Annotated in this window: 58 protein-coding genes and 1 tRNA gene (2 of these 59 cut by a window edge); 36 read left to right on the forward strand and 23 right to left on the reverse strand. The window is 57.6% G+C overall.

From position 1 onward, the window contains the following. Positions 1–602, reverse strand: the 5' portion of a protein-coding gene (locus tag GFB49_RS00280; RefSeq protein WP_153213812.1) for a bifunctional alpha/beta hydrolase/OsmC family protein. 631 nt of this gene lie to the left of the window's left edge; the window shows 602 of its 1,233 coding nt (coding positions 1–602); its start codon is at positions 600–602; the stop codon falls past the left edge of the window. Positions 603–698: 96 nt separating this feature from the next. On the opposite strand from GFB49_RS00280, the gene GFB49_RS00285 reads away from it, so the two are divergent. Both GFB49_RS00285 and GFB49_RS00290 read left to right on the forward strand, forming a co-directional pair. Further along, positions 699–1,247 carry an NUDIX hydrolase gene (locus tag GFB49_RS00285; RefSeq protein ID WP_153213813.1) on the forward strand — a complete coding sequence of 183 codons (549 nt, stop codon included), beginning with the start codon at positions 699–701 and terminating at the stop codon, positions 1,245–1,247. An 82-nt stretch (positions 1,248–1,329) separates the two neighbouring features. After that, entirely contained in the window at positions 1,330–2,082 is a 753-nt protein-coding gene (locus GFB49_RS00290) for a heme-dependent oxidative N-demethylase family protein (protein WP_153213814.1), read from the forward strand. Here GFB49_RS00290 and GFB49_RS00295 read toward each other — a convergent pair. From GFB49_RS00295 to GFB49_RS00320, 6 genes are all read right to left on the reverse strand, one after another. After that, positions 2,066–3,019 carry a hypothetical protein gene (locus tag GFB49_RS00295; RefSeq protein WP_153213815.1) on the reverse strand — a complete coding sequence of 318 codons (954 nt, stop codon included), beginning with the start codon at positions 3,017–3,019 and terminating at the stop codon, positions 2,066–2,068. The genes GFB49_RS00290 and GFB49_RS00295 overlap by 17 nt on opposite strands. A 263-nt stretch (positions 3,020–3,282) precedes the next feature. Then, positions 3,283–4,086, reverse strand: a complete 804-nt coding sequence (locus GFB49_RS00300; protein WP_153213816.1) for a lytic murein transglycosylase — start codon at positions 4,084–4,086, stop codon at positions 3,283–3,285. Positions 4,087–4,148: 62 nt separating this feature from the next. After that, positions 4,149–5,399 (reverse strand): Hsp70 family protein, encoded by a 1,251-nt coding sequence (locus tag GFB49_RS00305; RefSeq protein ID WP_153213817.1) that lies wholly within the window; start codon positions 5,397–5,399, stop codon positions 4,149–4,151. A 380-nt stretch (positions 5,400–5,779) separates the two neighbouring features. Beyond that, a complete protein-coding gene (locus tag GFB49_RS00310) occupies positions 5,780–6,181 on the reverse strand; it encodes a carboxymuconolactone decarboxylase family protein (RefSeq protein WP_153213818.1) in 402 nt (133 codons plus the stop codon). An 11-nt stretch (positions 6,182–6,192) separates the two neighbouring features. Continuing rightward, a complete protein-coding gene (locus tag GFB49_RS00315) occupies positions 6,193–6,486 on the reverse strand; it encodes a DUF1330 domain-containing protein (RefSeq protein WP_153213819.1) in 294 nt (97 codons plus the stop codon). After that, positions 6,479–7,174 carry a GntR family transcriptional regulator gene (locus GFB49_RS00320; protein ID WP_153213820.1) on the reverse strand — a complete coding sequence of 232 codons (696 nt, stop codon included), beginning with the start codon at positions 7,172–7,174 and terminating at the stop codon, positions 6,479–6,481. The genes GFB49_RS00315 and GFB49_RS00320 overlap by 8 nt, the downstream gene beginning before the upstream one ends. Before the next feature lie 102 nt (positions 7,175–7,276). On the opposite strand from GFB49_RS00320, the gene GFB49_RS00325 reads away from it, so the two are divergent. Genes GFB49_RS00325 through GFB49_RS00345 form a run of 5 tightly spaced genes read left to right on the forward strand, consistent with a single transcriptional unit; the run spans position 7,277 to position 12,098 of the window. Further along, on the forward strand, positions 7,277–7,879 hold the full coding sequence (locus tag GFB49_RS00325) for an amino acid synthesis family protein (protein ID WP_153213821.1): 603 nt from the start codon (positions 7,277–7,279) through the stop codon (positions 7,877–7,879). Continuing rightward, the gene (locus GFB49_RS00330) at positions 7,851–8,657 is read left to right on the forward strand and encodes an alpha/beta fold hydrolase (RefSeq protein ID WP_153213822.1); all 807 of its coding nucleotides are present in this window, start codon (positions 7,851–7,853) and stop codon (positions 8,655–8,657) included. Before GFB49_RS00325 ends, GFB49_RS00330 begins: the two co-directional genes overlap by 29 nt. A 44-nt stretch (positions 8,658–8,701) precedes the next feature. After that, on the forward strand, positions 8,702–9,571 hold the full coding sequence (locus tag GFB49_RS00335; RefSeq protein ID WP_246149589.1) for a flavin reductase family protein: 870 nt from the start codon (positions 8,702–8,704) through the stop codon (positions 9,569–9,571). Between the two features lie 3 nt (positions 9,572–9,574). After that, positions 9,575–10,612 (forward strand): LLM class flavin-dependent oxidoreductase, encoded by a 1,038-nt coding sequence (locus GFB49_RS00340; protein ID WP_153213824.1) that lies wholly within the window; start codon positions 9,575–9,577, stop codon positions 10,610–10,612. Positions 10,613–10,634: 22 nt separating this feature from the next. Further along, a complete protein-coding gene (locus tag GFB49_RS00345; RefSeq protein ID WP_343032422.1) occupies positions 10,635–12,098 on the forward strand; it encodes an aldehyde dehydrogenase in 1,464 nt (487 codons plus the stop codon). Between the two features lie 270 nt (positions 12,099–12,368). Here the strand turns inward: GFB49_RS00345 and glnA are convergent, their stop codons facing one another. Continuing rightward, positions 12,369–13,775: a type I glutamate--ammonia ligase gene (gene glnA, locus GFB49_RS00350; protein WP_153213826.1), complete on the reverse strand. Its 1,407-nt coding sequence runs from the start codon at positions 13,773–13,775 to the stop codon at positions 12,369–12,371. 36 nt (positions 13,776–13,811) lie between these two features. Further along, positions 13,812–14,150, reverse strand: coding sequence for a P-II family nitrogen regulator (locus GFB49_RS00355; RefSeq protein ID WP_153213827.1), 339 nt, complete (start codon positions 14,148–14,150; stop codon positions 13,812–13,814). 172 nt (positions 14,151–14,322) lie between these two features. Here GFB49_RS00355 and GFB49_RS00360 point away from each other — a divergent pair, with 172 nt between their 5' ends. The 3 genes from GFB49_RS00360 to GFB49_RS00370 all read left to right on the forward strand — a co-directional run bounded on the left by GFB49_RS00360 (position 14,323) and on the right by GFB49_RS00370 (position 17,331). Beyond that, positions 14,323–16,017, forward strand: a complete 1,695-nt coding sequence (locus tag GFB49_RS00360) for an NAD(P)H-hydrate dehydratase (protein WP_153213828.1) — start codon at positions 14,323–14,325, stop codon at positions 16,015–16,017. 116 nt (positions 16,018–16,133) lie between these two features. Then, entirely contained in the window at positions 16,134–17,132 is a 999-nt protein-coding gene (locus tag GFB49_RS00365) for a hypothetical protein (RefSeq protein ID WP_153213829.1), read from the forward strand. A 114-nt stretch (positions 17,133–17,246) separates the two neighbouring features. Next, positions 17,247–17,331 (forward strand) — tRNA-Leu (locus GFB49_RS00370). A gap of 726 nt (positions 17,332–18,057) precedes the next feature. Here GFB49_RS00370 and GFB49_RS00375 read toward each other — a convergent pair. Next, positions 18,058–18,276: a hypothetical protein gene (locus GFB49_RS00375; protein WP_153213830.1), complete on the reverse strand. Its 219-nt coding sequence runs from the start codon at positions 18,274–18,276 to the stop codon at positions 18,058–18,060. Positions 18,277–18,813: 537 nt separating this feature from the next. On the opposite strand from GFB49_RS00375, the gene GFB49_RS00380 reads away from it, so the two are divergent. Further along, positions 18,814–22,866, forward strand: coding sequence for a non-ribosomal peptide synthetase (locus tag GFB49_RS00380; protein ID WP_281347136.1), 4,053 nt, complete (start codon positions 18,814–18,816; stop codon positions 22,864–22,866). 96 nt (positions 22,867–22,962) lie between these two features. Here GFB49_RS00380 and GFB49_RS00385 read toward each other — a convergent pair whose 3' ends face one another. Beyond that, a complete protein-coding gene (locus GFB49_RS00385) occupies positions 22,963–23,169 on the reverse strand; it encodes a peptidyl-tRNA hydrolase (protein ID WP_153213832.1) in 207 nt (68 codons plus the stop codon). A gap of 259 nt (positions 23,170–23,428) precedes the next feature. On the opposite strand from GFB49_RS00385, the gene tig reads away from it, so the two are divergent. After that, positions 23,429–24,760 (forward strand): trigger factor, encoded by a 1,332-nt coding sequence (gene tig, locus GFB49_RS00390; RefSeq protein ID WP_153213833.1) that lies wholly within the window; start codon positions 23,429–23,431, stop codon positions 24,758–24,760. 184 nt (positions 24,761–24,944) lie between these two features. Here tig and GFB49_RS00395 read toward each other — a convergent pair whose 3' ends face one another. The 6 genes from GFB49_RS00395 to rpsF all read right to left on the reverse strand — a co-directional run bounded on the left by GFB49_RS00395 (position 24,945) and on the right by rpsF (position 29,955). Next, positions 24,945–25,988: a Hint domain-containing protein gene (locus GFB49_RS00395; protein ID WP_153213834.1), complete on the reverse strand. Its 1,044-nt coding sequence runs from the start codon at positions 25,986–25,988 to the stop codon at positions 24,945–24,947. A gap of 182 nt (positions 25,989–26,170) precedes the next feature. Beyond that, positions 26,171–27,220, reverse strand: a complete 1,050-nt coding sequence (locus GFB49_RS00400; protein WP_153213835.1) for a Hint domain-containing protein — start codon at positions 27,218–27,220, stop codon at positions 26,171–26,173. A gap of 268 nt (positions 27,221–27,488) precedes the next feature. Next, entirely contained in the window at positions 27,489–27,956 is a 468-nt protein-coding gene (locus tag GFB49_RS00405; RefSeq protein ID WP_153213836.1) for a lytic transglycosylase domain-containing protein, read from the reverse strand. 759 nt (positions 27,957–28,715) lie between these two features. After that, the gene (gene rplI, locus GFB49_RS00410) at positions 28,716–29,333 is read right to left on the reverse strand and encodes a 50S ribosomal protein L9 (protein ID WP_153213837.1); all 618 of its coding nucleotides are present in this window, start codon (positions 29,331–29,333) and stop codon (positions 28,716–28,718) included. A gap of 12 nt (positions 29,334–29,345) precedes the next feature. Next, a complete protein-coding gene (gene rpsR, locus GFB49_RS00415; RefSeq protein WP_005982441.1) occupies positions 29,346–29,573 on the reverse strand; it encodes a 30S ribosomal protein S18 in 228 nt (75 codons plus the stop codon). Between the two features lie 28 nt (positions 29,574–29,601). Then, on the reverse strand, positions 29,602–29,955 hold the full coding sequence (gene rpsF, locus GFB49_RS00420) for a 30S ribosomal protein S6 (RefSeq protein WP_153213838.1): 354 nt from the start codon (positions 29,953–29,955) through the stop codon (positions 29,602–29,604). Between the two features lie 451 nt (positions 29,956–30,406). On the opposite strand from rpsF, the gene GFB49_RS20960 reads away from it, so the two are divergent. Both GFB49_RS20960 and GFB49_RS00435 read left to right on the forward strand, forming a co-directional pair. Further along, complete coding sequence (locus GFB49_RS20960; RefSeq protein ID WP_194269232.1) at positions 30,407–30,838, forward strand: hypothetical protein; 432 nt, start codon at positions 30,407–30,409, stop codon at positions 30,836–30,838. A gap of 175 nt (positions 30,839–31,013) precedes the next feature. Next, complete coding sequence (locus tag GFB49_RS00435) at positions 31,014–31,595, forward strand: YceI family protein (RefSeq protein WP_153213841.1); 582 nt, start codon at positions 31,014–31,016, stop codon at positions 31,593–31,595. A 72-nt stretch (positions 31,596–31,667) separates the two neighbouring features. Here the strand turns inward: GFB49_RS00435 and GFB49_RS00440 are convergent, their stop codons facing one another. Then, positions 31,668–32,945 (reverse strand): cytochrome b/b6 domain-containing protein, encoded by a 1,278-nt coding sequence (locus GFB49_RS00440; RefSeq protein WP_343032423.1) that lies wholly within the window; start codon positions 32,943–32,945, stop codon positions 31,668–31,670. Positions 32,946–33,172: 227 nt separating this feature from the next. Between GFB49_RS00440 and fabD the strand changes: the two genes are divergently transcribed. The 6 genes from fabD (at position 33,173) to mltG (ending at position 39,169) form a co-directional block, all read left to right on the forward strand. Then, complete coding sequence (gene fabD, locus GFB49_RS00445) at positions 33,173–34,105, forward strand: ACP S-malonyltransferase (RefSeq protein ID WP_153214514.1); 933 nt, start codon at positions 33,173–33,175, stop codon at positions 34,103–34,105. A 67-nt stretch (positions 34,106–34,172) separates the two neighbouring features. Beyond that, positions 34,173–34,910 (forward strand): 3-oxoacyl-[acyl-carrier-protein] reductase, encoded by a 738-nt coding sequence (fabG, locus tag GFB49_RS00450; protein ID WP_153213842.1) that lies wholly within the window; start codon positions 34,173–34,175, stop codon positions 34,908–34,910. A gap of 287 nt (positions 34,911–35,197) precedes the next feature. Then, positions 35,198–35,431 carry an acyl carrier protein gene (locus GFB49_RS00455; RefSeq protein WP_028091986.1) on the forward strand — a complete coding sequence of 78 codons (234 nt, stop codon included), beginning with the start codon at positions 35,198–35,200 and terminating at the stop codon, positions 35,429–35,431. Positions 35,432–35,681: 250 nt separating this feature from the next. Beyond that, a complete protein-coding gene (locus GFB49_RS00460; RefSeq protein ID WP_153213843.1) occupies positions 35,682–36,425 on the forward strand; it encodes a 1-(5-phosphoribosyl)-5-[(5-phosphoribosylamino)methylideneamino]imidazole-4-carboxamide isomerase in 744 nt (247 codons plus the stop codon). 323 nt (positions 36,426–36,748) lie between these two features. Beyond that, the gene (fabF, locus tag GFB49_RS00465; protein ID WP_153213844.1) at positions 36,749–38,014 is read left to right on the forward strand and encodes a beta-ketoacyl-ACP synthase II; all 1,266 of its coding nucleotides are present in this window, start codon (positions 36,749–36,751) and stop codon (positions 38,012–38,014) included. Then, complete coding sequence (gene mltG, locus GFB49_RS00470; protein ID WP_153213845.1) at positions 38,015–39,169, forward strand: endolytic transglycosylase MltG; 1,155 nt, start codon at positions 38,015–38,017, stop codon at positions 39,167–39,169. Between the two features lie 90 nt (positions 39,170–39,259). Here the strand turns inward: mltG and GFB49_RS00475 are convergent, their stop codons facing one another. Continuing rightward, positions 39,260–39,739, reverse strand: a complete 480-nt coding sequence (locus GFB49_RS00475) for a DUF4262 domain-containing protein (RefSeq protein WP_153213846.1) — start codon at positions 39,737–39,739, stop codon at positions 39,260–39,262. Between the two features lie 166 nt (positions 39,740–39,905). Between GFB49_RS00475 and rpiB the strand changes: the two genes are divergently transcribed. The 16 genes from rpiB to GFB49_RS00555 all read left to right on the forward strand — a co-directional run bounded on the left by rpiB (position 39,906) and on the right by GFB49_RS00555 (position 52,339). Continuing rightward, complete coding sequence (gene rpiB, locus GFB49_RS00480) at positions 39,906–40,346, forward strand: ribose 5-phosphate isomerase B (protein WP_153213847.1); 441 nt, start codon at positions 39,906–39,908, stop codon at positions 40,344–40,346. Between the two features lie 158 nt (positions 40,347–40,504). Continuing rightward, positions 40,505–40,897 (forward strand): carboxymuconolactone decarboxylase family protein, encoded by a 393-nt coding sequence (locus GFB49_RS00485; RefSeq protein WP_153213848.1) that lies wholly within the window; start codon positions 40,505–40,507, stop codon positions 40,895–40,897. Between the two features lie 132 nt (positions 40,898–41,029). Next, the gene (gene phnF, locus GFB49_RS00490) at positions 41,030–41,749 is read left to right on the forward strand and encodes a phosphonate metabolism transcriptional regulator PhnF (RefSeq protein WP_153213849.1); all 720 of its coding nucleotides are present in this window, start codon (positions 41,030–41,032) and stop codon (positions 41,747–41,749) included. Between the two features lie 3 nt (positions 41,750–41,752). Then, positions 41,753–42,187 (forward strand): phosphonate C-P lyase system protein PhnG, encoded by a 435-nt coding sequence (locus tag GFB49_RS00495; RefSeq protein ID WP_153213850.1) that lies wholly within the window; start codon positions 41,753–41,755, stop codon positions 42,185–42,187. After that, positions 42,187–42,723 (forward strand): phosphonate C-P lyase system protein PhnH, encoded by a 537-nt coding sequence (gene phnH / locus GFB49_RS00500; RefSeq protein WP_153213851.1) that lies wholly within the window; start codon positions 42,187–42,189, stop codon positions 42,721–42,723. The genes GFB49_RS00495 and phnH overlap by 1 nt, the downstream gene beginning before the upstream one ends. After that, on the forward strand, positions 42,723–43,784 hold the full coding sequence (locus GFB49_RS00505) for a carbon-phosphorus lyase complex subunit PhnI (protein ID WP_153213852.1): 1,062 nt from the start codon (positions 42,723–42,725) through the stop codon (positions 43,782–43,784). The genes phnH and GFB49_RS00505 overlap by 1 nt, the downstream gene beginning before the upstream one ends. Next, positions 43,781–44,701, forward strand: coding sequence for an alpha-D-ribose 1-methylphosphonate 5-phosphate C-P-lyase PhnJ (locus GFB49_RS00510; protein ID WP_153213853.1), 921 nt, complete (start codon positions 43,781–43,783; stop codon positions 44,699–44,701). Before GFB49_RS00505 ends, GFB49_RS00510 begins: the two co-directional genes overlap by 4 nt. Next, on the forward strand, positions 44,698–45,495 hold the full coding sequence (locus GFB49_RS00515) for an ATP-binding cassette domain-containing protein (protein ID WP_153213854.1): 798 nt from the start codon (positions 44,698–44,700) through the stop codon (positions 45,493–45,495). Before GFB49_RS00510 ends, GFB49_RS00515 begins: the two co-directional genes overlap by 4 nt. Next, positions 45,492–46,211 (forward strand): phosphonate C-P lyase system protein PhnL, encoded by a 720-nt coding sequence (locus GFB49_RS00520; RefSeq protein ID WP_153213855.1) that lies wholly within the window; start codon positions 45,492–45,494, stop codon positions 46,209–46,211. The genes GFB49_RS00515 and GFB49_RS00520 overlap by 4 nt, the downstream gene beginning before the upstream one ends. Then, entirely contained in the window at positions 46,198–47,382 is a 1,185-nt protein-coding gene (locus GFB49_RS00525) for an alpha-D-ribose 1-methylphosphonate 5-triphosphate diphosphatase (protein WP_153213856.1), read from the forward strand. Before GFB49_RS00520 ends, GFB49_RS00525 begins: the two co-directional genes overlap by 14 nt. 123 nt (positions 47,383–47,505) lie before the next feature. Continuing rightward, positions 47,506–48,309, forward strand: coding sequence for a phosphonate ABC transporter ATP-binding protein (gene phnC, locus GFB49_RS00530; protein WP_153214515.1), 804 nt, complete (start codon positions 47,506–47,508; stop codon positions 48,307–48,309). Positions 48,310–48,345: 36 nt separating this feature from the next. Then, complete coding sequence (gene phnD, locus GFB49_RS00535) at positions 48,346–49,266, forward strand: phosphonate ABC transporter substrate-binding protein (protein WP_153213857.1); 921 nt, start codon at positions 48,346–48,348, stop codon at positions 49,264–49,266. Positions 49,267–49,347: 81 nt separating this feature from the next. Next, on the forward strand, positions 49,348–50,295 hold the full coding sequence (gene phnE / locus GFB49_RS00540) for a phosphonate ABC transporter, permease protein PhnE (protein ID WP_246149561.1): 948 nt from the start codon (positions 49,348–49,350) through the stop codon (positions 50,293–50,295). After that, positions 50,292–51,161 carry a phosphonate ABC transporter, permease protein PhnE gene (phnE, locus tag GFB49_RS00545; RefSeq protein WP_153213858.1) on the forward strand — a complete coding sequence of 290 codons (870 nt, stop codon included), beginning with the start codon at positions 50,292–50,294 and terminating at the stop codon, positions 51,159–51,161. The genes phnE (GFB49_RS00540) and phnE (GFB49_RS00545) overlap by 4 nt, the downstream gene beginning before the upstream one ends. Beyond that, positions 51,158–51,688 (forward strand): AAA family ATPase, encoded by a 531-nt coding sequence (locus tag GFB49_RS00550; protein ID WP_153213859.1) that lies wholly within the window; start codon positions 51,158–51,160, stop codon positions 51,686–51,688. The genes phnE (GFB49_RS00545) and GFB49_RS00550 overlap by 4 nt, the downstream gene beginning before the upstream one ends. A gap of 24 nt (positions 51,689–51,712) precedes the next feature. Then, complete coding sequence (locus GFB49_RS00555) at positions 51,713–52,339, forward strand: DapH/DapD/GlmU-related protein (protein ID WP_153213860.1); 627 nt, start codon at positions 51,713–51,715, stop codon at positions 52,337–52,339. Here the strand turns inward: GFB49_RS00555 and GFB49_RS00560 are convergent, their stop codons facing one another. The 4 genes in view from GFB49_RS00560 to phnE (GFB49_RS00575) are tightly spaced (at most 33 nt apart) and all read right to left on the reverse strand, a layout consistent with a single transcriptional unit that may run on beyond the window. Continuing rightward, positions 52,340–53,155, reverse strand: a complete 816-nt coding sequence (locus tag GFB49_RS00560; RefSeq protein ID WP_153213861.1) for a sugar phosphate isomerase/epimerase family protein — start codon at positions 53,153–53,155, stop codon at positions 52,340–52,342. A 33-nt stretch (positions 53,156–53,188) separates the two neighbouring features. Continuing rightward, on the reverse strand, positions 53,189–54,397 hold the full coding sequence (locus GFB49_RS00565) for an alpha-D-ribose 1-methylphosphonate 5-triphosphate diphosphatase (RefSeq protein WP_153213862.1): 1,209 nt from the start codon (positions 54,395–54,397) through the stop codon (positions 53,189–53,191). A gap of 2 nt (positions 54,398–54,399) precedes the next feature. Then, positions 54,400–55,044: a class I SAM-dependent methyltransferase gene (locus tag GFB49_RS00570; RefSeq protein ID WP_153213863.1), complete on the reverse strand. Its 645-nt coding sequence runs from the start codon at positions 55,042–55,044 to the stop codon at positions 54,400–54,402. After that, positions 55,041–55,174, reverse strand: the end of a protein-coding gene (gene phnE / locus GFB49_RS00575; RefSeq protein WP_153213864.1) for a phosphonate ABC transporter, permease protein PhnE. Its footprint extends 679 nt past the window's final position; 134 of the gene's 813 nt are visible here — the last part of the coding sequence; the start codon falls outside the window, past its right edge; it ends in the stop codon at positions 55,041–55,043. Before phnE (GFB49_RS00575) ends, GFB49_RS00570 begins: the two co-directional genes overlap by 4 nt.

A 55,174-nucleotide genomic window follows, 5' to 3' on the forward strand; every position in this document is an offset into this window, starting at 1 on the left:
GTGGCGTCCTGCGGCGCGTGCATCACCAGAAGGGCAGCCCTGAGGTCGGCAATGGCCAGATCTAGCTCAGCGGCGCGGATGTCATCCACGAATCCCTTGCCAATCACAAAGGAGCGCCCCCCCAAAGAGACTTCTGCCGATCCCTGAGATTGAATTTCGGGCAGGGCGTCCTCAAAATGATGGGCCACATGGGCCGGGTCAAAAGGCGCACCCAAAGTCACCACGGCCTTGACCGAAGGGATGCCAGCGCGGGCGCGCAAAACGGCGGCCCCACCCAGAGAGTGACCAATCAAAAGATCCGGTGGCATGTCGCGATGGGTCAGGAATTGCGCCGCTCGGATCAGATCCTGAACGTTTGAAGAGAAGTCCGTATTTTCAAACTCGCCCTCGGAATGGCCAAGCCCGGTAAAGTCAAAACGCAGCACAGCAATCCCCATACCAGCCAGACGCGCCGAGATCCGACGGGCGGCGGGAATGTCCTTGGAACAGGTGAAGCAATGGGCAAACAGGGCCGTGGCCAGAACCGGCCCGTCAGGCAGGTCCAGTCGTGCGGCCAAAGGGGTTCCGGCGTGGCCGGCAAAGGTGATCCGTTCAGTGGGCATGAGGCTTGGCTTTTGTGGCTGTGTCGCCCTAAGGTGCGGGCTTGCGGCGGGCAGGGCAAGGCACAGCCGCAAGTTGTCACAAAGAGGTGAAAGAACATGACCCAAACGCGGCTGGATGGCGTGGGATGTTACAATCCGGCGTCGGAACGTGATCATGCCATGTGGGCCAAGTTACAGGATTTTTGCGCCAGCGAGCCACGTGCCTTTGAACGCGATCCTGAAACAGGTCATGTCACCGGCTCTGCCTTTGTCTTGTCGCCGGATCTGTCGGCTGTTTTGTTGACACATCACGCGAAACTGAACCGCTGGCTGCAGCTGGGCGGGCATTGTGATGGGATTGCCGATGTGCCCTTTGTGGCGTTGAAAGAAGCCTATGAGGAAAGCGGGCTTTCACGGATCACGCCGATCGGCGCAGAGGTGTTTGACGTCGATGTGCATGAGATCCCGGCCAATGCAAAAGAGCCTGCGCATCTGCATTATGACGTCCGCTTTCTGTTTCGCGCGGAGGGGCGTGATTTTAAAGTGAGTGATGAGTCCCATGATCTGGCCTGGGTGCCAATCGCCGAGCTGGAGCAGATGAGTGATGCGCCATCGGTTTTGGTGTTGCGTGACAAGCTTGCGCGGTTTTTAAGCGGAGGCGCTTGATGGCGCCACAGGTTGTGCCGCAATCCCTTTGGGAGGGATTGCGGCGGGTTGGCGGCACCCGGAATTGAGGTAAGGGATCACTATGATTTTGCAAAAAACACTTCCCTATGACCCGTTTGCGCCCAAACCCTTGCCCGGGATCATGCCGCTGAAATCAGAGGACTGGTTGAAGCAGGATGACTGTGCAGCGGCCCAAATTGACTTGCGTCAGCGTTTGATCGAAGAGCGCGCCCAAGATGTTTTGGCCTTGGCCCCTGCGGCCATGGAGGCGGCGCAAGAGTTGTTAGAGCATGTGGCCGCGCAGCTTTTTCCGGGACAGGATGATGTGGTCTCTGTGAGCGATGGCACGTCAGTGCAATTAGATTATTGTGATCCGATGCGGAGTTTGGGGCGGATTGCGCAACAGGACTTTTGCATTTTGCAAAAACCTGAGGGCGCAGACGAGCATGTGTTGACGGGTGCTGTCCTGTGCTTTCCGGCGAGCTGGCGGTTGGCGGATAAGTTCATGCGCCCGCTCACACAGATCCACGTGCCGGTGCCGGAGTATGATGCGCAGATCGCAAAACGCGTACAGCGCTTGTTTGATGGGGTGCAGGTGGGGCGGCCGCTGTGGCGGTTCAATGCGCTGTGGTATGACAGCGCGGATCTTTATCATCCCGACCGGGATCCGGTCGCGCCGCATCTGGATCGCAATCAGGCGGGGCAGTTTCTGCGCAGCGAGTTGCAGAGCATTTTACGCCTGCCAAAGACACAGGCGGTGGTGTTTTCCATCCACACGCGGGTCCTGTCCCGCGCGGACGCGCTTGCGATGTCGCGCGTCAGTGCAGAAGGTTGATCGCAGCCCGCACCATGCCGGCGCTGTCGAGATAGAGAACCAAAGCCGTCAGCAGAAGGATTTGAAAACTGTAGCGCAGCTCGGTGGTGCGCAGCAGATGTACGGTTTCTGCGGCTTTGACGAAGGGGCGCACAATGCGCTGCAACACGCCGGGCTTGGTCTGCGGCGGGTGCTGCAAGCTGGCCACTGCATCCGGGACAAGACCGGGCTCTACGTCATCGGCCAAGATTTCGTCGATATGATTATCCAACGCGCGGGCTGTGATATCCACCGGGTCAAAGACGGAGCGGCCCCGTGGGCGCGTGTCGGTCTGAGAGATCTGCGCATTGGCGCTGTCTACGGCGTCTAAAAATCGGTCCAATGGCATTGGATCCGGCTGGAGTGCGGGCTCCAAAAGCGCGACGGATGTACCGCCGTGCCAATAGGCAAAATCATCGGCTTCGGCCAAGGGCATTTCAAAGGCAGGAACCAGAGCCTCAGGAACTTGGGCGTCGGGGGCTGTTTCCAGATTGTTCAGATCCACCGGCTCAAAGGCGCTCAGAAACTCGTCGCGTGACAACAGAACCGGCGTGTTGAGCCATTTGATGCTGATGGGGTTCAGATCATTTGCGAGGTTGAACAAGACCGCCGCCAGCAGCATTTCGGTGATTTCTTGGTCGCAGAATTCGGGGAACAGGGGCGTTAGCCGCAGTTCCAGCGTGTCACCGGCCCATTGGGGCGCTTTCCATCCCCGTTTCATCTGCGGGCGATGACGCAGTTCGACGGTGAATTGGTCCAGCTCCATACGTATGGACGCTGAGTTGCGGGCAGCAAAAGCATGTACGTCGTGACCGTGATCTTCAAAGGTATCAATCACAATCGGGGTCGCACGGGACAGCGCATCCGAAAAGGCGCCGCCAAAGCCAAGCTTACCTTTAAAAAAGTTCTCTTTATCCATCACCAGGGTTCTCCCATTGGCTGTACCGTTGAGAGAACGATAAAATTTGAAATAGCAAAAAGTAGGGCGGTGGTTCGGGTTTTTGTGCCTCATTTGGTGCGCCGGGTCAGGCAAATGAGGCAGCGTAAAATGCTACTTAAATCAGTGTATTAAAAGGAATTTTTATATTTTCCTTTTGGAATAAGACAAAAGCAAGGCGGGTCCTTTCCTTATTTCTGCCTTGCAGCGTTAAGCTTAGATTCGAAACGGGCGATACGAGCCGTCTAATTGTCGATCCGCGCGCCCATCAGGGCCAATGACTGCTGATAGACTGTTGCAGCATTCCATTCTTTCAGAACTTTAAAATTTGGCTGGCCCTGTTGATAGCCTTTTCCGGGCTTCCAGCCCTTCTTGCGCAGGAAATGCGCGGTCGAGGCCAGCGCGTCCTGAAAATTATAGAAATCCACGCGTCCGTTGCGATCCCAATCCACGCCGAACTGCAGCGCATTGCCAGGCAGGAATTGTGTATGGCCCAGCTCACCGTGTTTGGCCCCTTTGGTTGTGCCGGTGATGGCACCTTGGTCCACCAGTTTCAACGCGCCGATGGCGTGGGGTTCAAAAAAAGCGGACCGGCGGCAGTCATAGGTCAATGTCACAATGGCGGAGACAACGTTGCTGTCGCCCATATAGTTGCCAAAAGCGGTTTCCATCCCGTGGATCGCGATCAGAACCCCAGAAGGCACGCCGTATTTCTGTTCCAGCGCCGCATAGAAGGCTGCGTTTCGGGCTTTGTGGCGACGTCCCTGTGCGACGATGGTGTTTGCGCCGCGGATCTCCATGAATTTTTCAAGCGAATAGCGAAAGCTTTTTTGGTTGCGATCCGCTGCAATGGTCCGGGTGGCATATCGAGCCTGCGCCAAGGCGGTGAGACCTGCGCCTTTGACGCCTGCGCGTTTCGCTGTGCGGGCAAAGTCGCCTTTCCAGGCGTCAAACCCTGCGGATGTATTGCCACATTGCGCCGCAGCGGCGGGGGATGCCAGACCAAGCGCTGCAACTATTAAACCGGCCCAAAGACGTGATTTACCCAATACTCAGCCCTCTTTGATGTTTCTGTGGTCGACCTTAGGTCAGATTGGTCGGCCAAAGCAATTCAGCCCTTGGCAAAAGCCTCAGGCGCGGCCAAAGCCAGCCCATCGGCAACCGCCGTCATCGCGTTATCCGTTTCGGCCACCCCATTGGGGCACAGATCCGCAAGCGCAGATTGAACCGTTGTCAAAAGCGAAGAGCCGCCCACCAGAACCAGGCGGGTCACATCTGTTGGGGTCACACCAGCCTGGGTCAGGGTTTCTGCGGCGGCAGATCGGATGGTCTCCATCGAGGGGGTAAGGGAGTGGTGCATTTCAGTCGCGGCAAGCGGCGCGGCGAGCCCGCGTTCCAACAGACGCAGATCAATACGGGCCTCGGCCGCGGGTGTATTGGCTGCGATCTTGCCTGCTTCCACCGCAAAGGCCAGATCATGGCCCACTTCCTCTTCCAGGACAGAGACCAGCCGCGCCAGTTTCTCCGGCTCCTGGGCGTGACGGTGCAGATCTTCGGCCATGCGGCGGGTTTCCCCGTTATACAGGAAGGGGATCATTTGCCAGGTCGCCAGATCGTTGAACAGCCGGGCAGGGGCCGTCAGGCTGCCGCTGCCCATGGCATTGTTGATCTGTGTCCCACGCCCCAACAAGGGCATCACGTGGTCGATGCTGATCTGCCGATCGAAATCGGTGCCGCCCAGACGCACACCATGGCTGGCAAGGATCTGCGCCGGTTGACCGTCTTCTTGAACAAAGGCGGTAAAGTCGGATGTACCCCCGCCGATGTCCACCACCAGCCCCAGACCTGCGTCGGTTTTGGCAGCCCGCAGCGCAGCCTCGGGCTCATACATAAAGGTAACGTCCTGAAACCCGGCTTCCTTGTAGCACGCTCGCAAGTCTTCTTCGGCTTGCGCATTGCGAGCCTCATCGGCGCTGTGAAATCGCACGGGCCGTCCCGACAGCGCATGGGTGAACTCTATCCGGGTCTGGGCCTCGGCGCGTTTCTTCACCTCGCCCAGAAACCGCGCGATAATGGTCACAAACGTCAGCCGCTCGCCGCCCAATCGCCGTTGTTCGTGCAGAAGCGGCGTGCCCAGCAGGCTTTTGAGCGCGCGCAGAAACCGGCCCTCGTCGCCGTTGATCAGCCCCCGCGTGGCACTGCGGCCGATTTTCATTCGGGTGGGGTTCACCTCAAAGAACACAGCCGTCGGCAGGGTGTTTTCGCCGGGTTCCAATTCCACCAACCATGGCCGCCCATTTACCGCAATTCCCGCAGCCGAGTTGGAAGTGCCAAAGTCGATGCCAAGGGTTTGGGGTGTCATGAGCGGTCTCCGGGCTGTGGGGAAACTGCTGGCTAATGCGGCGGGACAGACGATGCAAGACGAAAGGATCCGATGTCATCAAAACATCACCGTTTGACCGGGACGTGCCTTGAACGCTTGCCGCATACAGTCCGAAAATGTGTCCAGAAACCGCTTTGGGGACCGCTCCGCTTCTGCGGGAAGAGGTTATCATTGGAAAGTTGTCCGCTACGCCGAGTGCGAGGCCTCGCAACCTCGTAAGAAGTTTCGCAAGACCTTGGTTGCAAAGAGATGCCCCTGTGAACACGGCGGCACAGGCCTATCTGAGTAGAGCTAGGCCATCGAGCGCGCTGAAGCATGATCGATATCCTGAAGTCTGCCGGAGAAAAGGCGTTCAGACGTCACCGAGCGCCGGAATCAGAGGCTTCATCGCTCAGCACTTTCTTTGCCGTACGGAAGCATTCCAACCCCTGTGGGACGCCACAGTAAATGGCAACGGCATGAATGATGGCCCGTATTTCTTCCTTGGTGACACCGTTGTTGATGGCGCCTCGGCAATGCAGTTCCCATTCGGTCATCTTGCCCAGGGCCCCGATCATTGCCAAGTTCATCATCGAGCGGGTCTTGGCGTCGATCGTCTCATCTCCCCAACCAAAGCCCCAGCACCAAGCCGTCATGGCCTCCTGAAAGGGGCGGGTGAACTCGTCTGCCGCGGCGAGGTTCTTCTCTACATATTCTGCGCCCAGAGTCGCCTTGCGTTGCTCAAGGCCTTTCAAAAAAAGCTCTTCATCAAAAGTCGCCATCGTGTTCTCCCTCAAGTGGTAATGCCTTCGGTTATGACGATGTTTGCCGTGCAGGCCGCATCGCGATGTGCGCGCGCCGACTGGTACTCGGGCGAGCGGTAGCAGGCGAGCGCCTGAGCTTTGCTCTCAAATTCAATAACCACATGCCGTTGAAAAGCCGGACCTTCCAGCGTTTCGCCAGCGTCGCCTCGCACCAAGAACTGGGCCCCGTATTTAGCAAAAGCTGCAGGTGCATGTTGCTGATAGCCTGCATATCGGGCCGGGTCAGTAACGGTGACAAAAGCAATCCAGTATCCTTTAGCCATTGTCTCGCTCCGTATCGACATTCTTCAAAAAGCCCTGCGCCGTTTTGGCGGCATCGGTGATATGCTCTTCCACTGCAGCGCGCGCGGCGGCAGCGTCGCGACTGAGGATCGCGTCGTGGATCGACCTCATATGGCTCATGCCTGATGTTTCTCGATCGCGTGCAGCTATTGTCAGAGCGCGCAGACGGCTGATACGTCCGTTTAGGCGCTGAACGATTTCCCAAGCGACGGTGTGCCCCGCCTCTAAGAAGATCAGCTCGTAAAAGCGCGTGGTCGCATGTAAAAGCTGTGCCCATTCCGTGTCATCCATCGTGGCTTCAACAGCCCTGAGAGCACTCGTCAGTTTTCGGCCAAACCCTTTGCCTTGAGCCAAGGTGCAGGCCGATGCGGCGGAACCTTCCAGCAGCAAGCGCACGTCATAAATCTGCTTTGCCTGCTCCCAGTTTAGCGTTGCAACAATGGGCCCGTGATTGGGCACGATCTCAACCAGACCTTCGGCTTCGAGGTAGCGGATAGTCTCTCGGACGACCGTGCGGCTGACGCCGAGTTGGTCACACAATGGGCGCTCAACCAGGCGTTCGCCCGGCGCAAAATGGCCTGCGATGATTGCCTCTCGCATCCGGTCTTGCACGATATCGCGCAGGGTTTGGGGAGCTTTGGTGATCTTTTGCAATTGGGTTTCTGTCATGCCCTGTGCTTATCAGGGCGACGGAGAGGCTTCAAGTATTCTTGACATGTCGTCTGATGGTATACCATAATCCTGAATGACTCGCTAAACCAAGGAAATGTAATGCCCGCTGAAATTCGTAAGACGCTGCTACATGTCGAAAACACGCTAATTGAAGGCGGCAAGGTTGCTCAAAAGCCTCTCAAGATGATTGCCGCAGTCGCCGTGATCCAAAACCCATGGGCTGGCCGAGGGTTTGTCGATGACCTGCGCCCCGAGATCCATGACTGCGCGCCCGGTCTTGGCGAGTTGCTTACAGAAATGGTGCTGGACGCCGCTGGTGGCGGTGACAAGGTGGAAGGATACGGCAAATCCGCGATTGTCGGTATGGATGGCGAGGTTGAACATGCTTCTGCTCTGATCCACACTCTGCGGTTTGGTAATCACTTCCGCGAAGCTGTTGGCGCTAAGTCGTATTTGGCTTTCACCAACACGCGTGGCCCAGCGAATGCGCCTTTGCAAATTCCATTGATGGACAAAAACGACGGTGGTCGGCGCAGCCATTACCTGACCATTCAGCTATCTGTCGCAGATGCGCCAGCTGCTGGCGAAATCGTTGTCGCGTTAGGAGCCTCAATTGGAGGGCGCCCGCATCATCGCATCGGTGACAGGTATCAGGACTTAAAGGAACTTGGCCATGACGTTGACAACCCTGCAGCTGTCTGAGCCCTACGGTAAGCTGGCGTTTCGCGAAGCTGGGTCTGGGAGGGCGGTTGTTCTGATCCATGGTGTCGGCATGCAGTCCGCTGCGTGGATGCCACAGATTGAAGCGCTGTCCAGAACACATCGCGTAATCGCTTTCGACATGCCGGGCCATGGCGGATCTGCACCGCTTCGATGTGATGCACAGCTTCCTGACTTTGTTGGCTGGCTGCAGGCGGCGCTTGGTGCTCTCGGTCTGGAACGGGTCAGCCTTGCCGGACACTCCATGGGTGCGCTGATCGCGTTGGGGTTTGCGGCGACCCACCAAGCGAAGTTGGATCGTGTGGCTCTGCTGAACGCGGTGTATTGCCGTTCACCAGAAGCCCGTACTGCGGTGGAGAAACGCGCAATTCAAATCCGTGATGGTGTGCTTGATCTAGAAACACCGCTGGCACGGTGGTTTGGTGACACACCAGTCGAACTGAACGCCCGTGCGCAAGTGTCAGGTTGGCTTTCTGAGGTGAACCCCCATGGCTATGGGACAGCCTATGATGCCTTCGCACGCGGCGACACGACCTACGCTGACCAAATTGGCAGTATCACCTGTCCACTGCTGGCTCTGACTGGAGGTGGTGACCAGAATTCGACGCCAGCGATGACAAGAGCCATCGCCAAAGCCGCGCCGCTTGGACGCGCGTTGGTGATAGAGGGCCACCGACACATGGTTAACCTGACGGCACAAGATGAGGTGAACATGGCACTGCAAAGCTGGCTGGAAACGGGACAGGAGAAAGACGCATGACTGAGTTAGATCCTCGTGCGCTGCGCGATGCTTTTGGCGCCTTCATGACTGGTGTGACCGTTGTGACTGCCCATGATACTGATGGGAACCCCATCGGGTTTACAGCCAATTCATTTTCTTCGGTCTCGCTTGACCCACCGTTGGTGTCAATCTGCCTTGCCAAGAGTTCGAGCAACTATGACGCCCTCGCAAACGCTTCTGGCTTTGCTGTCAACGTCTTGTCGGAAAGCCAAAAACACGTTTCCAACACCTTTGCCCGCCCGGTTGAAGACCGTTTTGCTGCGGTGTCTTGGCAAAGCGGGCCGCATGGGTCGCCGGTGTTTGATGAAGGTTCGGCTTGGTTTGATTGCTCGATGTTCAAGACCGTAGAGGCCGGAGACCATCTAATCCTGATCGGCAAGGTTGAAGCCTTTGAGAACAGCACAAGGCCCGGCCTTGGTTACGCGCGCGGCGCCTATGTGACCTCCGCGATGGAAGCCGAAGCGCTAAACAACAATGCAAATCTTTTGCTGTCGGTGTTGATCGAACATCAAGGAAAAGTGCTCTTGGTTGACGATGGTCATGGCCAACTTTCGCTACCCGAAACGCGGGTTGGCAAAGAAGGGGTCTCGACCGTATTGCAGCGGCTCATCGCATCAAAAGGGGCCGAAGCCGAGGCCGGGTTTATCTACTCGGTGTACGAAGATGAGGCCCGCGCGACGCAACATATCTCTTTTCTTTGTCAGGCTAGCAGTGACACCGCATCATGCGGCACCTTTGTCGAACTCTCGGCAGGTGCTCTCATGAAAATATCAGATCCGGCCATCCGCATCATGCTTGAGCGGTTTGCCAACGAAAGCCGGATGGGAAATTTTGGAGTATTTTTTGGCAACCAGATCAGCGGCAAAGTTCGCCCGATGACTTCAGGGAGTTAAGGCATGAAGTTTTCTCTTTTTGCTCATATGGAGCGTATTTCCTCTGATGAGGATCAGAAGCAGCTTTACGATGAATTCGTTGAGCTGTGCAAAATCGCTGACAAGGGCGGAATGCATGCGGTCTGGACTGGTGAACATCACGGGATGAACTTCACCATCTCGCCGAACCCAATGTTAAACCTTGTTGATATCGCACGCCAAACGACGAACGTGCGTTTGGGCACGGGGACCGTCATCGCGCCATTCTGGCACCCGATCCGTTTGGCAGGTGAAGCCGCCATGACCGACATCATAACAGACGGTCGGCTCGACCTCGGCATCGCGCGCGGCGCGTATTCGTACGAATACGAACGGCTGATGCCCGGAATGGATGCTTGGGAAGCCGGGCAGCGGATGCGTGAGTTGATTCCCGCGGTCAAAGCCTTGTGGAAGGGCGATTATGCCCATGAAGGTGAGTTTCATCGCTTCCCCAAAACCACATCATCGCCCAAGCCCATCCAGGCAGAAGGACCGCCGATTTGGATCGCGGCGCGCGATCCTAACAGCCACGAGTTTGCAGTGCAGCAAGGCTGCAACGTGCAAGTCACGCCTCTGTGGAATGGAGAGCCGGAGATCGCGGATCTGATGAAGAAATTCAACGATGCTTGCTCGAAATTTCCTGAACAGCCACGTCCCAAGATTATGTTGCTTTTGCATACTTATGTCGCGGACAGTGATGAGGATAGCAAAGAGGCAGCCGTGGAACTCAACCGTTTCTATTGCTACTTCGGCGCTTGGTTTATGAACAAGCGCGATGTCGATCAGGGCCTGATCGCTCCGTTGACTGAAGCAGAGATCGAAGCCCACCCCTTTTATACGCCTGAGGCGATGGAGCGTGATTTGGTGATCGGCACACCCGAAAAAGTGATCGAGCGCCTGAGGGTATATGAGGCTTTGGGATATGATGAGTACGCGTTCTGGATCGACAGCTCAATGTCGTTTGAACGCAAGAAGGCTTCGCTGGAAAGATTCATCAAAGACGTGATGCCAGCCTTTGCGTAAGGTCAAGAGAGGGAAAAGTGTAGTGCAGAGCTTTCAGCAGTATATTGATGGCGAGTTCCTCGAGGGCAGCAGCCAGTTTGACAGTCCAGACCCGGCAACGGGTGCGCCTTGGGCGAAAATGCCAGCGGCTTCGGCTGCTGACGTTTCTTGTGCTGTAGAGGCCGCAGAACGCGCATTTTTGTCCCCCGATTGGGCCTTGATGACCGCGACAGCACGCGGGAAACTTTTGATGCGTCTCGCAGATTTGATCGCAGAGAACGCCGCCCATTTGGCCGAGTTGGAAACCCGTGACACCGGCAAGATCATTCGCGAAACCAGCACGCAGATCGCCTATGTCGCGGAATACTACCGCTATTATGCAGGATTGGCTGATAAAATCGAAGGTGCCCATCTGCCTATCGACAAGCCCGACATGGAAGTCTGGCTCCGTCGCGAGCCCATCGGGGTTGTTGCGGCACTTGTTCCGTGGAATTCGCAGCTTTTTCTGTCTGCAGTCAAAATCGGGCCAGCTCTCGCAGCGGGCTGTACAGTGGTTTTGAAAGCCAGCGAAGAGGGCCCGGCGCCCATGTTGGAGTTTGCGCGCATCTTTGATCAGGTTGGGTTTCCGAAGGGTGTGCTGAACATTGTTACCGGCGGCCCCGAGGTTGGCGTCACGCTGACCAGCCACCCAAAAGTTGCCCATGTGGCTTTCACTGGTGGCCCCGAAACCGCACGGCATGTCGTGCGAAACTCAGCGGAAAACTTAGCCTCGACTTCGCTCGAACTAGGCGGCAAATCTCCTTTCATCGTTTTTGAGGATGCTGACTTGGAAAGCGCGGCGAACGCGCAGGTGTCAGGGGTGTTTGCAGCGACCGGACAAAGCTGCGTTTCCGGCTCGCGACTTGTCGTGCACACGGCGATCAAGGATGCGTTTCTTACGCGTCTCAAAGAAAAGGCGGAAGCCATCGTGATTGGTGCGCCAGACGATATGGCCACTGAAATTGGACCACTCTGCACCTTGCGCCAGCGTGACAATGCGCTGAAGCTCATCGAGCAATCTGTCAAACAAGGTGCCAAACTCGTGACTGGGGGAGAGGCTCTGGATCGCGACGGGTTCTACTTCCCTCCGACTATTTTGGATTGTGACGACGCCCCGGAAGCCGTCAGCCTGAACCAGGAATTCTTCGGGCCCGTTCTGTCAGTTGTCAGCTTTCAGACCGAAGCCGAAGCCATTGAGATCGCCAATAGCACGGAATTTGGGTTGGCATCCGGGTTGTTTACACAAAACTTAACCAGAGCGCACCGCATGATCCGCGCAATCCGTGCCGGCATCGTGTGGGTGAACACCTATCGCGCCGTCAGTCCGATAGCGCCTTTTGGTGGCCACGGATTGTCCGGTCACGGGCGCGAAGGCGGCATCGAAGCCGCATTGGACTATACCAAGGTGAAAACCGTTTGGTTGCGAACCAGCGACGCGCCAATTCCCGACCCATTTGTGATGCGATAACAGGAGCCGCCCAAAGCGTGCGACTTAAGGCGTGCCGGGTCAGCATTGGCCGCGAACCTACGCGGTTTTGGAAGGGCAGTTCAGGCCCTTCACTTACCGTCAAACGAGCCCTTGCCGGCACTCAGGCGCTATTCAGCATTTGTGACCCTGGGCTTAATTCCGACATTGGCTAAAATCTAGCGAATGGCTCTTCGATTAACCTCGAAACCAAGTCCAAACGCAAAACAGGCGCCCGGAAGGACGCCTGTTTTTAACTTTTCAAGCCGTGAATTAGCAGCTGTAGTACAGGCCAAATTCAACCGGGTGGGGGGTGTGCTCGAACAGCTCAACCTCTTCCATCTTCAGCTCGATATAGCCTTCGATCTGGTCTTTGGTGAACACGTCGCCCTGCAGCAGGAAGTCGTGGTCATCGGCCAGGCATTCCAGCGCTTCGCGCAAGGAGCCACAGACGGTCGGGATGCCGGCCAGCTCTTCTGCAGGCAGGTCATAGAGGTTTTTGTCCATGGCTTCGCCCGGATCGATCTTGTTCTTGATACCGTCAAGACCAGCCATCAGCAGAGCCGCAAAGCACAGGTAGGGGTTTGCGCTTGGGTCAGGGAAACGCGCTTCGACGCGTTTTGCTTTCGGGCTTTCGGTCCACGGAATACGAACACAACCCGAACGGTTACGTGCAGAATAGGCACGCAGAACAGGTGCTTCAAAGCCCGGGATCAGACGCTTGTAAGAGTTGGTCGACGGGTTTGTGAAGGCGTTCAGAGTTTTCGCGTGCTTCAGAACACCACCGATGAAGTAGAGCGCTTCGTCGGACAGGTCCGCGTATTTGTCGCCGGCAAACAGCGGTTTGCCGTCTTTCCAGATCGACATGTTCACGTGCATGCCGGTGCCGTTGTCGCCATAGATCGGCTTGGGCATGAAGGTTGCAGATTTGCCATATGCGTCTGCCACATTGTGGATGACGTATTTGTACTTCTGCAGCTCGTCAGCTTGTTTGGTCAGGCTGTCAAAGATCAGGCCCAGCTCGTGCTGACAGGAGGCAACCTCGTGGTGGTGCTTGTCCACTTTCATGCCGATGCGCTTCATGGTCGACAGCATCTCAGAACGCAGATCCTGGGATTCATCAACCGGGTTCACCGGGAAGTAGCCACCTTTGACGCCGGGACGGTGGCCTTTGTTGCCAACTTCATACTCGGTGTCGGTGTTCCAGGACGCGTCGGTTGCGTCAACTTCATAGGACACTTTGTTGATCGAGTTCTGGTAACGAACGTCGTCAAACAGGAAAAACTCAGCTTCCGGACCCATGTAAGCTGCGTCGCCCAGACCCGAGGATTTAAGGTAGGCTTCGGCTTTTTGGGCGGTGCCGCGCGGGTCACGCTCGTAAGCTTCGCCGGTGTCGGGCTCAACGATGGAGCAGTGAATGCAGATGGTTTTTTCTGCATAAAACGGATCCACATAGGCGGACTCGGTGTCCGGGATCAGTTTCATGTCAGAGGCTTCGATCGATTTCCAGCCAGCGATCGAAGAACCGTCGAACATAAAGCCTTCTTCAAGGAAGTCTTCGTCAACCATATCCACGTCTACGGTGACGTGCTGAAGCTTGCCGCGAACGTCCGTAAAACGGATATCCACATAGGCCGCTTCTTCCTCCTTGATCAGCTTCAGAACTGCTTCTGCGCTCATTCCCTAGTTCCTTCCAATAGTGTGATTTGGATGTGATTACAGCGCGTCCGAACCGGTTTCGCCGGTGCGGATACGAATGGCTTGTTCAACCGAGCTGACAAAGATTTTGCCATCTCCGATCTTGTCCGTTTTTGCAGCATCAACGATCGCGTCAATGGCTGCGTCGACTTGGTCGTCATCCAAAACGACCTCGACTTTAACCTTGGGCAGGAAGTCCACCACGTATTCGGCGCCGCGGTAGAGTTCTGTATGGCCCTTTTGACGGCCGAACCCTTTGACTTCAATCACCGAAAGCCCCTGTACACCCACGTCCTGAAGAGCCTCTTTGACCTCATCCAGTTTGAAGGGTTTGATAATGGCTTCGATTTTTTTCATGGGTTGGCGCTCCTCTCAACCTTGTCGATTTCTGACAGATCATTTCTAAATGGTAGCTACAATGGATTGGAGGCCGGATATTTGAAATCCGTCCTTTTTCGCCGGCTTAAGTGATTAAAAAACGGTCGGCGAGGTTAAAAAATAGGCAAAATGAAAACTAAGGCGATCTGAAATGACTGAATTGCTGACCGCAGCCCAGATGCGAGCGATTGAAAAAGCGGCAATTGACAGCGGTGAAGTCACCGGACTTGAGCTGATGGAGCGGGCAGGCCGGGGGGTGGTCGACGCGATTTATGAGGAATGGCAGGAGTTGTCGCCTGTTGAGAGCTCTAAGCGGGGGCCAGCCCCCACACCCCCGAAGTATTTGGGAAAAGATGAAAGCAAACCTCGGCGGGCGGTGGTGTTATGTGGGCCCGGCAATAACGGCGGCGATGGGTTTGTGGTGGCGCGGCTCTTGCATCTGGATGGATGGGTCGTGGAGGTGTTTCTCTATGGTGATGCCGAGAAATTGCCGCCAGATGCGCGGGTGAATTATGAGCGGTGGTGTGAATTGGGCACGGTTCCAGACTTGCAACTGTATAGGCAAAGAAAACATTGGGGCTGTGATCTACTCATCGACGCGCTGTTCGGCACAGGTTTAAAACGTGCTTCGCCGGAGCTAGGAGAGCTGTTCTGGAATATGGAGGACATGGTAGATAGCTTCCCAGTTGAACCAGGGCACGAAATTGGACGTCCGGCTATTGTGTCCGTAGACATGCCCAGTGGGGTATGTTCGGACAGCGGTCGTGTTTTTCGCCATGACGAAAGTGATTATTGGGCCTCGGCGGCGAGTGCACATTTGACAGTGACGTTTCACGACAGAAAACTGGGGCATGCTTTGGGCGAGGGCCCGGGTCACCGAGGTAAACTTGTGGTCAAGAGCATAGGTTTGCCGCCCACGACTGAAGTTGGATCCGTCAGCCGTCAGGCATTGACAGATCAGTTCGGTGAGGTCGATCGGATTGTTTGCCGATCTGCAAGTTTGCATACATATGATCTTCGCAAGGAAGACCAAGCCCATAAATTTTCACACGGTCACGCGCTGATCCTTTCTGGTCCCTCTGGAAAAACAGGTGCGGCGCGATTGGCGGCGCGCGGCGCGTTGCGGATCGGTGCAGGGCTTGTGACATTGGGCGTGCCGCCGTCGGCACAGATAGAGGTCGCGTGTCAGATCACCGCGCTGATGCTGACCCAGGTTCAAGGCGCCGAAGGGCTGGCGACCGTTCTGGACGATCCCCGTATCAATGCGCTGTGCCTGGGGCCGGGGCTGGGTCGGGATCGCGCGCGGGACCTGGTGCCAGTGGCACTGCGTGATCCCAAACGTGCGGTTGTGCTGGACGCAGATGCGTTGTCGGCTTTTGCGGATCAGCCCGAAGCCTTGTTTGCGATGCTGCACGATAAATGTGTTCTGACCCCGCATGGGGGCGAGTTCGCGCGTCTGTTCCCAGATTTGGCGCAACAGCTGGAAATTCCAGCGGAGAAAGGTCCGGCCTATTCCAAGGTCGATGCCACACGCGCAGCGGCAGCGCGGGCAGGCTGTATGGTTCTGTTCAAAGGTCCGGACACAGTGATTGCCGCACCGGATGGTCGCTGCTCGGTCCATGCGGCAGTGCGAGACCGCGCGGCACCCTGGTTGGCGACTGCTGGATCGGGAGATGTTCTGGCGGGGTTTATCACCGGACTACTGGCGCGTGGCTTCGCCCCGCTTCACGCCGCAGAAACCGCCGCCTGGCTGCATGTGGAATGCGCGCGGACCTTTGGTCCCGGATTGATTGCAGAGGACCTGCCGGAGCAGCTGCCAGAGGTGTTCAGAGCTCTGGAAAGCTGACTGACCGAAGGCGTGCGGCGCTAACCTTTCGGACGCTTTGCCGGAGCGGGGAAGGGCGGTAGCAATAGAGCATGGCTTTTTGTTTTCTCTCCCCCGGCGCCTTTACTGGCGGATCAATGGCTGTTCACCAGGCTGCGCTGGCTGTGCGACGGCTGGGTGTCGATGCCTCTGTTCTGTATGTGCATGGCCATATGTCAGGACAGAAGGCGCACGGGTTCGAGCGTATCGGAGACAGGATCGTTCTGCGTCGCCCGCCGCCGAAACTGTGGAAGGTCTGGCGCTGGTCCGCCAACGAGAGAGTTGTCGATCCCCGCCTCAAATCGCTTGGCGTTCCGGCGGCGGAAGCGATGGATTTAAACACCCATTTTGTCTTGCCTGAGGTCTGGCCGGACTTGGGCGCGGACCTCCTGCGGCTTGGCTGCGCGAATGTTTACTTGTGGTGGCTCAGCGTTGACAATTTTCCCCTGTCCTCGTTGAACCAGCTGGCCCAGCAAAATTTGATCCGCCGCTGTCACAATCTCTGCCAATCTGAATATGCCGCTGATTTTGCCCGTCAGAACGGCGCGACACAGATCTCTATGCTGTCGGATTTCATCGATTTTCAGGAAGTTGAAGTGCCGATCCCAACACGCGAACGCATTGTCGACATTTGCTACCTCCCGAACAAGGCCATTGGTTCGGAAGTGACGATGAAAAGGCTGGCCCAGGATTTTCGCGTTGTGCCTCTGCAAAACATGACCCGTGCCGAGATTGTCGACGTTCTCTCCAACTGCAAGATCTTCTTGGATTGCGGGTTTCATCCGGGCAAAGACCGGGTCCCGCGCGAAGCTGCGCTGTGTGGCTGTCTTCCGGTTGTGCGTCGCGAGGGGGCCGCCCGATTTGCCAAAGACGTGCCTTTACCGGATCCTCTGTTTGTGCCAACCGAGACATTTTTTAACCCCGACCACCTGCGACTTAAATTGGAAGGTATCCTGTCTGATCCCGGCCGGTTTGATGCGGATCTGAATCGATACCGCGCAGGGATTGCGCGAGAGCGCGACGTTTTTGAGGCTGAGGTGAAAGCGCTGGCCGCGCGGTCCGCGCCGCCGGCAGTCGCGCCCCGATTGGCATCCTGACCTTGGGACATCTTGGGAAATAAATCTGCCAGACCACTCATTTTTCGCTCGCATCCCACGAAGCGCTTTGCTACAGACCGCCGGTACAGTCTGTGTCACAGATCAGGCTGACGTGCGGGTGTGGCGGAATTGGTAGACGCACCAGATTTAGGTTCTGGCGCCGCAAGGTGTGGGAGTTCGAGTCTCCCCACCCGCACCATTTTGAAAACAAAAGGTAAATGCAGAGTTTTTTCGGCATACTTCGCCTGTTTCAAAATTTTCCCAGTTTCTTGTTCTGTTCCTGCGCAATTGAGCAGATTTTGGTCGGCGCTTTGGCGCGCCTCGATGGTGACGTTTCTTGACCATTTGGGCGCTATAGGGCCTGCAAACGCGTGAACCGCGCTGCTAGGTGCACCGCATCCGCAAAGCGCTTGGTTGGCATTTTGGCGGCAACCCTACAGCGTAAGTGTTTGGTCACGCGAGTGATTTTTAGAGAGTTTCGAAACACAGGTCGTCGTTGGGTTATCTCGGGGGGGCGTGTTTTGTTTCACAACATCCGGCGCTTAAGATCATTTGGAAATCCCCTGCCAGCCATTTGATATCGTCCACAGTCAAAACGATGGAGCACCGTGTTGCAATGCGAAAATTCTCGATTAACTCCAACACATTGGCTCATTTCGCTCAGAAAATCAGAGAGAACTTTAATTGAGAGATAGGTCCAAAAACTATTGAATGTTGACAAGCTGTTGGTTCGAGCTCGCTTCAGGAATATTTTTTTCCGTCCGCTTGGTGGCGTTTAAGTCGCAATTGAATGTCGGGTCTGGTCCGCGTTTCGCGCCGCTGATTGTGCTCTCGTCGCAGACAAAATTGTGGAAGTTCTGGCGCTAGAATTCAGAAAGTTTGCACTGGGAAATTGTTCAGGCCAAACCCAAAGTGATCTTCTGACCTAGGCGATGAACAACACATAAATAATATAGCCCCAGAAGGCCAAGCCCAAAAGGACGGCCGGAAATACCCACCAACCCCTTGGTGTTTTTGCCATGTCTTCCTCTCCCGTGATGCCACGGTGAGAGTGCGCGCGCTCTTTAATATCATGTTCATCGACAATAGATGCTTCGGATCTAGCTGTCGGCTGATGAAACGGTGCTGCACTCGGTTGCGGCATTTCTCTCTCCTTACATCGATTATAAACTTAAAAGTCAAAAAAGAGGGTTAACGGAAAGTTTCTTTTACCTCCCATTCGGGAGGCGGAAACAGAGTGGGGTGCAAGGGTGACTGTTCTGGCCAATGTGCAGCTTTAAGGCGAATCCCATGCGTAATGTTGTATTTTATATAGTTTGTTTTCGTGAATATTAAAGGTTAATTTGTACAATGCTGAACATCTTCACGAAATCGTTCATAGAGAGAAACATATTTCGAGAAATTGAGACCAGAAATAGGCCGTAACATTAAGGATTTATTTGTTTTTTTCAGTCCGGGCAATCACGAATGGCCGTGGCTGCTCTAAGGCAAATATGTGACTGTTTCCCAATTGGGTTTAAAGTGATCTTTAGTTTTTCTTTGTCCACAATGAGATACGTCTCGGGGGACGAATTCTGCCGAATTATTTATAAATCAACACATACGTAGGAAAAACGAGTATCAACATAGGACGCTGGAATATTACATATCGTTGTCGCTATTTTATCCTGGGTTGATCATGATGGAACACTTGTCGCCAGATTCTAAGTCAAGCGTTGCTCTCACCAGTATGCAGACCGCACTGCTTTATGAGAGCAACGGATCTGAACGCTTGCGGGTGAACCTGGAACAAATGCTGTTGCGGTTTGACGCCGGGTTTGCATCACAAGACAAGATTACAGCAGCGTGGGACGCGGTGGTGCAGCGCCATGACGTTTTGCGCACGGTCATCCATTGGCGGTCGGCGACCACACCGGTGCAACGTGTTTTGCCCAGCGTCGCTGTTACGGTGGCGCATCAGAATTGGGACGATCTGTCCGACGCTGTCATCGATGATGCGCTGGATCATATTTTGGACCAGGACCGGGATCGGGGGTTTGATCTGCAATCCGCGCCAGGCTGGCGGTTGTCCTCCTTTACGTTTGGTTCTGGCGCAGGTGCGATTTTACTGTCTGCCCATCACGCATTGCTGGATGGCCGCAGCATGGCGCGCATCCTGGCAGAGTTTCTGCACCATCTTGAGACGGGTCGTTTACCGAACCACAGCGGAGCAGCGACCTTTTGTGATGTCGTCGCTCAGATCACCGCTGAAACCAAATCCGAGACGTCCGAAGCGGAGGCATTTTTCACCAGCTACCTGGCCGAGTTCGAGAATTGTGGCGCGCTGACCTTGCAATCTGATGCGGGTTCAGATGCAGAGCCCGTCCACCGCGTCCACAGCCAAACCGCAACCCTGTCCGCGCAGACAACAGATGATCTGCGTGCGGTTGCGCGACAGTGTAACGCCACGCTTGCCAATTTGGTTCAGGCCGCCTGGGGGCTGGTCCTGGCCCGCTGGGAGGGGCGGGACAACATTTGTATCGGGTCCGTACGCTCGGGGCGGTTTGCCGTCGCCAACAGTCAGGACACCGTTGGCTGTCTGATCAATACACTCCCCCTGCGGATGTCGTTTTCCCTGGACAAAACGCTTGGCACGCTGGCGCAGGCTTTGCGGACGGACACCTGCCGGATGCACAGCTTTGAACAGACTTCAGCCAACGACATCAGACGTGCGGCCCGTTTGGCGGGACATGAAACCTTGTTTGACACGGCGGTGATGTTTGAACGCGGTTCCCTGCAATCCCTGGTCTTTGATCAATACCGTGGCGCGCTGCGCCCGACGATCACGCTGTTGGAGGAGGGCGGGCTTCCCTTGGCGCTGGCGGCCTATGATGGGGATGCGCTGCGTTTGGTCCTGGAAAGCGATGAGGGTCATGTCGCCCCGGAAACCGCCGCCCATTTGTACCGCCACCTCTGTCAGATCCTGCGGTCAATGGCCAAAGCTTCGGCCAAAACGCGCCTCAGCCAGCTGGACATGTTCCAAGAGGATGAGCGTGCAGCGCTTTATGCGCTCAGCCGACCTGAACAAAAGATACCCGATGCACCGCGGGATGTAATGGCACGGTTTACGCAGAGGGTTGCCGCCCAACCTGACGCGCCTGCGATCACGGATCTGTCGGATAATCGAAACGGCTCGCTGAGCTATCAGCAGCTGGATCACAAGGCAAATGGCCTGGCGCAATCTCTGCAAGACCACGGCGTGCGCGCAGGCGACACAGTTGCCATCGCGCTCGCGCGGTCGCCGGATTTTGTATGGGCCATGCTGGCAGTGCTAAAGCTGAATGCAGCCTTTGTGCCGGTGGATCCGAGCTACCCCAAGGCCCATCAGGATCACATGATCACCGACAGCCAGGCGCGTGTGGTGATCGCCAACCCCGGTTATGCCGTGCCAAACGGGACCGTTCTGCGCGTTGACCCCGTGGCTCCGATGCGTGCCGCCTGTCCGGTTGCTGCCCCGCAAAACCTGAACACGACCTGCGCCTATGTGATTTACACGTCCGGCTCGACAGGTGTTCCCAAGGGGGTGGCCATAAGCCGCCAAAGTTTTGCCGCCCATGCCGAGGCGCTGGTGCCCGCGCTTGAACTGACGTCACAGGACCGGGTGCTTCAGTTTGCAAGCCTGTCCTTTGATGTGGCGCTGGAAGAAGTGTTTCCGACTTTGCTGTCCGGCGCGCATCTGATCTTGCGCGACGATGCTATGGCGCAGTCGCCAATTGCGTTTCAAAAAACCTTGGTGGATCAGAAGATTACGGTTGCCAACGTGCCAACAGCCTTTTGGGCCGTGATCACGGATTATCTGGCCCGCTGCTTGGACAAGGGGCAGGGCGGGCTGGTCTCTCCCACCCTCAGGCTGATGATCGTGGGCGGTGAGCAGGTGCGCCCGAATGTCCTGCAAAAATGGCTCAAGGTGGCGCCAAACGTGCGCTGGCTCAATGGCTATGGCCCGACCGAGGCCACGATCACCAGCACCCTGTTTGAGGTCAAGGCCGGAAACTGGGACGGTGATGTCCCAATTGGCCGTGCCACCGCCCATGCGCGTGTCTTTGTGCTGGCCCCGGACGGCAGCCTTGCGCCGATGGGAGCGCCCGGACAGCTGGTGCTTGGCGGGCAGGCGGTTGCGATGGGATATGTCGACCGTCCTGAACAGACGGATGAGGTCTTTCGCAGCGATCTGCTGGTGGATGAGGACGCCACGGCGCTGCGTGTCTACCTCAGCGGTGACAACGCGCGCTGGGGCACGGATGGCCAGTTGCGGTTTCTGGGGCGGACCGACCGACAGGTCAAACTGCGCGGCTTCCGAATTGATTTGCGCCATGTGGAGCGGGTTCTGGAACGTCTCCTGCCGGGGGATGAGGTGCTGGTTGGCGTGCTCAACCGCAACACCCCCGCTGCGCGGCTGGTGGCCTGGATCAAATCCGCACGTGAGTTTGACGCCGACGCGGTGAAACATGCGGTTCAAGAGGCCTTGCCCAAACATATGCAGCCGGACCTTGTCCAGATCGCGGCTTTCCCGACCACAGCGGGTGGTAAAGTCGACCTAAAGGCTTTGCCGCATCCCTCGGCTGAGGTCGTGGAAAAAAGCACCTTTGAAGAGCCAAGAACCGAGGGGGAGCGTCAGGTTCAGACGGCGATGGCTGCGGTTCTGGGCTGTGAACGCCTGTCAGTCACGGATGATTTCTATGATCTTGGTGGTCATTCCCTGATCGCGGTGGAATTGCTGGGGCGCATCGAACGGGACACAGGGATTCAGCTTGGGGTCGTCGACCTGAAACAAAACCCGACCTGTCGCGGCCTTGCACGGATCCTGGAAACCGGCAGCAGCGCGCCCAAACACATCATCCCGATCCAGCCCAAAGGCAATCGCCCGCCGCTGTTTGGCATCCACATTCTGGGTGCGCGTGAAGGTTACTTTGAACCTTTGGCAGAGTATCTGGGGGACGACCAGCCAATCATGGGGGTCTCGGTCGGGTCGTTGGATGAAAACACGCCAACGGGGATTGAGTTTACGGCGCGCCGCTATTGCGCTGATCTGATGGAATATTACCCCGAGGGGCCGATCAACCTGATGGCGGTGTCGCTCGGGGCTTATATGGCTTTTGAAATGGCACACCAACTGCGCGCGGCGGGGCGCGAGGTTGGGCTGTTGGCGCTGTTTGATGCAACCGGTCCTGGCGGGCGGGATGAATATCAGGGCATCCGGCGTGTTTGGGCCCATATGCAGCGCGTGCGCTACCTGGGCTGGGCCTATCCGGCGCAAGTCATCCGCAACCGGATTCACAATATTCGCAACCATTTTGCACGCAAACAGATCCAGGACGCCGATGCCAACGGGACTGGCGGCGCTCCGATGACGGTGTTTGAATTCATCGCCTCAAACGAGCTAGCGGTGCAGGCCTACACGCCCAAACCGCTGGATGTGCCAATCACCATCTTCCGCGCCGAAAGCCATTTCTTTGACACGCCCGCCAGCAAGGCCTCGGGCCTTGGCTGGGAGCCTGTGGCACGGGCTGGTGTCACCGTATTGGATGCGCCGGGCGGGCATCTGTCGATGTTGGAAAACCCAAATGCCGCAACCTTGGCCGTGCATTTTTCGGAAATTCTGGAAGCTCAGCAGCGCGATCAGCTTGAACGGACCCGCCGGCACCTGTTCCAAGGCAGCCAGCGTGTGGCCAAGGGGCGAAAAGCCTCGACCTGAGGTTGATCACAACAACCTTGGCATCGCGCCGGTCGGGTTCGAACGCTGAACGTTAGAATGTCGACCCTTCAAACCCTGCGCGTCAGGCCATGTGCATTAGACAGGGGCGAACTCAGGCGTTTTCATCCATGCGGGCACAGTTTCGCTGATGGCTTCATTGCGCGCAACGGGTGCGTCAAAGTCAAAACCGCGCAACAGGCGGAACAACATCCGCCGCCGCAATACCAGTTCCTGAAGATCCAAAGCGGCCTCAATCGTGGTCTGTGTCAAACCATCCAGCCCGCGACGCGTGGCAATCTGCATGTCCCATCTCCCCAGATGTTTGTTCCAAGGTTCAGTTTAGGGAGACAAAATGGCAAAAATCGGGAAACCGCTGGCCGCCTTCATGAATGGTTAAATCATTATTAATCCGGTCAGGATGCAAAAATGCCCGGAATTCTCCGCCAACACCTGATGATTTCGGCAATGCCTCTTGCGCAGGGGCGCGCAGCCCAATAGAAGGCCACAAATTGTCTGAGGGCTGCGTCTGCGCGCATGCCCCGAATCTCTTATGGGGAGCACGATGCAGGTCACCGAGACACTGAACGAAGGTTTGAAACGCGGCTATGCCATCACCATTCCAGCATCCGAGCTGGAAGCAAAGGTGAATGAAAAGCTGGTTGAAGCGCAGCCCGAAATCGAAATGAAGGGTTTCCGCAAAGGTAAAGTGCCGATGGCGCTGCTGAAAAAGCAGTTCGGTCAGCGCCTGATGGGCGAAGCGATGCAGGAAACCATCGATGGCGCCATGAACGCGCATTTCGAAGAAAGTGGCGACCGTCCGGCGCTGCAGCCTGACGTCAAAATGACCAATGAAGATTGGAAAGAAGGCGACGACGTCAACGTCGAGATGACCTATGAAGCGCTGCCGGCAATCCCGGACGTGGACTTCTCGGGTGTTGAGCTGGAGAAATTGGTTGTCAAAGCCGATGAGGCTGGCATCACCGAAGCGCTGGAAAACCTGGCGTCCACCGCACAGGACTTTGAAGCCCGTGACGAAGCCGCAGTTGCCGAAGATGGCGACCAGGTTGTCATCGACTTCTTGGGTAAAGTAGACGGCGAAGCCTTTGAAGGCGGCGCAGGCGACGACTACCCGCTGGTTCTGGGGTCGAACTCGTTCATTCCGGGCTTTGAAGAGCAGCTGGTCGGCACCAAAGCCGGTGAAGAAAAAGACGTAAACGTCACCTTCCCAGCGGAATACGGTGCAGAGCACCTGGCGGGCAAAGACGCGGTCTTTACCTGCACCGTCAAGGAAGTCAAAGCGCCGAAAGCGGCTGAGATTGACGATGAGCTGGCGAAAAAATTCGGTGCCGAAGATCTGGACGCGCTGAAGGGTCAGATCTCTGAGCGTCTGGAAGCAGAATACGCAGGTGCCTCGCGCGCTGTGATGAAGCGTGGCCTCTTGGACGCGCTGGACGGTCTGGTCTCCTTTGACCTGCCGCCGAGCCTGGTCGACGCGGAAGCCAAGCAAATCGCACATCAGCTGTGGCACGAAGAAAACCCGGACGTGCAGGGCCACGACCACCCGGAGATCGAAGCGACCGAAGAGCACAACACTCTGGCCGAGCGCCGCGTGCGCCTGGGTCTGCTGCTGGCCGAGCTGGGCCAGAAGGCAGAGGTTGAAGTGTCTGACGCTGAGATGACCCAAGCGATCATGGCGCAAGCGCGTCAGTATCCGGGCCAAGAGCGCCAGTTCTTTGAATTCATTCAGCAGAACCCGCAGATGCAGCAACAGCTGCGCGCGCCGCTGTTTGAAGACAAAGTGGTGGATCACATCGTTGAGCAGGCCAAAGTCTCGGAAAAAGAAGTGTCCAAAGACGAGCTGCAAAAAGCGGTTGAGGCGTTGGACGAAGAGTAATCTTTGCCCAAATCTGATAGAAAAGGCCGTCCGGTTTGGGCGGCCTTTTTTGTGGGCTATGGGGGCGCAATCAACGAGGGGCTCCCGCCAAGCGTGCGATCCCCAAGGGGATCTGCGCTTGTTGGGCGTGGCAGCGCGCCAGAGCGCGCTGCGGGCGCGCACGCGGCCATTGGCGCGCGCCACATCAGATGTGTGGATGGAGCGTGTGCCACAGGTCCGGTTTGATCTGGCTGCGGGCGAGGGGGCCGTAGCGGTTTTGATCTGAACATCCCAACTTTGGGAACAGGTGCAAGACTTCGCGCTGTGCGGCGGGAGCAAGGGCGGCTAATGCGATGTCGCCGGGATAGAAGCTCTCACTCAGGCAGGATTCGGACCAGATCAATTCGTGCTGATCAAAGAGCAGGTGGTAGTATGTTACAGTGCCGCCCGTCTGCCGTGTGATGTCACGACCATTGACCAAATGGACCGCGGGCAACAATGCTTGATCCTCGCCGAAACAGAGGGAAACATCTGCACCCTGTACCAGCATGCGATGCTGTGGAGAGACCGCTAATCTGCGTTTGTTGCCGATGGCGTTGGGGGCAAAAACCACAGGTGCCAAGGGGCCGACGGCGGGAACGGAGGTCGCGCCGATCCATCGAATAGGCTGGGCACCGTGATCGGCAGTTATGACCTGATCCCCGATCCGCAAAGCCTCGATCGGAACGTCGCCGTTTACGGCTCGGATCAGGGTGCCCGAGACAAAACAGGTCACAAGATCCCAAGGATTACGCGTGGTTGTGAGCCCGTCGTATGAATTGGACTCCAGCCCATCGAGCGAAATCGACTTGATAATACCAGCTTCCAAAGCTGTCTGGTCGTCATTTTCCGGAAACTCGGGCATGAGGTAGGCATTGCCATCCGTATCCTGAGCAATAACGGCGGTGATGGAGGCCGTTGTGCCATCCATGTAGGTCAGCGTGGCGTAATAGGTGGCGGTGGCATCGAAGGTCTGCGGCGGTCCACCGTTGATGGTAAACTGGTCCGTGTCTGTAAAGCTGTTGGTGTTATAATAGGGGCCTGGTTGGCCGTAGGCAGACCAGGTTGCCGCACTGTCCACCAGGGGATTGTTCGCATCACCGAATTCAAGCCCAACAAGCGCGCTTGCGTTTTCTGAGACGATGTTTCCCTCAGTTGTGTCGATATCCGCGACATTTCCCAGATAGAGGACTGTGTACGTACTCGGCAAAATCTTAGTTCCCAAAGGAGTGCAAGGAGCGCTCCGTCGAAATTGTGGCTTTTAAATAAATGCACGCAAAAGGTTTGGAAAAGGTAAGCAGGAGCCGGTATTCGTCAATCGCCCGCAGACGTTTAGGCGGTGTTTTTTGGAAGAAAGTTCTATTTTGACCGTAATGTCAGAGATTGGTTACTCTAAACAACGGGATGGATTGCAGGCCATATTCTGGGCGGAATCTCACTGCGAGCAAGTGGACCGTAGGCGTGGCGGTTTATTGTCGGTAATGCCAATTCGGGAAATAGCTGGAAAATTTCCTGTCGGGCTTTCAGTGGCAATGCTGAAAGACCAAGGTCCCCGGGATAGAAACTCTCACTTAAAGCGCCTTCGGCCCAAATCACCTCATGCGCGTCAAACATCAGGTGCACATAGGTGATCTGCCCGCCGGGCTCCTGCCGGATCGTGTCGCCGTTGACCATGTGGCAGGCGGGGATCAGCGCCTGGGGGTCGCCGTGGCACAGTTCAAGCGCGCCGCCCTGGACCAGCATCCGGTGCTGTGGTGAGACGCGCAAGGTGCGGCGATTGCCCACTGTGCCGGGGGCAAAGGTGATGGGGGCCAGGGCACCTTGGGCCGCAACAGTGGACGTCCCAATCCAGCGGATGGGCTGCAGCCCATGGTCCAGGGTCATCACCCGGTCGCCAATTTGCAGATGTTCGATGGCCACATCGCCTCCTTCGGCGCGGATGCGGGAGCCTTCCGCAAAGCAGGTCACCATTTCCATGTCCACACGGTTCGCAACCAAGCCGACATAGTTATTGCCGACCACAGAATCCAAGGAAATGGATTGGATCATATCCGCTTCCAGCGCGGCCTGATCTTCGTTGTCACTGAATTCTGGCGTCAGATAGGTTTCACCGTTTACATCCTGCGCCACCACAGCCGTGATATTGGCAGTGCTGCCATCCATATAGGTGATCGTAGCATTATAGACGGCCACACCATCAAAGGTTTGCGCTGCTCCGCCATCGATTGAAAACTGATCGGAGTCGCGCCAGTTATTCATATCAAATGTGTTGTCCGCGCCACCCAGCTGGCTCCATGTCGCAGTGCTGCCTGCCAAAGGGGCATCAGAGTCGCCAAATTCCAGCCCAACGAGATCACTGGCGCTTTCGGCGACCCAATTGCCTTCACTGGAATCGATATCGGGTAAGTTGCCGAGATAGATGACTTGAAACGAAGTGGGCATTGGTCGCTTTCTGCAACTGCGAGGAGAATCGTTAACCTAAGTCTGTGCCCAATTGGTTCGCAAAAAATTACCGGTAGTGTCACGGATTTGTGAGTTTTGGTTGAATTCGAGAGTCGTAAGATTCTGTTTCTAAGCGATATTCCCTCCCTTTTTTCGGTAAAGTCTATTTTATGGAGAGGGCATGGGAAATTTGCGCTGACTTTCAGTGACTTGTAGAAACAAATTCTGAATTTACTATTTTTCTGCGTTGCGGCAGAAGGCTGCCCGGCTACGGTCTGAGGCCGGTTTCCTGTAGTAAGCCGCGACGTTTCGCCTCATAGTAGTATCCGCGGGAGTAGTGCTTGACCGCCGTGTCTTCGCTGCCGTCAGACAAGAGCCACGCGCCGCGCAGGTATTTGACTGCGAATTCCAGGTTTGTGTCCGCGTCCAGCAGATCCTTTGGCTGCCCCCTGAACCCCATGGATCGTGCGGTGGCAGGCAGGATCTGCAACAGCCCATAGTAAGGCCGGTTGATGGCCCAGGGACGGTGCGTGCTTTCGCGTATGGCCAAACGGTGCACCAGGCTGCGGGGCACATCATAGTGGTCGGACCAATAGTTGATTTTCTGGCGCAACTCAGGTGTTTCATTGGGGAACAAAGGTGGATCGTAAACCGGCGCGGCATCCGGTTCCGAGGCGCTGCAGGCGGCCACAAAAAGCGTCGTGCAAAGTGAGATTATAATCCTGCGGCGGTTCATTGCGTTTCCTTGTTTTACCCGGTCGAACGGAGGCGAGTGTGACAGGTCTTGGGCGCTCGCCAAGGTCAGAAAACCCGACTGGCAAAACCCCGCTTGTCCTTGGTGGAAAACCGCGAATTTTACAAACTAAGAATTTGTTAAGGGCAGAGATTTTGGGCATTTTGAACGTGAAGTCAGAGGCGCTTCCCCCCAAAGGCAAGGTCATGCTTAGAGCCTCTTGTGTGACCAAAGTTAGGGAGAGTCAGACCTGTTTCCCTTGGTTGTCTGGCTCTCTCTGACCAAAGGGGCCGAAGAAGTTGCCTGGTCATCGTTTTGCCACCAAGCCTTGCGCCCAAACAACGCGGATCTACAAGCCAGAAACAGGCCCACGCGTGGGCGTGGGCCCGTACCCGTGCCGTTGTGGCACGGGCTTCAAGGACGGTGGGGTCCGCCGTGAAGATCTCAAAACAAGCGTGGTCACACAGCATACATCAAAGCAGAGCGACCGCACGCTTGAACCGGTTGTATTAGGTGGCGCCTGTGGTTGTATTGCAACCGAGATTTGCGCCAGATAAAGCTCCCTTGGCCAACGGGGACTGGTTAAAGCATGCTCAGAATACGCGGCAAAGGCTGAATAGGCCTTTGCGCAAAAGCGTTAAAGCCATTCGCCAAAGGCGGGGTCGCTATGCTTTTTATCGCTGCTTTATGCAAAAGATGGCGTGCCACAAAAAAAGGCCACCCAAAACGGGCGGCCTTCTTAAAAAGATTTGACGTCGAACCTTAGTTCTCGGTCTCTTCCGCAGGTGCTTCGTCTGCAACCGGTGCGTCGTCATCATCAGATGCGGCGCTGCCGATGTCGTCGAACAGCTCTTGGATTTCGAATTCCGCAGCGGCTTCCTCTTCGGCGGCCAGCTCTTGGATCGATTTACCAGAAGCTTGCAGTTCGGCTTCTTCTTGCGAACGTGCAACGTTCATCTTGATCTCAACAGAGACTTCCGGGTGCAGGTTCACAGCAACAGCGTGCAGGCCCAGCTCTTTGATCGGGTGGATCAGAGCAACCTGTTTCTTGTCAACGGTGAAACCCGCTTCGGTTGCGGCTTCGGCTGCGTCACGCGGGGTAACGGAGCCATAAAGCGCGCCTGCGTCGGAAGCAGAGCGAATCACGATGAACTGCTGACCATCCAGCTTCTCACCCAGCGCTTCTGCTTCTTTCTTGGTCTCCAGGTTGCGCGCTTCCAGCTGCGCTTTCTGGGTCTCAAACGCGGCCAGGTTTGCTTCAGAAGCAGTTTTGGCTTTGCCTTGTGGCAGAAGATAGTTGCGTGCGAAGCCCGGCTTGACGTCTACGATTTCGCCCATTTGGCCCAGTTTGGCCACACGTTCCATAAGGATAACTTGCATATCAGTATCTCCTTATTTCACAGCGTAAGGCAGCAGGGCCAGGAAGCGGGCACGTTTGATAGCACGGGCCAGCTCACGCTGTTTCTTTGCGGAAACGGCGGTGATGCGGGACGGTACGATCTTGCCACGCTCAGAGATGTAGCGCTGCAGAAGACGGGTGTCTTTATAGTCGATTTTCGGCGCGTTGTCGCCCGAGAATGGGCATACTTTGCGACGGCGGAAAAACGGTTTGGCTGCCATGGTTTAGCGTCCTTTTCTCAAGCTAAGATCAGCGGCGCTCGCGACGGTTGTCGCGTTCGTCACGTTTCTGCATTTGAACGGAGGGGCCTTCGGCGTGCTCGTCGACCTTGATAGTCAGAACGCGCATCACGTCATCATGCAGGCGCATCAGGCGTTCCATTTCCTGAACCGCAGCAGAAGGTGCGTCGGTTTTCAGAAAGGCATAGTGGCCTTTGCGGTTTTTGTTGATCTTATAGGCCATGGTCTTCACGCCCCAGTACTCCTGCTCAACCAGCTTACCGCCGTTGTCGGACAGAACAGCACCGAAGTGTTCAATAAGGCCTTCAGCTTGCGAGTTGGACAGGTCCTGACGCGCAATCATTACATGCTCATAAAGGGGCATGCGAACTCCTGTTTCTTTCAAGGCGCATTTCAAAGGCGGGGCGAAAGACCTTCCGCGACCCCACCACGAGAGTCTGCGCGGATCGATAAATACTGCGGAAGGAGTGCTCCATATACAGGGTTTTGTGTAATGCGCAAGGGCGAAGAAAATGGACCGTCATTCGAAGGCTGAGATCTTCACGGTGTCTTCCAGAAGGGGCCGCAATTGAGCCGTATTCTCACTGGAAAACTCTATTAACCAAAACTTAATGTCAAATCGGCGCAGGAGGTCACGCCAGGCAGAAGCTTGGCGGCGGTGGCTCTGCGGCAGGAGGAAGCGGATGACAATGGTTCACACCTCGTTGGCGACAGCTGAAACGGCACACGGAACGGGTGAAACTGTACAACGCAATAACGTTGATGTTCAGAGAGCGAATAGCGGAGATGCGGGAAGCCAAAGGGATCTGCGCCGCATGACCCGATTGCAGCAGGGACAACGGGTGTTACATGCCGTATCCCTTGGGTTGTGCGGTATCGCGGGTGGTGCCTTGGCGTTTGGGATCACGGCCCATCCTGACTTCCTTATGTCCAGTGGGCTCATCTGTATTGGAATGCTCAGCATCGGGTGCCTGTTGTTTTGGGGAGCAGAGACCTGGTTTCAATCTGAATTGGTCATTGATCCCCACAGGCAGGAAATCCGCATTTTGCGACGACATCCAAGTGGCCGACAAGACATTGTCATGAAACGTGGCTTTGGTTCACTTTCTGGGGTCGCCATCGGCACGCGGGATCTAACCGTTATGGATCGAAACGGCCAAAGGGTTGCGCATTATGTTGTGCCCGACCAGAAAATGCTGGCTGAGCTGAGATGTACGTTGGGGCAGCATTTGCAGGTTTTGCCCTGATTATTGGCAACCGGACCCCATCTGCGGCCCATGAGCCGCAACGTTTTGCATGAATCCACAAGAACCGCCAGTTTCTGTGCTCTAGAACACAGAAACTGTTAAATAAACACGACTTTATTACTGTGCGGATTCTGGCATCTTTTCCGCACAATATGAATTTTATGGAGACACCCAAATGAAACGCACTTTGATCGCCGCTGCGCTGCTGGCTGCCACCACAGGAACCGCGGCCGTTGCCGCGCCAGAAAAATACGTCCTGGACCCCGGCCACAGCAACGTGATCTTCAATTTTGACCACCTTGGTTTTTCCGAGATCTACGGCATGTTCTCCGGCTTTGACGGCGAGATCATGTTTGACCAGGAAAACCCAGCGGCTTCTTCTGTGACCGTTGCTTTCCCAGTTAAAACCATGCTGACCGGCTGGGAAAAGCGTTTTGAACACTTCATGTCGGCTGATTTCTTCGATGCCACCGATGATGAGATGGTCACCTTTGCCTCGACAGGTATCGAAGTGACCGGCGAGACAACAGCCAAGATCACAGGCGACCTGACCCTGAACGGTGTTACCAAATCCGTTGTGCTGGATGCCAAGCTGAACGCGGCCACCGATGAGCACCCGCTGAACAAAAAGCCATGGGCGGGTTTCTCGGCCACCACCACTCTGACACGGACTGACTACAACCTGGGCCAGTTTGTGCCGTTTGTTCCTGACGAAATTCCGGTCCAGATCTCCATCGAAGCAGGCAAAGCAGAATAAACCTGCTTAAACTGCAAAAAACGAACCGCCGACCCAGAAATGGATCGGCGGTTTTTTCGTGCCCTGACTTGCTCAGCTGGCAGGGTTGCGCTGCGCTGTGAGGTCGACGTTGATATCAACCGTAAAGCCAACCGTGCTTTCATCCTGTTGCGCACGTCCCACGTCGTAATCCAGACGTTGCAGGCTGGATGCGCCGATCATTGTGGCGGTGTCGCCTTCAATCTCCAGCGCAAAGGGCAAAACAAAAGGCTGCGTCTTGTCGCGGATCGTCAAGGTCCCGCGCGCTTCATAGCCTTCAGCCAGTTTTTCGATATCTGCTGTAAACACCGCCTGCGGGAAGGCTTCGGCGTGGAAGTAATCCAGTCCCAGGGCCTGAGTGGTGACAGAACCGAGGGTAAGCGAGGGGATATCGATAGTCACAGTAACAGATCCTGCGGGCCCAGGGGTGGCGGGATCTTCAAACTGGATGTCTGCCTGCCAGGACGCAAAGCTGCCGTTGACAATGCTGCCACCTTGCAGGACGTCAATGCCCAAGGTGCCAGATACCACATTCCAACCCGATGTGCTGGGCGCAGATACGGCAGCGGTGGAATGATCCGCTTCATGGCTGTGCTCATGCGCATGGTCGTGCCCGTGGTCATGATGATCATGTCCTGCAAAGACACCGATGCTTGCGCCAACGGCGAGGACAGCAACCAAGGCCGCAGCGGCCAGCCCCAGGGGTTTTGCATCATGGCTTTGTTCGGGCGGCATAGGCACGGTGCCACTGCGGGGCAGCATCCGGCGCAAGGTCGCGTCGCGGTCGATCACATGGTGTTTCAGCGCCCCCGCCACATGCAGGCCGACGGTGCCAAACAAGGTCCAGACAAACAGCCAATGCACCCCGGCGGCAACTTCCGCCACGGTCTCGGATTTGGGCACAAACGGCAGACCCTGACCAAAGGGCCACCAGATGGGCGCATAGCCGACTTCGGCAGCGTGCATAATCCAGCCTGACAGGGGCACCAGAACCATCATCGCATAAAGCAGCCAATGCACCGCCTCAGCCACCAGTGCCTCGGGTTTATTGTCTGGGTGCAACAGACCCGGTTTGGGCTGGGTCAGCATCCACAGAATTCGGGCGATTGCCGTAAAAAATGCGGCCACGCCCAGGGTTTTGTGAAGCGAGAACAAAAGCGTTGCACGCGCAATCAAAGCGGCGTCGCCATCAAAATCGGCCGATCCGATCTGATGGGCCAGATCATTGGCAAAATAGCCCACTGGAAAGGCGGTAAAGATGAACAAAACTGTCGCCCAGTGAAAGCTTTTGGCGAGGCTTCCATAGTTGGAGAAAGTATTATGAAGTGACACGGGTTTGGGTCCTTTGTGAGCTGGCCAAAACTGGCTTGTGTTGCAGCGGTCTTATCCAAAGATTCCCGGTGCAGGCAGTAATGTGTATTACATAAATCTGCACATCTAATCTGCACCGGACGTGGGTTGGTCGGCAGCAGCGGGCATTCGGGTCTCTATCGCTGCCCTTGTGCCTCTGAGCGAGCCCATGTAAATCAGGCAAAATGGCGAAATTAGACGAGGTCACGATGACAATCGCATTTGTGTTTCCGGGGCAGGGTGCCCAGACAATTGGCATGGGCCGCGCGCTTGCAGAGGCCTACCCGGCGGCCAAAGCTGTCTTTGATGAGGTGGACGCGGCACTGGGTGAAAGCCTGAGCCAGCTGATCTGGGACGGCGATATCGAGACGCTGACCCTGACCCAGAATGCACAACCTGCGCTGATGGCGACCTCATTGGCAGCGATGCGCGCGCTGGAAGCCGAAGGTGTCACCATCGACACGGCGTCTTTTGTGGCCGGGCATTCCCTTGGGGAATATTCCGCCTTGGCAGCGGCCGGTGCGATTTCGGTGGCCGACACCGCGCGCTTGTTGCGGACACGCGGCCAGGCAATGCAATCTGCGGTGCCAGTGGGTGAGGGCGCAATGGCTGCGATCCTGGGTCTGGACCTGGACGCCGTGCGCGCGGTTGCCGACGAAGCTGCCCAAGGCGACGTGTGCCAGGCGGCCAATGACAATGACCCGACGCAGGTGGTTGTATCCGGCACCAAGGCCGCGGTGGAACGCGCGGCTGAGATTGCCAAGGACAAGGGCGCAAAACGCGCCGTGATGCTGCCGGTGTCCGCGCCCTTCCACTGTGCGCTGATGCAGCCCGCCGCCGATGTGATGGCCGAAGCGCTGGCAGAGGTGGAGATCAAAGCGCCAGCCGTGCCGCTGATTGCCAATGTCCGCGCGGATGCCGTGACCGACCCGGCCGTGATCCGCGAATTGCTGGTGGAGCAGGTGACAGGGTCCGTGCGCTGGCGCGAAAGCGTGCAGGCGATGGCGGCCAAAGGCGTGACCGAGGTTTGGGAAATCGGCGCAGGCAAGGCTCTGTCGGGTATGATCCGCAAAATCGACCGTGCGCTGGTGTCAAAACAGGTCGGCACGCCGGAAAACGTCACCGCAGTGGCGGGCGCATAACTTAAGAGTTTAAAAGCGAGATGGCGGCACATACGGCCCCGTTTCGATCTGAGATAGAGGATATCACATGTTTGATCTGACAGGCAAAAACGCCCTGGTCACAGGCGCATCCGGTGGCATCGGTGGCGACATTGCGCGCGCCCTCCACGCAGCGGGTGCGACCGTTGCGCTTTCCGGCACCCGGCCAGACCCGCTGCACGCGCTGGCGGCGGAACTTGGCGATCGGGCCCACGTCCTGACCTGCAACCTGAGCGACGCCGAAGCCGTGGAAGCGCTGCCGAAACAAGCGGTTGAGGCGATGGGTTCGGTTGACATCCTGGTCAATAACGCGGGCATCACCCGCGACAACCTGTTCATGCGTATGAAGGATGAGGAATGGCAAAGCGTTCTCGACGTGAACCTCACCTCGACCATGCGTCTGTGTCGGGGTGTGCTGCGTGGCATGATGAAGGCGCGCTGGGGCCGCATCATCAACATCTCATCCGTTGTGGGCGCCACCGGCAATCCGGGCCAGGGCAACTATGCCGCGTCCAAGGCGGGCATGGTCGGCATGTCGAAATCTCTGGCCTATGAAGTGGCCAACCGCGGCATCACAGTCAACGCTGTGGCGCCGGGCTTTATTGCGACGGCTATGACCGACAAACTCAATGACAATCAGAAAGACGCCATCCTGACTCAGATCCCAGCGGGCCGTATGGGGGCAAGCAGCGAAATCGCCTCTGCGGTTCTGTATCTGGCGTCAAATGAGGCAGGTTACACCACCGGCACCACCTTGCACGTCAACGGCGGCATGGCGATGATTTAACATCCTGGGCGGGGTAACCCTTGTTTTTACCCCGCAGCTTGACCATTTTGACGCGAACGTGGCGTCGCCGGATCTGCAGCTGAATTAACGATGTGAAAACGTTTGCGTCGGCTGCAGTCTGTGTTATAGGGCGGCCCATATTCGCGCCTGTGACTGCATTTTTTATGTGGCACGGTGCACTTCTCCCATCCCGGGAGCCACCTGCCCAGATCGGGCGAATCTATGCCATCCCGATCGGGCTAAGGCAAAACCGGGCTCAGATGAGCCCTGAAAAACGAGGAAAAGACATGAGCGACGTCGCAGATCGCGTTAAAAAGATCGTTGTAGAGCACCTGGGTGTTGAAGAAGATAAAGTGACCGAGAACGCGTCCTTCATCGACGATCTGGGCGCAGACAGCCTGGACACCGTTGAGCTGGTTATGGCGTTCGAAGAAGAGTTCGGCATCGAAATCCCTGACGACGCGGCCGAAACCATCCAGACGTTTGGCGACGCAGTCAAATTTATCACCGAAGCTTCCTAAGCAAACGGTTCGAAAACGCATCCGTGTTTTCATGGCGCTGCCCCATCTGCGGGCGGCGCTTTTTTTATGCCTGATGTTCTCCATCCGTTGGGGCTGCAGGAAGGCGAATGGGCGGAAAGACGCGTGTTTTGTCCGCGACGGGATTTTACCCCATCAGGATTTCTGAATGTGATACCCTGTCGCGCAACAGATCAAAAACAATGAGTTTGGGGCAGGTCATCTGAGACGCGCAAAGGGGAGGGCGCAGACCATGATGATTTTTCCAACACTTCAAATCTTGAACGGGTCGTGCGTCTTATTGGAACAGGGATGCCTGGATGACCCGGTGATCTGGCACAGCGATCCGATGGCCTGCGTGCGAGATTTTGCAGCCTCTGGGGCGGAATGGATCCATATTTCCGACCTGAATGCGGTACAGGGGGATTACAGCCAGACCGATTTGATGGCGGATCTGGTGCGGGCGGCGCAGGTCCCGGTTCAACTGGCCGGAGGCATGCGCACACAGCAGCATATCGCAGATTGGATCGATCGCGGCGTTGGGCGCGTGGTCCTGTCGACCCTGGCCGCGCGCGATCCACGCCAGATCACCGAGCTCGCGGTGCATTTTCCAGAACAGATCGTGATCTCTGTAGATATCTGGCAGGGCAAGGTGATGACAGATGGCTGGCGCAACTCAGGATCCTGGGAACCACGGGCATTGATGCGGGCCTATGACGGGTTGGCGCTTGCCGGGTTTATTGTCACCGACATCGACAATGACATTCAGGCGGTCGAAGAGCCATTGGGTTTGATTTCAGGCCTTGCCGCAGCGGTGCGTACCCCGGTGATCGCCAGCGGCGTCGTACGCAGTCTGGATGACATCGCGCGGTTGAAGTATCTGCGCAATGTCTCGGGCGCTTTGGTGGGAACAGCCCTGATGCAACAGCATTTCGACCTTGCCAGCGCTTTGACCGTGGCAAGACCAGAGCCAGAGCGGGTTGCGGCTTTTCGTTGAAAAAATGCAGACCTGGATCTGGGCGCAACTTGATCTGGGAAAGTGTAGAACAATAAATGCGCGGGTTGCAGCAGGGGGTCCACAACCCGCGCGATAGCACCCTTGGAACCAAAACAGGGCGTTTTTATGGGTGGTCGCATACCCATTGACCTCAACTTAGAGGTGCAAAGCTTTCTCAAAGGTTAAAACAAAGGGGAATTTACGCGGGAATATCGATTCCGAGCCTCCGGCAGGAGTTTACCGTCAGGTTAACCGCCACTTGCACCTACCAACCATTCCAAGCTATTTGGGTCCGGTATTGCCGAGGCAAAGGAGAGCAAGGAATGCGTCGAGTAGTTGTGACAGGATTGGGTCTGGTAACTCCGCTGGCGAGCGGCGTCGAGGAATCATGGTCCCGTCTGTTGGAAGGTCAGTCCGGAGCCGGCCCGATCACGCTGTTTGATGCTGAGGCAAGCGGCGTGGCAACGACCTACGCCTGCGAAGTTCCGCGGGGCGATGGTTCTAACGGGACCTTCAACCCGGACGATTGGGTGATCAAGAAAGATCAGAAGAAGATCGACGACTTTATCCTCTATGGGATCGCAGCCGCCGAGATGGCGGTCCAGGACGCAGGCTGGACGCCGGAAGACGAAGAAAGCCGTCTGCGCACTGGCGTGATGATCGGCTCGGGCATTGGCGGCCTGTCGTCGATTGCCGACACTGCCGTGATGATCCAAGAAAAAGGCCCGCGCCGGGTGTCGCCTTTCTTTATTCCTGGCGCACTGATCAACCTGATCTCCGGTCAGGTTTCGATCCGGCATGGATTTAAAGGTCCAAACCACTCGGTTGTGACCGCCTGTTCCACTGGCGCGCATGCCATTGGCGATGCAGCCCGCATGATCCGCGCAGGTGACGCCGAGGTGATGATCGCCGGCGGTGCCGAGGCCGCAATCTGCGAGATCGGCATCGCGGGCTTTAATGCCTGCAAGGCGCTGTCGACGAAACGTGCGGATGACCCTAAATCTGCCAGCCGCCCCTATGATGCAGACCGCGACGGTTTTGTCATGGGCGAGGGCGCAGGCATTGTGGTTCTGGAAGACTATGACCATGCCAAGGCGCGCGGTGCCAAGATCTATGCCGAGGTGCTGGGCTATGGCATGTCCGGTGACGCTTATCACATCACCGCTCCGTCTGAGGATGGTGATGGTGCGGAACGCTCCATGAAGGTCGCATTGGCCAGCGCCAAAATGCAGCCCGAAGATCTGGACTATATCAACGCACACGGCACTTCGACCATGGCGGATGTCATCGAACTGGGCGCGGTGGAGCGCATGCTGGGCGATCACGCGGGCAATGTCACCATGTCGTCGACCAAATCGGCGACCGGCCACCTTCTGGGGGCCGCAGGCGCGATCGAGGCGATCTTCTCGATCCTGGCGATTCGCGATCAAGTTGCCCCGCCGACCATCAACCTGGACAACCCGGCCGTAGATACCCCAGTTGATCTGGCCCCCAACGCAAAACGCGAGCGCAAGATCGATGTCGCCCTGTCAAACTCCTTTGGCTTTGGCGGCACCAATGCCTCTGTGATCTTTGGGAAGTTCAAATAAATGTGGCGCAGCCTGGCCTCCAATATGCTGACCGTCCTTGCGGTGGCGCTGTTCCTTCTGGGCGGCGTCATCCTGTGGGGCCAGTCGCAATACACCTCTGACGGCCCGTTGGAGGCCGCCATCTGCCTGCGTGTGGAACGCGGCAGCAATATCACCCGTGTGAGCGAGAAACTGGAAGAAGAGGGCGCGGTCTCCTCGGCTCCGATCTTTCGCATTGGTGCGAAATATGCGGACAAGACCAGTCAGTTGAAGGCCGGCAGCTATCTGGTTCAACCCGGCACCTCGATGGAAGGGATCACGGATCAGATCACCCGTGGCGGTGCCTCGACTTGCGGGACCGAGGTTGTGTACCGCGTCGGCGTGACCCGCGTTCTGGCCGAGGTGCGCGAGCTGGATCCGGCCACCAACCGCTTTGTGGAGCGGGCTGAATTCCAGCCGGGCGTTGATGAAACACCCGTGGATTACACCCGCGTGCGCGGCGAAGGCGACACCCGGTATCGCATTGCGCTGGCCGAAGGTGTTACCAGCTGGCAGGTGGTTGAGGCGTTGAACGCCCTGGACGTTCTGGATGGCGCTGCAGGGGATCTGCCCGCCGAAGGGACGCTGGCCCCGGACAGCTATGAGGTGCGCCCCGGCACGCCTCGTGCTGAGGTTCTGGCCGATATGGTCACCCGTCAGCAGGAACGCGTCGCAGCCGCCTGGGCCACCCGCGCCCCGGATGCCGCCGTGACCACACCCGAAGAGATGCTGATCCTTGCCTCAATCATTGAAAAGGAAACCGGCGTCGCCTCGGAACGGCGACAGGTGGCTTCGGTCTTTACCAACCGTCTCAATCGCGGCATGCGCCTGCAAACGGACCCGACCGTTATTTATGGTGTGACAGAAGGCAAAGGGGTGCTGGGCCGTGGCTTGCGTCAAAGCGAACTGCGCCGCGCCACCCCATGGAACACCTATGTGATCGAGGGGCTGCCGCCGACCCCCATCGCCAACCCGGGACTTGCCTCGCTCGAAGCTGCGGTGAACCCGGACACCACCGACTTCATCTTCTTTGTCGCGGATGGCACTGGTGGCCACGCCTTTGCGGAGACTTTGGCCGAACACAACGCCAACGTTGCCAAATGGCGCGAGATCGAGGCCCAGCGTCAGAACAATTGATTTGTCATACGGTGTCCTGAAATCAAACCCCGCGTCCCACCGGCGCGGGGTTTTTCTTTTGTTGGTTCAACCTTGATGGTGTTTAGGGTTTTACTTCGCCAACGGCTTGCTGAGGTTCGGTTGAAGGTTCACGAAGTCTTCTGGCGCGTTTGGCTCCCACGGAAAATCCCCGGTGGCCGCTGGAAAAAACAGCTGTTGTTGTGGGAAATCCTCTCCGTTGTAGAACCATCTGCTCCAGTTGACGTAGCAAGGATAATGTCCTTTGGATACCGTTTTCAGGATGACGTCCCACTGGTCCAATACGCCCTCAAAGGGCTGATCTTCAGGGAAGGTCTGTTTGGCCTCATAGGCTTCAGCGAAAATCCAAAAGATCTGATGTGCACTTTCTGGCGGTAGTGAAAACAGGATCAATTCAGGCTGACCAAAGTGATGCCAAAATCCGGTTGTGTAGGAAAACCCTAGCAAATCAGCCTCTTCGGCCACATGGGTCGCGGCCCAACCGTATTCCCTGATATTGGTCACAAAGGTTTTTTCGGCCTCATCCAGCTCTTCGGGCTGTACATCGAGCATTGTCAGCAAATTATGATCTCCAATAGGTCGCGGTTAACGGTAAAGCGACATTTAAAACACGTCCATTGCCAAAGGGGACGTGACGCCGGATGCGAACCACTGGACCTTCGCCGCTTGACTGGGTATCGACACGCCACAGCCCTGACAGCCAGATGGAACCCCGCCCATGAGCAACCCAAAACGCATCGTCCTCTCCAGCGACCACGCCGCGATTGAGCTGCGCCAAGCCATTGCCAAACACGCCGAAAGCCTGGGCCATACGGTCACAGATATTGGCCCGAAAACCCCCGAAAGCACCCATTACCCAATCCACGGCAAAGCGGCCGCGGAACATGTGGCCGCCGGTGAGGCGGATCTGGGCATTATCCTGTGCGGCACAGGCCAAGGCATCATGATGGCCGCCAACAAAGTGCCCGGCATCCGCTGCGGGGTCTGCGCCGATCCGTTCTCGGCCAGGATGATCCGCGAGCACAACAACGCACAGATCCTGTCCATCGGCGCGCGTGTGGTTGGCGAAAGCCTGGCGATGGAAATCGTCGATGCCTTCCTAGGGGCCGAGTTTGAAGGCGGCCGCCACGCCACCCGTGTGGATATGATCGAAGGCTAAGCGCCCACAGCTCGCTGATTATTGAGGCTCTGCATGTTCTCCGCATGCGGGGTCTTTTTTGTTGGGCGATTTTGTTTGACCTGAAGCCGCTCCACCCCGTTACCGGTCAAAGCGTCAGCAATCCGCGGCCAGAATGCCGCGACAGGAAAGGACGCAATATGACAGATACTTTGAATAAAACCCGGCTGGAGCGGGGCAAACGCGCATTGGCCGAAATTGACGGCGAGGCAGGTCAGCGGGTGATCGATGCGCTGGCAGATATCGCACCGGATTTTGCCACCTATCTTTTTGAATTTCCCTTTGGCGATATCTACAGCCGTCCGGGGCTCAGCCACCGGGATCGGGAGCTGGCCACTATTGCGGCGCTGACGGCGATGGGCACCGCAGGACCTCAGCTGCGGATCCATATCGAGGCCGGATTGAACGTGGGCCTGACCCGCGAAGAGATTACCGAGACCCTGATGCAGATGGCGGTCTACGCCGGGTTTCCGGCGGCCCTGAACGGGTTGTTCATCGCCAAGGAGGTCTTTGCCGCGCACCCATCTGCCTGAGCTCTGTGCCCAATTCGCGCGGCTGACATATGGGCGCGCGCGGGCGCAGGCTTTGGCAAAACTTTCAATCCGGTGTCATCCACCTGTTACCCCAGCGTCATAGCCTGCATTCATTCGAATGAATGGTGAACTATGCTCAAAGAAAAATGGCGTCATGTGCGGGATGCAATTGCTCATGACATTTCAACCGGTGTTTTGCAACCAGGTGACCGCCTGCCCACGGAACCCGAATTGGTGGATAAATACGGGGCTGGGCGACACTCGGTCCGCCGTGCGGTGGCCGAGCTGGCCCGTGAAGGCTCCTTGAGTGTCGAACAGGGGCGCGGAACTTTTGTCGAGTCTGGCCCGCTACTGGAATATACCATCGGCAAACGCACTCGCTTGCGTCGCAATCTGCAGGGGCAGGGCGCAGAGGTTCAGATCGCGCGGGAGCTTTTGGGAGCCGAGATCGTACCGGCCCGCCGCCGTGTGGCCGAAGCGCTGAACCTGGTCGAAGGGGCACCTGTGGTCGAGAACCGCCGCATGTCCTTGGCCAATGGTCTGCCGATCAATTTCGGAACCTCCTATCACGATGCGGAACGTTTCCCGGATTTCACCAGCCGCAGCGATGTGCTGGGCTCGGTGACCGACACGTACAAGACCTATGGCATTGATGACTACCTGCGGGGCGAAACCACGCTGCACAGCCGGATTGCGCGCCCCCATGAGGCCAAGCAGCTGAAACAGCATCCGCATACGCCGGTTATGGTAGTGCGCGCGATTGACACTTTGGTGGATGGCACGCCGATCAGCTTCAAACAGGTGATCTGGTCCGCCGTGCGGGTGAAATTCACCATCGGGATCGAGGATTAGGCAATGGATGGAGCCACACCGCAATGGTCCCATGACGTGGTTCTGTCGGTGCTTGCCCGCAGCGCGTCAGATCAGATTAAAGCTTTTGCTGAAACCCTTTTGCCTTTGCTTGGGCCGCTTGAGGTTCTGCAAAGCCGCACCGGTCTGGTGATGTTGCCCATGCGCGACACGGCTCAGGGCACCGCGTTTCATCTAGGCGAGGTGCTGGTCAGCGAAGCCCATGTGAAATGTGGCGACCATCAGGGATATGGCATGCGCCGGGATCGCGATCTTGAGGCTGCGATGGCCATGGCGCTGGTGGATCTGGCGCTGGATGCAGGCATCGCAGTTGCGCAGTGCCAAGCGTTTCTGGCGGATCAGCAGGCGCGGCAACAGGCCGAGGATCACGAAACCCTATGTCGGATCGAAGCCACCCGTGTGGATATGGAGACCTTCTGATGCAGCCCATCCCAACGCCGGATGAGACCCGCGCCAATCAAAACTTTGCAGCACTTTTGGGCGCGCTCAGCCGCCCTGGACAGATCCACAGGCTGGCAGCACCAGGCGAAGCAGAAATCATCCAGGCGCTGATCGACCGGGAATGTCGAGTGTTCAGTGCGGACCCCGGCCTTGGGGCAATGCTGCGCCAGACCGGCGCGCTGATGGTGGAGCCGCAAGAGGCCGATCACCTGTTTCTGGGCGCGCTAAGCGATCTGGCCCTTCTGAATCTGCTGTCGCTTGGCAGCGATCTTTACCCCGATGACGGCGCAACTGTGGTGATACAGGCGGGTCTGTCCCAGAGCCAGGCCCAGACTCTGCGGCTCAGCGGGCCCGGCATTGAAACCACGTTGGATGTCACAATCACGGGACTGCCCAATGAGTTCTGGTCCGCACGGCGCGACCTGATCCGGTATCCGATGGGGTTTGATCTATTTCTGCTGGACGGTGCGGATGTGATGGGCATCCCGCGCTCCACAATGGTTGAGGTGTTCTGATGGCCTATGTTGCGACACGGGGCGGCGAACGCGCCATTGATCAGGCGGAACGGTTGTTTCGCGCCGAAATGGGCGAGATCGACGCAGCCCGTGTGGAAGAAATCCGCCGTGCCATGCCTTATCTGGTGGACCGGGTCATGGGCGAAGCCTCGCTTTATGACCCTGACATTGCCGCGCTGGCGCTGGCGCAGACTGGTGGCGAGCTTTATGAGGCGGTGTTGCTGTTGCGCGCCTGGCGAACCACACAGCCGCGTTTGCAAGTGGCCGAGCCTGTTGCACAAGAGGATCTGGTGACCCATCGCCGGATTTCAGCCGCGTTCAAGGATATTCCGGGCGGGCAGGTTCTGGGGCCGACCTTGGATTACGCCCACCGATTACTGGCCACTGAAGTTCTGACCGGCACACCCTATACCCCCGCCGCTGTGGAGCCTGCGGAAACGCCCGCACCGGCCAAACAGCCCTCGGTCGCGCATTGGCAGGCGGCCAATGATCTGGTGGACCTGCCAGAACCGGATACAACCGCGCCCGAAGACATTCCCGACATCACCCGCGAGCCGCTGCTGTTTCCGGCCAAACGCGCCCATTCCCTGCAAAGCCTCGCACGGGCTGAAACCGGCAGCACGCTCGCTTTGGGCTATGCGGCCATGCGCGGCTATGGGAAGGCGCATCCCACCGTCAACGAACTGCGCCTGGCCGAGGCGGAGGTGATGGTCAAACACCCCAAAGGCACCGTGTTTTCGGCAGGGCGGGTAAAGGTGTCGCAGGCCGAGGTGGTGTCGAAATCCGGTGACAAGCTGCAGCTTGGTTTTGCTGCGACACTGGGGTGGAACGAGGTGAAATGCATCGCGGCTGCTACGCTGGATCTGAACAGTGCTGGCGCTGAAAAAGGGTCAGCGACCGAGGAGGAGTTCTACCTCTATCACACCGAAGGGGTCGAAAGCTCAGGCTTCTGCATCCACTTCAAACTGCCGCATTACGTGACCTTTCAGTCATCGCTTGATGCGATGCGTGATGCCAATTCCAAAAACGCCAATTCCAAGCAAGAGGAGCCAGCCACATGAGCCTGTCCTCACTCACCAAACCCTGGGAGCCGATGAGCTATGGGTTTCTGGATCCATCGGCCAAACGCGAGTTGCGCCGCAAGATGCTCAAGGCGGTGGCGGTGCCCGGATGCCAGATGCCCTATGCCAGTCGTGAGGTGCCGATGGCGCGGGGCTGGGGCACGGGCGGCTTGCAGGTATCGCTGACGCTGATCAACCCGAAAACGCGGGTCAAGGTCATCGATCAAGGGGCCGATGACAGCGTCAATGCCGCCTCGATCCGGCGGTTTCTGGCCCGTGTGTCCGGCGCGCCCACCACGCTTGATACGCTGGACGCCGATCTGATCCAGTCCCGCCACCGCATCCCCGAGGAAAAGCTGCGCGCCGATCAGATCTTGGTCCTGCAGGTGCCCAACCCGGAACCCCTGCGCCCCGTTGAACCCAATATGTCCATCGCCCGCCAGATGCACGGTGATGCGGATTACGGGCGCATGTGGCTGCAGCTTTATGAACAGATTGTGCGGTCCGGTCGGGTGATGCAAGGGGCCAGCTACCCCTCGATGGTCAATGGCCGCCACGTGATGACACCATCGCCCATTCCCCGCTGGGATGTGCCGAAACTTCATATGGCCAAACATCTGACCATCCTGTCAGCCGGGCGGGAAAAGCGTATCTTTGCAGTGCCGCCCTTTACCCGCGTCGAACCGCTGGTCTTTGACGATGTGCCGTATCGTGTCGAAGAGCACGGGCAGCTGACCTGTTACCGCTCTGGGGCAGAGGGGTTTTTCATGAACGAAATCCCGCAACCCGATGGCAGCGCGCTGCATGAAATCTCGGACAGTGAATATGGTGTCAAACACATCCGCACCGCACAGGGTGAACCGGATGCGAGGGGCGAGACCTGGTATCAGAACGGCCAGATGGAGGACACCCCATGACGCTGGCTCAAAACGCGCCACAGCTGGTGACGGCGCAGCCTCTGTTGCAGATCCGGGGCGTCAACAAAACCTATGGTCCGGTGACCGCCGTTCAGGACGTCTCGGCCACCGTCTATGCCGGTGAGGTTCTTGGCATTGTCGGCGAAAGCGGGTCCGGCAAATCCACGCTATTGCGGATGATGAACCTGGAGGAGATCCCGGACAACGGAACCTATACGCTGGATCTGCCCGAGGTCACCGGCAATCTGTTTGATCTGGACCGGTTTGAACGCCGGATGCTTTGTGCCAAACGGATTGGCATTGTCTATCAGAACCCGCATCTGGGGCTGCTGATGGGCCATTCCAGTTCCGGCAATGTGGCCGAACGTTTGCTGGTCGCAGGTGAGCGCCGCTTTGCCACCCTGCGGGCCAAGGCCATGGACGCGCTGGCTGCATCTGAATTTCCGCTGGACCGGCTGGACGCACCGCCGCGCGAGCTTTCGGGCGGGATGCAGCAGCGGGTCCAACTGGCCAAGGCGATCGCGCTGGAGCCCGCGCTGCTGCTGCTGGATGAGCCGACCACCGGATTGGACGTCAGCGTGCAGGCTTTGGTGCTGGATACGCTTAAACGTTTGCAACAAGAGCGGCAGATCACCATGGTTCTGGTCTCCCACGACCTCGGCGTCATCCGCACTCTGGCCGACCGCGTTATGGTCATGCGCCGGGGGCAGGTGGTTGAAGCCGGCCTGGTGGACCAGATTTTCCAGGATCCGCAACACCCCTATACGCAACAATTGGTGCACGCAAAGCTATGAGTGTCGTTCTTGAGGTCCAAAGCCTGTCCAAAGGCTTCACCATGCATCATCTGGACAGCCAGTTTGCGGCATTTTCGGATGTGTCCTTTGACCTGCGCGCAGGTGAGTTCCTTCTGCTCAAAGGGAAAAACGGCGCGGGAAAATCCACCTTGCTGCGCACGCTTTATCGCACCTATCTGGCCCAATCCGGTCAGGCGCTGTTTCATTCACACCACGGCGTGATTGATCTGTTGCGCGCGGCGGATGTGGATCTGGCGCTCTTGCGGCGCACTGAAATTGGCTTTGTCACCCAGTTCCTGACCGCGCGCCCGCGTGTCTCGGCCGAGGCGTTGGTGGCCGAACCCTTGCGATTGGCCGGGCGCTCGGCTCAGGACGCATTGGACGAAGCCCGCCACTGGCTGGCCGCCTTTGGGGTCAAGGAAAGCCTGTGGCGCGCCTATCCCACCACATTTTCCGGCGGCGAACAGCAAAAGGTCAACCTGGCCCGTGCGCTGATCCTGCCGCAGAAACTGCTCTTGCTGGATGAGCCCACCGCTTCGCTGGACGTCGGAGCGCGCGCGGCCTTGGTGGCGCGGCTGGCCGAGCTGAAATCAAATGGCACCGCGATGATTGGTGTCTTTCACCACCCCGATGATGTGGCCGATCTGATCGACCGCGTGATCGACCTGACCCCTGAAACCTCTCAGATCGAGGAACGCCAAGATGTGGTTGTCTGATGTCTCTCTTGTCCTGCCCGACCGGGTGATCCCCCGTGGCGCGCTGGCGATTGAAAACGGTGTGATTGCGGAGATCCGCGACCAGCCGGTGGCCGACGGGATCGCCTGTCACGGCGCTTTGGTGATGCCCGGCTTTATCGACATGCATGGCGACATGATCGAGGTGGAGCTGGAACCCCGCCCCGGTGTCGATTTCCCGATGGAAGTCGCGCTGCCCCATTTGGACACCCGTCTGGCCGCAGCCGGGGTGACAACGGCCTATGCCTCCGTCAGCTTTTCGCGCGGGGCCGCCTTTGGTGAGCGACGCTCGTTTGAACACACCAGCGGCACAATCCGTGACCTCCACGCGTTGCGCGACACCTGCAGCATCGACCACCGCATCCACGCGCGATTTGATATCACCTTTGACAACGCGGTTGAGGTGCTGGCCGATCTGATCCGCGATGGTCAGGTTGACCTGGTTTCAGTCATGGATCACACGCCGGGGCAGGGGCAATACCGCGATGTGGAACGCTACATCCGCAATATCGCCAAAAACGAGGGCCTGTCCGAGGTTGACGCTCGCCAGCGCGTCACCACCCGCATCGCCCAGGGCTCACGGCCCCAAGAGGTCATTCTGGCCAATCTGCAGGCAGTGTCGGATCTGTGCCGTCAAAACGGCGTGGCGCTGGCCAGCCATGACGATGACACGCGGGACAAGACCAATCTGATGGCCGACATTGGCGCGGTCATCAGCGAGTTCCCGGTGACCTTTGAGGCCGCCGAGGTTGCAACCAGCCGGGGCATGTTGACGGCAATGGGCGCCCCCAATGCGATGCGCGGCAAAAGCTATTCCGGCAATCTCTCGGCGCGAGAAGCCCATGCCAAGGGGCTGTTGCATATTCTGGCCGCAGATTACCACCCGGCGGCCATGCTGGCTGCGGTGATGGCGCTGTCCGAAACAGATCCCAAAGGTCTGGCAGGGGCTGTGGCACTGATTTCGTCCAACCCGGCGCGGGCGCTTGGGCTGACGGATCGGGGCCAAATTGCGGTGGGTCTGCGGGCCGATATCGCCGTGGTGCAGCGCCAGCCGTTTGCCCGCGTCATCGCCACCTTTTGCGCGGGTCGTCTGGTCCATACCACAGGCCAGCTGCCACAGGTTCAACAGGCTGCCGTGGCGGCGGCCAAGTAACGGGCGTGTTACCGGACTGTTGCAAAAGCATCGCCGGATCGTCACGCACCTGTCGGCGCTGCGTCATCTGAGGCGCGTATCTCTCGGCTAAACATTCGAATGAATCGATTGGGAGCCACCGAGATGACCTCAGCCCTGACTTTGACAAATGTCTCCCGCCAGTTTGGCGAGACCTACGCCGTCGACAATGTCTCGCTCTCGATTGAGCCGGGCCAGTTTGTCGGCGTGATTGGCCGATCCGGCGCCGGTAAATCCACCATGCTGCGTCTTTTGAACCGTTTGATCGACCCCACTTCGGGGTCGATTTCGTTTGGAGAGACCGAAGTCACCGCGCTTAAAGGTAAGGCGCTGCGCCAATGGCGGCGTGATTGCGCGATGATCTTTCAACAGTTCAACCTGGTTGACCGTCTGGATGTTCTGACCAATGTCCTGATCGGGCGTCTGGCGGAACACAGTTTCTTGTCGTCTATGGCGATGCAATTCACCGATGAAGAACGCGCCATGGCCATTCGCGCGCTGGACCGTTTGGATCTGGTGCCACAGGCTCTGCAGCGCGCAGGCACCCTGTCCGGGGGGCAGCAACAGCGCGTCGCCATTGCCAAGGCCCTGGTGCAACAGCCGCGCATCATGCTTGCGGATGAACCCATCGCCTCGCTCGATCCCGCCAATGCCACATTGGTGATGGATGGGTTGAAAACCATCAACCGCGAAGACGGCATCACTGTTCTGGTGAACCTGCACACGCTCGACACAGCCCGCGCCTATTGCGACCGCATTATCGCCATGCGTCAGGGCCGCGTCTTTTTTGACGGCACCGCGGCGCAGCTGACCGATGATGTGGTGCGCGACATCTACGGCATCGAAGGTCTGCGCGATTTCAACGCCGCCGTGACCTCCACCGCCGTGCGCAGCGCCGTTCCTGCTTAACGATTACCGACTAAACGCGAACAGGGAGAGTTCCACATGCGTTTCATCACTGCAGCCGCTCTTGCGGCCCTCGTTGCAACCCCGGCACTGGCTGAAGGTTGGAAAGACCAATATCAGGTTCTGAAATTCGGCGTTCTGTCGGGCGAGAACGAAAAAGACCGCATCGCGCGTTACACCCCGCTGGAAGAGTTCCTGGAAAATGAACTGGGCATCCAAGTCGAGATCTTCACCGCTGGCAACTATGACGGTGTGATCCAGGCTCTCGCAGCGGATCAGATCGAAATCGCGCGTCTGGGTTCCTCGTCTTATGCGGCGGCGTATACGGCCACAGACGGCGGTGTGGTCCCAACCCTGACCGACGTCAAAAAAGACGGCACCACCGGCTATTACTCCATCGTTGTGACCCGTTGCGACAGCGGCATCAAATCGCTGGAAGATGCCAAGGGCAAGGTTCACGCCTTTGCCGACCCTGACTCCACTTCCGGCTATGCGGTTCCTTACTGGAACATGGTCAACAAAGAAGGGTTCAAGCCAGAAGAGCATTTTGGCACCGTAACCTTTGGCGGCAGCCACGAGGCAGACGTGCAAGGCGTGTACAACGGCACCTTTGACACCGCGTCGACCTATCAGAACAACGAAGTCAACGGCATCTATCAGCGTATGGAAGCCAAAGGCATGATCGAGCCGGGCCAAATCTGCAAGATCTGGCAAAGCCCTGAAATCACCACCGGTCCCTGGACCTTCCGCAAGAACCTGCCAGAAGGCATGATCGAAGACGTGACCGTTGCGTTGGAAAAATTCGCGGCCGAGGATGAGGAAGGCTTCAAGCTCTATTCCTCTTTTGACCCCGAAGACGAAAACCCAAAGGTTGGCTTCCAGCGTGTTGACGCAGAGCGTTACCAGTGGATCGTCGACATGCGCGCCTGGATCAAGGAACAGCGCCGCGCGGGTTCCTAAGCCCCCACGCAAACCTCAAAAAGGGCGCGCCTGCCGCGCCCTTTCTTTTGTGTCCAACGACCCCAAAACGACGAGGCCCCCATGACCCTCATGGCTGACCCTGCTGCGGGCGGAGCCGCGCTGACTGACAGCGCCCCCCTCAGCCAGTTTGAACGCGACTATGCCGCCAAACGCCGCGCCGCGCGCCGGTCGTGGTTGGTGGGCACAGTGATCTTTGCCCTGGCCTTTGCCGCCGCCTCCTGGATGGGCGATTTCTTTAAGGTTACGCAAGTAACCCTGCCGGATGGATCGCGCGACTGGCGCTGGATCATCCCGGCGGGCATTCCGCGCCTGGGTGATTACCTGTCACAGACATTTCCCACGCTGCGCTGGGACAGCTTTGGTGCCGATTTTGGCGAATGGTTCTGGCGCTGGCAGATCTGGCTGAAACTGCTGCTGGAAACCATCCTGATTGCCTTTATGGCCACTGTTTTTGGCGTCATTGGAGGTTTTTTGCTGTCCTTCCCAGCAGCGCGCAATCTGGCCCCCAACGGCTGGGTTTTGTGGATCAGCCGCCGTTATCTGGAGATTGCACGCACCGTGCCGGATCTGGTCTGGGCGCTGATCTTTGTCTTTTGCTTTTCGGTTGGTCCTCTGGCCGGTGTTCTGGCCATCGCGCTCCATTCCTGCGGCGCTTTGGGCAAGCTTTACTCCGAAGTGAATGAAAACATCGACATGCGCCCCTTGGAAGGGGTGAAAGCGGCAGGCGGTAGCTGGTTTGACCAGATCCGATACGGGGCCGTGCCGCAGGTGCTGCCCAACATCATCAGCTATACTCTGCTGCGGTTTGAAATCAACGTCCGCTCGTCTTCAATCATCGGCTACGTCGGCGCTGGTGGTCTGGGGCAGGAGTTTCGCACCGCAATGAGCTTTCAGGAATATACCGACCTGTCGGCCCTGTTCCTCATCATCCTTGTGACCGTGATCCTGATCGACTTTGGGTCAGAGAAAATCCGCCACAAAATCATCGGCCTGGAGGACAAATCATGAGCGCGTCCACAAAGATTTCGGACCAAGACATCGCAGACGCCCGCGCCCGTGTGCCCGGTGCGTTTTCGGAACCCCTGAACCAGCGCTTGCTCCGCTATATCGGCTGGGGGGTCTTTGCGGCGCTGATGGGATATTGCTTCTGGGCATTCAACTTCAGCCCCTGGCGGATCTGGATGGGTCTGGGCCGGTTGGGCGATGTCTTGTCCTTCATGTTCCCGCCTTACATCTGGACCACATGGGAAGAGTTTTCCGAGATCCTCAAAGGTCTGGGAGAGACGCTCTCCATCGCCTTTATGGGCACAATCCTGGGCGCAACCATCGCGTTTCCGTTGTCCTTTCTGGGCGCGCGCAACATCAACCGGTTGAATTTTTTCCGCCTAGGGGTGCGCCGCGGTTATGACGTGATCCGCGCCTTTGAAACCCTGATCCTGGCGCTGATCTTCATCCGTGCCTTTGGACTGGGCCCCTTGGCCGGGATCCTGGCGATTGCCGTGTCCGAAATCGGAACCTTTGCCAAACTGTTTTCCGAGGCGATCGAAAACACCTCTCGCAAACCGGTCGAAGGGGTCAAGGCTTCGGGCGGCTCGCGCCTGCAGGAAATCCGCTTTGGCATCGCACCCCAGGTGAACCCGGTCATGCTGTCAATCCTGCTCTACCAGTTTGAATCCAATGTGCGGTCCGGCACCATCCTGGGAATCGTCGGCGCAGGTGGTATCGGGTTTTTGCTGTCAGACCGGATCGCCGCCTATAAATGGGCCGAAGCTTGGTCAATCATCTTTTTGATCATCGCCATGGTCTATATCATCGACTCTCTCTCAGGTTTAATCCGGTCCAAGATCATCGGAACCTGGGACGGAGCAAAATGACCAACATCAAGGATGCCAAGCGCATCATGATCATCGGCGGGCCGGGCTCAGGCAAGAGCACCTTGGCCCGCCGTCTGGGCGCGGCGCTGGATCTGCCGGTCTTTCACATGGACCGCGAGGTTCACTGGCTGCCGGGCTGGCAGGAACGCGACAAGGCCGAAAAAATGCCCATCGTTGAGCGCATCATTGCCCAGCCCAAATGGGTGTTCGAAGGTGGGCACTCTACCAGCTATGCCAAACGGCTGGCGCGGGCGGATCTGTTGATCTGGGTGGATGCCCCGTTGGTGGTGCGCCTCTTGCGGGTTTTACGCAGGACGGTGAAGGACCGCGGGCAAACCCGCCCTGACATGCAGGACGGTTGCCCGGAACAGCTTGCCAATCTGCCGGGCTTTTTGTGGTTCATCATCCGTATCCATCGCCCCAGCCAAGGCAAGAAACGCGCGCTGTTTGAACAGGCGCAGATCCCAAAATGCCATCTGACCAGTTTCAAACAGATCAACCGCTTTATCGCGGAGATCTCTCCGTAAATCCCAGCCAAAGGACAGAAAGACATGAGCGGCGCCGGATCCAAAAACCACCTGAGCGAGACCCCCACCATCCATCCCGAGGCCAGTGTCACAGACTGCAAACTGGGCATCTGGACTGAGGTCGGGAAGGGCACGCAGATGAAGTCCTCTGAGATGGGGGATTACTCCTATATCACCCAACACTGCCATGTGGTCTGGACCACCATTGGCAAGTTCTGTTCGATTGCCAATGCCACCCGTATCAACCCCGGCAACCACCCCACATGGCGCGCGGTCCAGCATCACTCTGTCTATCGTGCCGAGGCTTATGGGCTGGGTGAAGACGATCATGACTTCTTTGACTGGCGGCGGGAAAACTGGGTGACCATCGGCCATGATGTCTGGATCGGCCATGGGGTCACCGTGACCGCTGGCGTCACCATCGGCGCAGGCGCTGTGATCGGGGCCGGGGCCGTTGTGACCCGCGACGTCGCGCCCTACACCGTGGTGGGCGGCGTGCCCGCGCGCGAGATCAAACGCCGTTTCACGGATGCGCAGGCGGATGCCTTGCAAGAGATCGCCGTCTGGGACTGGAGCCGGGAGAAATACAAGGCCGCGCTGCCAGACATCCGCGCCCTTGAAATTGATGCCTTTATCGAAAAGTACCGCTGATCAGCAGGCCACCCCAAGGGACTGCAAATAGCCAAAGCCCTTGGGGATGTCGCGGTTGTTGCGCAGCTCCAACACCAGATGTGGATTGTTGGGGCATTCCCCCAGGGCGCGGAACACCTCGGTCCAGTGGATTTCCCCTTCGCCGGGTGCCCAGTGGCGGTCGGCGTGGCCATCCAGATCCTGCAGGTGGACATGGGACAGCTGTGCACCTGCGTCGCGGACAAAATAATCCACGGGCGGTGCACCAGACATGCGGCGTGCCAGATGCGCGTGGCCCGTGTCAATCGACAGGGCAATCGCAGGGGAGGCAAAGCTGTCCACCATCATCCGGCGGGTGGCGGGATCCACATCCATGATGTTTTCAATCACCAGCGTCACGCCTTCGACCTCGGCCTGTTTGACCACCGGGGCCAGCACCTGATGAATGCGCCCCAGCTTGTCCTCGGCATAATCAGGAGAGGCCAGCACATTGTTCTGATACCACAGTGTATAAGGCGAATGCAGAACCATCTGGCGCGCGCCAATTGCCGCCGCCGCTTCGACGGCTAGCAAAAAGCGTTTGGTGATTAGCGGGCGCAATTCCGCGTCCTTGTTGTCGATGTCCAGCCCCTCAAAAGGGCCGTGGATGCCCACGCGTCCCTGATGCCCCCGCAACGCGGTTTTGACCGCCTCGATCCGATCATGGCGCTCTTCGGTCAGGGCGGTGTGGGACATGAAGTCCTGAATTTCAATGTCACGGTCAGCGTCAAACAGCCAGTCCCGGTGATGGGTGATCTGGCAGGATTTCAGGCAGGCGCCGATTTTCAGCGGGGTCATGAGGGATGGTCCTTTGTCGAAAATATCTATGGTTTAGCCACGTGGTGTTCCCCGATAGGCGCAGCGCCCAGACACCCAGGTGCCGGTGATGGCGGGGGCATGGCCCGCGGGCCAGTCAACCAGCACCAAATCGGCGCGTTTGCCGGGCGCAATCTCTCCACGATCTGTCAGCCCCATGGCGCGTGCAGGTCCGGATGAGACCAGTGACCACAGACGCGCACGATCGGCGCGCCGCTCGTGATCCAGCCGCGCAACCGCGGCCAGCATCGCCGGGTAAAAATAATCAGACGCCAGCGCATCACACAGGCCGGCCTCGACCATGTCGCCTGCACCAAGGGAGCCGATATGGCTGCCGCCGCGGGTTGCATTGGGCGCGCCAAAGATGATCAGATCGCCCGCATTGCGCGCCGCTTCAGCAGCGTCCAGAACCATGGGAAATTCAGACACGTTAGAGCCCAGTTCACGAAAGAACGCGCGGGTCTCGGCTCGGGTGTCATCATGGCTCAGCATCGGAGCCGCGGCTTTGCGGCCCATCTCGGCCACCTGACCGATCACCTTGGGCACCTCGCTGCGGAGCTCCCAGACCTTGCCCAGCAAGGCGCGATAGTCATCATCCGAAATGCCTGCGCGTTGCGCCTTTTTGGCGGTGCGCGCTTTCATACGGTCATCATCCAGCGCGGCGATGGTGAAATCCGGACCCAGTTCAAATGCGCGATCCTGGATCGCCACATCATAGGCCCGCATGGTCATCGAGGTATGATCGTTAAACGCCACAGAGGGTTTCAGATCCGTGCCCAGCGCCCATTCCATGGTCTCAAGCGCTTCAAAGGCAAAGGTCTCCCACCTGAGCTGTACGCGGTTTTCCACCGTCAGCCGTGGGGTCAGCGCCAGCATCGCCTCCATCAGCTCACGCCCACGGGCAACATCGCGCAATCCCGGCTCCCAGCTGAGGGTGATGGCATGGTATGCGGTGGCAATCCCATTGGTGGCCAACTGCCGGTCGGTGTCCAGAACGGCCGTCTCCAGCGGGAAGTAAACGCCGGGCCGTGGCATCAGCTGCCGTTCAAAGGCATCGCCGTGGACGTCAATCAACGCAGGCGCCAGCATCTGACCACGGGCATCAATCACATCGCCTTGGGGCTTGCCGCCTACTTCGACAATCTGGCCATCGGCGACGGTCACAGAGGTTTCGACAATCTCGTCCCCCAGAACAACACGCGCGCCTTCAAAAGTCATTATCATCGTCAAAGACGCTCCATCTGTAGGTGCCAGTGATAGGATCCGGGCTTTTCATGCTCACGGTCTTCCAGCCACTGCACCTCAAACCCGGAAAAAAGCGCCAGAAGTTCCGCAGCTGTACAGTAGTAATGTGGATGTTTTTTGTCAGTGGAGTCCGTTTCAAACACCCAGGTGTTGCGGCTGATCTCATGACCCTTGGCCTTGGCCTGTTCATGGGGCAGGCGGCGTTTGGACAGCATGGTGCCCAGATAGGTGCCGCCGGGTTTCAACACACGCCGGATTTCGGCAATGGTGCGCAGCAGAATGTCCTCATCCCCGTGATAGATCACATTCCAGCTGACGATATGGTCAAAGCTTGCATCGTCAAAGGGCAGGGCGTCCATGCGCCCCAGATGGCTTTCCACGCCGCCTGCCTTGTCAATCTCGGCCAGCCCTTCGGGGGCGGCATCCAGCGCGTCCACCTGAAACCCCTGATGTGCCAGCCAAATGGCATGGCGGCCCACGCCTGCGCCCAGATCCAAAATATGCGCGCCGTCCTCCAGCGTGGCGGCCCAGACCATCACATCCTCTTCGGGTGTCAGCCATTTGGCCTCGACCTCATCCTTGGACCATTGTTCGTTCCAATGCTGATCGGCGGTGTCCGTTTTCATCTCTGCTCTCCGATAATGGTTTTACGCGCCCAAGTGCTGAGCGCCTCAATGGCGATGACAACAACAGCAATCATCAAAATCACGGTCATCGCGGTGGGATAGTCAAAGAGGTCAAAGCCGACCTTCAGCT

Origin of the sequence: Tritonibacter litoralis, assembly GCF_009496005.1 — a bacterium.
GTDB lineage: Bacteria > Pseudomonadota > Alphaproteobacteria > Rhodobacterales > Rhodobacteraceae > Epibacterium > Epibacterium litoralis.

What these genes read in the sequence shown, in the direction of transcription:
- GFB49_RS00285 (WP_153213813.1), top strand. Translation starts at nt 699, where the DNA reads ATGACCCAAACGCGGCTGGATGGCGTGGGATGTTACAATCCGGCGTCG.
- GFB49_RS00290 (WP_153213814.1), top strand. Translation starts at nt 1,330, where the DNA reads ATGATTTTGCAAAAAACACTTCCCTATGACCCGTTTGCGCCCAAACCC.
- GFB49_RS00295 (WP_153213815.1), bottom strand. Translation starts at nt 3,019, where the DNA reads ATGGATAAAGAGAACTTTTTTAAAGGTAAGCTTGGCTTTGGCGGCGCC.
- GFB49_RS00305 (WP_153213817.1), bottom strand. Translation starts at nt 5,399, where the DNA reads ATGACACCCCAAACCCTTGGCATCGACTTTGGCACTTCCAACTCGGCT.
- GFB49_RS00310 (WP_153213818.1), bottom strand. Translation starts at nt 6,181, where the DNA reads ATGGCGACTTTTGATGAAGAGCTTTTTTTGAAAGGCCTTGAGCAACGC.
- GFB49_RS00315 (WP_153213819.1), bottom strand. Translation starts at nt 6,486, where the DNA reads ATGGCTAAAGGATACTGGATTGCTTTTGTCACCGTTACTGACCCGGCC.
- GFB49_RS00320 (WP_153213820.1), bottom strand. Translation starts at nt 7,174, where the DNA reads ATGACAGAAACCCAATTGCAAAAGATCACCAAAGCTCCCCAAACCCTG.
- GFB49_RS00325 (WP_153213821.1), top strand. Translation starts at nt 7,277, where the DNA reads ATGCCCGCTGAAATTCGTAAGACGCTGCTACATGTCGAAAACACGCTA.
- GFB49_RS00330 (WP_153213822.1), top strand. Translation starts at nt 7,851, where the DNA reads ATGACGTTGACAACCCTGCAGCTGTCTGAGCCCTACGGTAAGCTGGCG.
- GFB49_RS00335 (WP_246149589.1), top strand. Translation starts at nt 8,702, where the DNA reads ATGACTGGTGTGACCGTTGTGACTGCCCATGATACTGATGGGAACCCC.
- GFB49_RS00340 (WP_153213824.1), top strand. Translation starts at nt 9,575, where the DNA reads ATGAAGTTTTCTCTTTTTGCTCATATGGAGCGTATTTCCTCTGATGAG.
- glnA (WP_153213826.1), bottom strand. Translation starts at nt 13,775, where the DNA reads ATGAGCGCAGAAGCAGTTCTGAAGCTGATCAAGGAGGAAGAAGCGGCC.
- GFB49_RS00355 (WP_153213827.1), bottom strand. Translation starts at nt 14,150, where the DNA reads ATGAAAAAAATCGAAGCCATTATCAAACCCTTCAAACTGGATGAGGTC.
- GFB49_RS00360 (WP_153213828.1), top strand. Translation starts at nt 14,323, where the DNA reads ATGACTGAATTGCTGACCGCAGCCCAGATGCGAGCGATTGAAAAAGCG.
- GFB49_RS00365 (WP_153213829.1), top strand. Translation starts at nt 16,134, where the DNA reads ATGGCTGTTCACCAGGCTGCGCTGGCTGTGCGACGGCTGGGTGTCGAT.
- GFB49_RS00375 (WP_153213830.1), bottom strand. Translation starts at nt 18,276, where the DNA reads ATGCCGCAACCGAGTGCAGCACCGTTTCATCAGCCGACAGCTAGATCC.
- GFB49_RS00380 (WP_281347136.1), top strand. Translation starts at nt 18,814, where the DNA reads ATGGAACACTTGTCGCCAGATTCTAAGTCAAGCGTTGCTCTCACCAGT.
- GFB49_RS00385 (WP_153213832.1), bottom strand. Translation starts at nt 23,169, where the DNA reads ATGCAGATTGCCACGCGTCGCGGGCTGGATGGTTTGACACAGACCACG.
- tig (WP_153213833.1), top strand. Translation starts at nt 23,429, where the DNA reads ATGCAGGTCACCGAGACACTGAACGAAGGTTTGAAACGCGGCTATGCC.
- GFB49_RS00400 (WP_153213835.1), bottom strand. Translation starts at nt 27,220, where the DNA reads ATGCCCACTTCGTTTCAAGTCATCTATCTCGGCAACTTACCCGATATC.
- GFB49_RS00405 (WP_153213836.1), bottom strand. Translation starts at nt 27,956, where the DNA reads ATGAACCGCCGCAGGATTATAATCTCACTTTGCACGACGCTTTTTGTG.
- rplI (WP_153213837.1), bottom strand. Translation starts at nt 29,333, where the DNA reads ATGCAAGTTATCCTTATGGAACGTGTGGCCAAACTGGGCCAAATGGGC.
- rpsR (WP_005982441.1), bottom strand. Translation starts at nt 29,573, where the DNA reads ATGGCAGCCAAACCGTTTTTCCGCCGTCGCAAAGTATGCCCATTCTCG.
- rpsF (WP_153213838.1), bottom strand. Translation starts at nt 29,955, where the DNA reads ATGCCCCTTTATGAGCATGTAATGATTGCGCGTCAGGACCTGTCCAAC.
- GFB49_RS20960 (WP_194269232.1), top strand. Translation starts at nt 30,407, where the DNA reads ATGACCCGATTGCAGCAGGGACAACGGGTGTTACATGCCGTATCCCTT.
- GFB49_RS00435 (WP_153213841.1), top strand. Translation starts at nt 31,014, where the DNA reads ATGAAACGCACTTTGATCGCCGCTGCGCTGCTGGCTGCCACCACAGGA.
- fabD (WP_153214514.1), top strand. Translation starts at nt 33,173, where the DNA reads ATGACAATCGCATTTGTGTTTCCGGGGCAGGGTGCCCAGACAATTGGC.
- fabG (WP_153213842.1), top strand. Translation starts at nt 34,173, where the DNA reads ATGTTTGATCTGACAGGCAAAAACGCCCTGGTCACAGGCGCATCCGGT.
- GFB49_RS00455 (WP_028091986.1), top strand. Translation starts at nt 35,198, where the DNA reads ATGAGCGACGTCGCAGATCGCGTTAAAAAGATCGTTGTAGAGCACCTG.
- GFB49_RS00460 (WP_153213843.1), top strand. Translation starts at nt 35,682, where the DNA reads ATGATGATTTTTCCAACACTTCAAATCTTGAACGGGTCGTGCGTCTTA.
- fabF (WP_153213844.1), top strand. Translation starts at nt 36,749, where the DNA reads ATGCGTCGAGTAGTTGTGACAGGATTGGGTCTGGTAACTCCGCTGGCG.
- mltG (WP_153213845.1), top strand. Translation starts at nt 38,015, where the DNA reads ATGTGGCGCAGCCTGGCCTCCAATATGCTGACCGTCCTTGCGGTGGCG.
- GFB49_RS00475 (WP_153213846.1), bottom strand. Translation starts at nt 39,739, where the DNA reads ATGCTCGATGTACAGCCCGAAGAGCTGGATGAGGCCGAAAAAACCTTT.
- rpiB (WP_153213847.1), top strand. Translation starts at nt 39,906, where the DNA reads ATGAGCAACCCAAAACGCATCGTCCTCTCCAGCGACCACGCCGCGATT.
- GFB49_RS00485 (WP_153213848.1), top strand. Translation starts at nt 40,505, where the DNA reads ATGACAGATACTTTGAATAAAACCCGGCTGGAGCGGGGCAAACGCGCA.
- phnF (WP_153213849.1), top strand. Translation starts at nt 41,030, where the DNA reads ATGCTCAAAGAAAAATGGCGTCATGTGCGGGATGCAATTGCTCATGAC.
- GFB49_RS00495 (WP_153213850.1), top strand. Translation starts at nt 41,753, where the DNA reads ATGGATGGAGCCACACCGCAATGGTCCCATGACGTGGTTCTGTCGGTG.
- phnH (WP_153213851.1), top strand. Translation starts at nt 42,187, where the DNA reads ATGCAGCCCATCCCAACGCCGGATGAGACCCGCGCCAATCAAAACTTT.
- GFB49_RS00505 (WP_153213852.1), top strand. Translation starts at nt 42,723, where the DNA reads ATGGCCTATGTTGCGACACGGGGCGGCGAACGCGCCATTGATCAGGCG.
- GFB49_RS00510 (WP_153213853.1), top strand. Translation starts at nt 43,781, where the DNA reads ATGAGCCTGTCCTCACTCACCAAACCCTGGGAGCCGATGAGCTATGGG.
- GFB49_RS00515 (WP_153213854.1), top strand. Translation starts at nt 44,698, where the DNA reads ATGACGCTGGCTCAAAACGCGCCACAGCTGGTGACGGCGCAGCCTCTG.
- GFB49_RS00520 (WP_153213855.1), top strand. Translation starts at nt 45,492, where the DNA reads ATGAGTGTCGTTCTTGAGGTCCAAAGCCTGTCCAAAGGCTTCACCATG.
- GFB49_RS00525 (WP_153213856.1), top strand. Translation starts at nt 46,198, where the DNA reads ATGTGGTTGTCTGATGTCTCTCTTGTCCTGCCCGACCGGGTGATCCCC.
- phnC (WP_153214515.1), top strand. Translation starts at nt 47,506, where the DNA reads ATGACCTCAGCCCTGACTTTGACAAATGTCTCCCGCCAGTTTGGCGAG.
- phnD (WP_153213857.1), top strand. Translation starts at nt 48,346, where the DNA reads ATGCGTTTCATCACTGCAGCCGCTCTTGCGGCCCTCGTTGCAACCCCG.
- phnE (WP_246149561.1), top strand. Translation starts at nt 49,348, where the DNA reads ATGACCCTCATGGCTGACCCTGCTGCGGGCGGAGCCGCGCTGACTGAC.
- phnE (WP_153213858.1), top strand. Translation starts at nt 50,292, where the DNA reads ATGAGCGCGTCCACAAAGATTTCGGACCAAGACATCGCAGACGCCCGC.
- GFB49_RS00550 (WP_153213859.1), top strand. Translation starts at nt 51,158, where the DNA reads ATGACCAACATCAAGGATGCCAAGCGCATCATGATCATCGGCGGGCCG.
- GFB49_RS00555 (WP_153213860.1), top strand. Translation starts at nt 51,713, where the DNA reads ATGAGCGGCGCCGGATCCAAAAACCACCTGAGCGAGACCCCCACCATC.
- GFB49_RS00560 (WP_153213861.1), bottom strand. Translation starts at nt 53,155, where the DNA reads ATGACCCCGCTGAAAATCGGCGCCTGCCTGAAATCCTGCCAGATCACC.
- GFB49_RS00565 (WP_153213862.1), bottom strand. Translation starts at nt 54,397, where the DNA reads ATGATAATGACTTTTGAAGGCGCGCGTGTTGTTCTGGGGGACGAGATT.
- GFB49_RS00570 (WP_153213863.1), bottom strand. Translation starts at nt 55,044, where the DNA reads ATGAAAACGGACACCGCCGATCAGCATTGGAACGAACAATGGTCCAAG.